This is a genomic window from Oscillibacter ruminantium GH1, from assembly GCF_000307265.1.
In the GTDB taxonomy this organism is placed as follows: domain Bacteria; phylum Bacillota; class Clostridia; order Oscillospirales; family Oscillospiraceae; genus Oscillibacter; species Oscillibacter ruminantium.
In genome coordinates this window covers 282,481-327,917 of sequence record NZ_DF158898.1, presented here as the reverse complement: position 1 = coordinate 327,917, position 45,437 = coordinate 282,481, and the positions used below count along the sequence as shown (strand labels likewise).

At 55.6% G+C, this 45,437-nt stretch carries 41 protein-coding genes, 1 other RNA gene and 1 other annotated feature (1 of these 43 running past the window's edge); of the genes, 9 read left to right on the top strand and 33 right to left on the bottom strand.

Going from position 1 to position 45,437, the window contains the following annotated elements:
- Positions 1–565: 565 nt before the first annotated feature.
- On the bottom strand, positions 566–820 hold the full coding sequence (locus tag ON16_RS09240; RefSeq protein WP_040661386.1) for a hypothetical protein: 255 nt from the start codon (positions 818–820) through the stop codon (positions 566–568).
- A 285-nt stretch (positions 821–1,105) separates the two neighbouring features.
- On the opposite strand from ON16_RS09240, the gene ON16_RS09235 reads away from it, so the two are divergent.
- Entirely contained in the window at positions 1,106–2,563 is a 1,458-nt protein-coding gene (locus ON16_RS09235; protein ID WP_051131656.1) for a recombinase family protein, read from the top strand.
- Positions 2,564–2,617: 54 nt separating this feature from the next.
- On the top strand, positions 2,618–3,136 hold the full coding sequence (locus ON16_RS09230) for a manganese catalase family protein (RefSeq protein WP_051131655.1): 519 nt from the start codon (positions 2,618–2,620) through the stop codon (positions 3,134–3,136).
- Positions 3,137–3,215: 79 nt separating this feature from the next.
- Here ON16_RS09230 and ligA read toward each other — a convergent pair whose 3' ends face one another.
- From ligA to murD, 3 genes are read right to left on the bottom strand one after another with little or no spacing between them, the layout of a single operon-like run.
- On the bottom strand, positions 3,216–5,192 hold the full coding sequence (ligA, locus tag ON16_RS09225; protein ID WP_040661383.1) for an NAD-dependent DNA ligase LigA: 1,977 nt from the start codon (positions 5,190–5,192) through the stop codon (positions 3,216–3,218).
- 58 nt (positions 5,193–5,250) lie between these two features.
- Positions 5,251–5,949, bottom strand: a complete 699-nt coding sequence (gene yunB, locus ON16_RS09220; RefSeq protein WP_040661381.1) for a sporulation protein YunB — start codon at positions 5,947–5,949, stop codon at positions 5,251–5,253.
- Positions 5,950–5,992: 43 nt separating this feature from the next.
- Complete coding sequence (murD, locus tag ON16_RS09215) at positions 5,993–7,372, bottom strand: UDP-N-acetylmuramoyl-L-alanine--D-glutamate ligase (RefSeq protein ID WP_040661380.1); 1,380 nt, start codon at positions 7,370–7,372, stop codon at positions 5,993–5,995.
- A gap of 149 nt (positions 7,373–7,521) precedes the next feature.
- Between murD and rnpB the strand changes: the two genes are divergently transcribed.
- An RNA gene (rnpB, locus tag ON16_RS15050) (RNase P RNA component class A) lies at positions 7,522–7,950 on the top strand.
- A gap of 373 nt (positions 7,951–8,323) precedes the next feature.
- Here rnpB and ON16_RS09210 read toward each other — a convergent pair.
- The 22 genes from ON16_RS09210 to ON16_RS09105 all read right to left on the bottom strand — a co-directional run bounded on the left by ON16_RS09210 (position 8,324) and on the right by ON16_RS09105 (position 26,682).
- The gene (locus ON16_RS09210) at positions 8,324–8,605 is read right to left on the bottom strand and encodes a hypothetical protein (RefSeq protein ID WP_144032076.1); all 282 of its coding nucleotides are present in this window, start codon (positions 8,603–8,605) and stop codon (positions 8,324–8,326) included.
- A 465-nt stretch (positions 8,606–9,070) separates the two neighbouring features.
- Positions 9,071–9,808 carry a YebC/PmpR family DNA-binding transcriptional regulator gene (locus ON16_RS09205; protein WP_040661378.1) on the bottom strand — a complete coding sequence of 246 codons (738 nt, stop codon included), beginning with the start codon at positions 9,806–9,808 and terminating at the stop codon, positions 9,071–9,073.
- A 4-nt stretch (positions 9,809–9,812) separates the two neighbouring features.
- Complete coding sequence (locus tag ON16_RS09200) at positions 9,813–10,601, bottom strand: Nif3-like dinuclear metal center hexameric protein (RefSeq protein ID WP_040661376.1); 789 nt, start codon at positions 10,599–10,601, stop codon at positions 9,813–9,815.
- Positions 10,585–11,298 carry a tRNA (adenine(22)-N(1))-methyltransferase gene (locus tag ON16_RS09195; RefSeq protein WP_040661375.1) on the bottom strand — a complete coding sequence of 238 codons (714 nt, stop codon included), beginning with the start codon at positions 11,296–11,298 and terminating at the stop codon, positions 10,585–10,587. The genes ON16_RS09200 and ON16_RS09195 overlap by 17 nt, the downstream gene beginning before the upstream one ends.
- Before the next feature lie 133 nt (positions 11,299–11,431).
- Positions 11,432–11,641 carry a DUF1858 domain-containing protein gene (locus ON16_RS09190; protein WP_040661374.1) on the bottom strand — a complete coding sequence of 70 codons (210 nt, stop codon included), beginning with the start codon at positions 11,639–11,641 and terminating at the stop codon, positions 11,432–11,434.
- Positions 11,642–11,916: 275 nt separating this feature from the next.
- Positions 11,917–12,198 (bottom strand): zinc-ribbon domain containing protein, encoded by a 282-nt coding sequence (locus ON16_RS09185; RefSeq protein ID WP_040661373.1) that lies wholly within the window; start codon positions 12,196–12,198, stop codon positions 11,917–11,919.
- A gap of 38 nt (positions 12,199–12,236) precedes the next feature.
- Positions 12,237–12,878, bottom strand: a complete 642-nt coding sequence (locus ON16_RS09180; RefSeq protein WP_040661372.1) for a sigma-70 family RNA polymerase sigma factor — start codon at positions 12,876–12,878, stop codon at positions 12,237–12,239.
- 100 nt (positions 12,879–12,978) lie between these two features.
- Positions 12,979–14,334, bottom strand: coding sequence for a phosphoglucosamine mutase (gene glmM / locus ON16_RS09175; protein WP_040661371.1), 1,356 nt, complete (start codon positions 14,332–14,334; stop codon positions 12,979–12,981).
- A gap of 26 nt (positions 14,335–14,360) precedes the next feature.
- Entirely contained in the window at positions 14,361–15,413 is a 1,053-nt protein-coding gene (gene ruvB, locus ON16_RS09170; RefSeq protein WP_040661370.1) for a Holliday junction branch migration DNA helicase RuvB, read from the bottom strand.
- 51 nt (positions 15,414–15,464) lie between these two features.
- Entirely contained in the window at positions 15,465–15,797 is a 333-nt protein-coding gene (locus ON16_RS09165) for a DUF6054 family protein (protein WP_040661369.1), read from the bottom strand.
- Between the two features lie 51 nt (positions 15,798–15,848).
- A complete protein-coding gene (gene ruvA, locus ON16_RS09160) occupies positions 15,849–16,460 on the bottom strand; it encodes a Holliday junction branch migration protein RuvA (RefSeq protein WP_040661368.1) in 612 nt (203 codons plus the stop codon).
- A gap of 38 nt (positions 16,461–16,498) precedes the next feature.
- A complete protein-coding gene (gene ruvC, locus ON16_RS09155) occupies positions 16,499–17,008 on the bottom strand; it encodes a crossover junction endodeoxyribonuclease RuvC (protein ID WP_040661367.1) in 510 nt (169 codons plus the stop codon).
- A 216-nt stretch (positions 17,009–17,224) separates the two neighbouring features.
- Positions 17,225–18,640 carry a DUF4179 domain-containing protein gene (locus tag ON16_RS09150; protein ID WP_040661366.1) on the bottom strand — a complete coding sequence of 472 codons (1,416 nt, stop codon included), beginning with the start codon at positions 18,638–18,640 and terminating at the stop codon, positions 17,225–17,227.
- Positions 18,637–19,107: a sigma-70 family RNA polymerase sigma factor gene (locus ON16_RS09145; protein WP_040661365.1), complete on the bottom strand. Its 471-nt coding sequence runs from the start codon at positions 19,105–19,107 to the stop codon at positions 18,637–18,639. Before ON16_RS09145 ends, ON16_RS09150 begins: the two co-directional genes overlap by 4 nt.
- A 132-nt stretch (positions 19,108–19,239) precedes the next feature.
- Positions 19,240–20,127 (bottom strand): site-specific tyrosine recombinase XerD, encoded by an 888-nt coding sequence (gene xerD / locus ON16_RS09140; RefSeq protein ID WP_081579645.1) that lies wholly within the window; start codon positions 20,125–20,127, stop codon positions 19,240–19,242.
- Positions 20,128–20,253: 126 nt separating this feature from the next.
- Positions 20,254–20,862: a stage II sporulation protein M gene (locus ON16_RS09135; protein ID WP_243441804.1), complete on the bottom strand. Its 609-nt coding sequence runs from the start codon at positions 20,860–20,862 to the stop codon at positions 20,254–20,256.
- A gap of 631 nt (positions 20,863–21,493) precedes the next feature.
- Entirely contained in the window at positions 21,494–21,928 is a 435-nt protein-coding gene (locus ON16_RS09130) for a TIGR04086 family membrane protein (protein ID WP_040661364.1), read from the bottom strand.
- Between the two features lie 76 nt (positions 21,929–22,004).
- The gene (gene yajC / locus ON16_RS09125) at positions 22,005–22,415 is read right to left on the bottom strand and encodes a preprotein translocase subunit YajC (protein WP_040661363.1); all 411 of its coding nucleotides are present in this window, start codon (positions 22,413–22,415) and stop codon (positions 22,005–22,007) included.
- An 80-nt stretch (positions 22,416–22,495) separates the two neighbouring features.
- Complete coding sequence (tgt, locus tag ON16_RS09120; protein ID WP_040661362.1) at positions 22,496–23,629, bottom strand: tRNA guanosine(34) transglycosylase Tgt; 1,134 nt, start codon at positions 23,627–23,629, stop codon at positions 22,496–22,498.
- Positions 23,630–23,638: 9 nt separating this feature from the next.
- Complete coding sequence (locus ON16_RS09115; RefSeq protein WP_040661361.1) at positions 23,639–23,893, bottom strand: TfoX/Sxy family DNA transformation protein; 255 nt, start codon at positions 23,891–23,893, stop codon at positions 23,639–23,641.
- Positions 23,894–24,006: 113 nt separating this feature from the next.
- Positions 24,007–25,032, bottom strand: a complete 1,026-nt coding sequence (queA, locus tag ON16_RS09110) for a tRNA preQ1(34) S-adenosylmethionine ribosyltransferase-isomerase QueA (protein WP_040661360.1) — start codon at positions 25,030–25,032, stop codon at positions 24,007–24,009.
- A gap of 117 nt (positions 25,033–25,149) precedes the next feature.
- A complete protein-coding gene (locus tag ON16_RS09105; RefSeq protein ID WP_051131654.1) occupies positions 25,150–26,682 on the bottom strand; it encodes a SpoIID/LytB domain-containing protein in 1,533 nt (510 codons plus the stop codon).
- Between the two features lie 188 nt (positions 26,683–26,870).
- Between ON16_RS09105 and asd the strand changes: the two genes are divergently transcribed.
- Positions 26,871–27,962, top strand: coding sequence for an aspartate-semialdehyde dehydrogenase (gene asd, locus ON16_RS09100; RefSeq protein ID WP_040661359.1), 1,092 nt, complete (start codon positions 26,871–26,873; stop codon positions 27,960–27,962).
- Positions 27,963–28,094: 132 nt separating this feature from the next.
- Here the strand turns inward: asd and ON16_RS09095 are convergent, their stop codons facing one another.
- From ON16_RS09095 to ON16_RS09085, 3 genes are all read right to left on the bottom strand, one after another.
- A complete protein-coding gene (locus tag ON16_RS09095; RefSeq protein ID WP_040661358.1) occupies positions 28,095–29,708 on the bottom strand; it encodes an ABC-F family ATP-binding cassette domain-containing protein in 1,614 nt (537 codons plus the stop codon).
- Between the two features lie 98 nt (positions 29,709–29,806).
- On the bottom strand, positions 29,807–31,027 hold the full coding sequence (gene tyrS, locus ON16_RS09090; protein WP_040661357.1) for a tyrosine--tRNA ligase: 1,221 nt from the start codon (positions 31,025–31,027) through the stop codon (positions 29,807–29,809).
- A 74-nt stretch (positions 31,028–31,101) separates the two neighbouring features.
- Positions 31,102–31,343 (bottom strand) — a binding site (T-box leader).
- Positions 31,344–31,435: 92 nt separating this feature from the next.
- Positions 31,436–32,770, bottom strand: coding sequence for a uracil-xanthine permease family protein (locus ON16_RS09085; RefSeq protein WP_040661930.1), 1,335 nt, complete (start codon positions 32,768–32,770; stop codon positions 31,436–31,438).
- A 358-nt stretch (positions 32,771–33,128) separates the two neighbouring features.
- Here ON16_RS09085 and ON16_RS09080 point away from each other — a divergent pair, with 358 nt between their 5' ends.
- Positions 33,129–34,103, top strand: a complete 975-nt coding sequence (locus tag ON16_RS09080) for a Gfo/Idh/MocA family protein (protein ID WP_051131653.1) — start codon at positions 33,129–33,131, stop codon at positions 34,101–34,103.
- A gap of 178 nt (positions 34,104–34,281) precedes the next feature.
- Here the strand turns inward: ON16_RS09080 and ON16_RS09075 are convergent, their stop codons facing one another.
- The 4 genes from ON16_RS09075 to ON16_RS09060 all read right to left on the bottom strand — a co-directional run bounded on the left by ON16_RS09075 (position 34,282) and on the right by ON16_RS09060 (position 43,287).
- A complete protein-coding gene (locus ON16_RS09075; protein WP_040661925.1) occupies positions 34,282–35,451 on the bottom strand; it encodes a cation diffusion facilitator family transporter in 1,170 nt (389 codons plus the stop codon).
- Between the two features lie 99 nt (positions 35,452–35,550).
- Positions 35,551–36,162, bottom strand: a complete 612-nt coding sequence (locus ON16_RS09070; protein ID WP_040661356.1) for a hypothetical protein — start codon at positions 36,160–36,162, stop codon at positions 35,551–35,553.
- Positions 36,163–36,410: 248 nt separating this feature from the next.
- Entirely contained in the window at positions 36,411–39,974 is a 3,564-nt protein-coding gene (addA, locus tag ON16_RS09065) for a helicase-exonuclease AddAB subunit AddA (protein WP_040661355.1), read from the bottom strand.
- Complete coding sequence (locus tag ON16_RS09060) at positions 39,967–43,287, bottom strand: PD-(D/E)XK nuclease family protein (RefSeq protein WP_040661922.1); 3,321 nt, start codon at positions 43,285–43,287, stop codon at positions 39,967–39,969. The genes addA and ON16_RS09060 overlap by 8 nt, the downstream gene beginning before the upstream one ends.
- Positions 43,288–43,622: 335 nt before the next feature.
- Here ON16_RS09060 and ON16_RS09055 point away from each other — a divergent pair, with 335 nt between their 5' ends.
- The 4 genes from ON16_RS09055 to ON16_RS16000 all read left to right on the top strand — a co-directional run.
- The gene (locus ON16_RS09055; RefSeq protein ID WP_051131652.1) at positions 43,623–44,234 is read left to right on the top strand and encodes a DUF1643 domain-containing protein; all 612 of its coding nucleotides are present in this window, start codon (positions 43,623–43,625) and stop codon (positions 44,232–44,234) included.
- A 173-nt stretch (positions 44,235–44,407) separates the two neighbouring features.
- Positions 44,408–44,665 (top strand): hypothetical protein, encoded by a 258-nt coding sequence (locus tag ON16_RS09050; protein ID WP_040661354.1) that lies wholly within the window; start codon positions 44,408–44,410, stop codon positions 44,663–44,665.
- 21 nt (positions 44,666–44,686) lie between these two features.
- Entirely contained in the window at positions 44,687–45,154 is a 468-nt protein-coding gene (locus ON16_RS09045; protein WP_040661353.1) for a hypothetical protein, read from the top strand.
- A 3-nt stretch (positions 45,155–45,157) separates the two neighbouring features.
- Positions 45,158–45,437 carry the 5' portion of a hypothetical protein gene (locus ON16_RS16000; RefSeq protein ID WP_051131651.1) on the top strand. 206 nt of this gene lie beyond the right edge of the window, so the window shows 280 of its 486 coding nt (coding positions 1–280); it begins with the start codon at positions 45,158–45,160; its stop codon lies off the right edge, out of view.

Below are 45,437 nucleotides of genomic sequence, written 5' to 3'. Positions count from 1 at the left end.
GGATCGCACATTCCGATTGGCCCTTTCATATGCTAAAACGGAGGCGATTGTATGACTATGCTTGCGACCGTCCTTAGGATTGAACCGTCCAGAATTGTTGTCAGAGATTGCAGCACAAGACAGACGGTGATCGTCAACGTCTGCTGCACCTGTCACATCCGCCCCGGAGACTGTGTAAGAATCCAATATTCCGGCGTGATGACGATGAGTATTCCACCGCAGATCCCTTCCGCACATGTGCGCGTGGTATGTCCCCGCATGTGCCGGAGGTGCGGACACCGTTAAACCCAACGGCCTAACCCAACGGCCTGCGGGGCGGCAGGCTGACTTGGGGGGATAATCATGAGTCCATGCGAATTAAACGCACTGATCGCAGCAATTGCAAATTACTTTTTTACCTCGATGCCTCAGGACCGCTTTCTCTGCCTTGCCGTCTTTTTGAACGAACTCAGTAAGACGATGCTCTCTATGCCGCTATATAAAGATCTGTGCAACCATGAAGGCAAATTCCATCCCTGAATTTCTCCCCGTTCCGCGCTCAACCGTCCCCTAACCGGGACGGTTTCTATTTTTTGCGGTCGGAAACCGACGCATCCATATCTCGATCTCGCTTTGGCACATCGTTACCCGCTGTGTCCTCCGGCGTTTTTCGCACGCGAAATACCGCCTGCCCTCGAAGCATTGCGTTCAGGTATGTAACCCTCAGCGCTGCGCCCACCGCATCCCGCTGTTCCTTTGGCAGGGTGTCAATGTTCACTTCCTGCCCGTCCATAGTCACAAATGCCTCTGTCTGGATAGGCGCTTGATTGCGCTTCGCCATAGCTCTGCCTCCCCGCCGCGGTAAATTCGGCCTCCACTCCCCTGTCATTTCTGTTACTCTATGGCTTGTCGGACTGTTCTATGCCATGCCGCACACCACCGTCGAATAACAGCCTGTTTAAATACCGGCCCACCCTGCCGCAATCATTTTTCAGCGCGTTTCCTTTGGGCTGTTCTGAAGCAGCGGAACATAAAGATGGGAGTGTAGGGCCAGAGAATCTGACGGCGCAAAAAGACTTCCTCCCGCAGACGGTCGGCTCGGGAATCTGAAACAGAGGTGTATCCAATGTCCGAAAACAGAAAAATCGCCGCTGCGTATATCCGCGTCAGCACGGAGGAGCAGGTGGAACTATCCCCCGCCAGCCAGTTGTTGGAGATTCGGAAATGGGCGGCAAAGAACGGCTGGACAGTACCGGAGAAATACGTATTCGTGGACGAGGGCATTTCCGGACGCAAGGTTACGGGCCGGGATGCGTTCCGGCGGCTGATTGGCACGGCAAAGACAAAGCCCAAGCCCTTTGACGCAATTCTTCTCTGGAAATTCTCCCGTTTCGCCCGAAACCGGGACGACGCGGTGTTTTATAAATCCGTTTTGCGCAAGCAACTGCACATTGAGGTAGTCTCCATCAGCGAGCCCATTGCCGAAGGGAAGCTGGGCATCCTCATGGAGGCGCTGATCGAGGCTATGGACGAATATTACTCCATCAATCTAGCCGAGGAGGTCAAACGCGGGATGGAAGAAAAGCACCGGCGTGGAGAGCTGCAATCCAATCCCTCCTTTGGCTATGCGGCAGAAAATAATATACTGGTTTCAAAAGAGCCTGAGGCCATTTATCTGAAAGAAATATTCCGCCGCTTCTGCGCCGGCGAGGGAACTTATTCCATCGCCATATGGCTCAATTCCGTGGGCGTGCGGACACACCGGGGAAACCTATTTGAAAATCGGACGGTGGAATACATCCTCCGCAATCCGGTCTATATCGGAAAGCTCCGCTGGAACCCCTCCGGCATTTCCCGCCGCGACTTCACAGACCCCGGCGTGGTCCTATCCGATGGCAGGCATGAACCTCTGATCGACCTGGACACTTGGAATACCGCTCAATCCCGCATGGCAGAGTTAAAAGCTGCGTGGAAATACCACGGTCGTCCGCCGGAGTGCGGCAGGGACTGGATTTCGGGGCTGATTCGCTGCGCATCCTGCGGTTCGACTATGATCTTTGCAAAGCCGCACTACTGGAAATGCAACGGGTATGTCCGGGGAACGTGTCGGATCTCTCAGCATGTATCGTCCGAGCTTTTAAAGGATGCCGTCATCCGCCGTTTGCAGCTGGATCTTTCGTCTGACCTCCCTATTGATTTTGAGGCGATCCGCGCAAAGGACAGCGGCGAGGCGGAATTAAACGCTCTGCGCACTCAGCGCGATGCGTTGGCGCGGCGGCTTGACCGTCTGCGGGACGCATATCTATCCGGTACGGATTCATTGGAGGAATATCGGGATGCAAAGGAAGCCACACAGCAAAAGCTGACTGAAATCTCCATGCAGATCGAAGAGGCTGAAGAGAAGAATGCCGTGTCAGGTACTTCCTGCGCAGCGGAAGAATCCGCCAAGACCGCCCTAAAAACCCTTCGCTGCGATGCCGCAGGCGTGGAACAGGCATACGAGGCCGCCCACGCTATCATCAACTATGCCACATGGGATAAGGCCAAAAATCTTCTCTGCATTCACTATCGACTCACTTTTTAGAAAAAACGCTATGGGGCCTTTTTACAGAAACACCCGGTTTCTTTTCGCAGTCTCTTGCAGTATGGTGGTCCGCATGGAGAGCTTGGTGCGTCATTGCGGTATCTGAGCCAGCGGTACTCCATGCCTTATCCGGAGTTGAAGGGTTTGCTGACCGATATCGGTACTGAGGAGCTGGGCCATCTTGAGATGGTGGGAACCATCGTCCATCAGCTGACACGGAATCTCAACGAGAAAGACGTGAAGGAAGGCGGCTTTGCCCCCTACTTCATCGACCACACCGCCTCTGTCTATCCCACTGCTGCCTCCGGTTCCCCTTGGAGCGCCGACGGCATTGCCGTTACCGGAGATACCATCGCCGATCTGACGGAAGATCTGGCAGCCGAGCAAAAGGCTCGCCTGACCTATGACAACATCCTGCGGCTTTCTGATGACCCGGACGTTACCGACGCCATTCGCTTCCTGCGGGCACGGGAAATCGTCCACTTCCAGCGCTTTGGCGAGGGTCTGCGTCTGGCCAAGGATCGCATGAACGAGAAAAATGTGTACTATATGAACCCGTCTTTCGACAAATAATCTGGTATACAACGCATGAAAGGTGGTATGGCTTTACAGCCATACCACCTTTTTTTATCGCAATGATTCTTTTTTGTAATTATTCCAGCATATGGGCAAACTCGTCCTCCGTCAGCACTGGAATGCCCAGTTCCTGCGCCTTTTGCAGTTTGCTTCCGGCGGCGTCTCCGGCCACTACATAGCTGGTTTTTTTTGAAACGGAGGTGGAAGCTTTTCCGCCTCTGGCCATGATCTCCGCTTCGGCGGCTTTCCGGTCAAACCGGGTCAGCGAGCCGGTGAGGACAAAGGTCATCCCTGTAAACCGATCATCAACCGCCTGCTCCGTGCAAGTCATGTTCACGCCTGCCCGGCGAAGTTTTTCCAGAAGATCCTGCGACTGAGGACTTGCCAGCCAGTCCAGAATGAACTGAGCTGTGACCGCACCCACATCGTCGATGGCAGTCAGCTCGTCCAAGGAGGCTCGCTCCAGTGCGTCCAGCGTCTTAAAGTGCAGAGCCAGCACCCGGCCCGCTTTCGCGCCCACCTGACGGATACCCAGCGCGTAGAGCAATTTTCCAAGATCGTTGGACTTAGACTTCTCGATAGCGGCCACGGCGTTGGCAGCGGACTTCTCCCCCATCCGGTCCAGTTGCGCAAAATCCTGCTCATTCAAGCTATACAGATCGGCGGCGGAGTGAATCAGACCGTTTTCGATCAGCTGCTGAAGCACGGCGGGGCCCAGTCCGTCGATGTCCATGGCATCCCGGCTGGCAAAGTGGGTAATATTACGCAGCAGCTGGGCGGGACACTCCGCGCCGGTGCAGCGCACAGCCACACCGTCCACATCCCGGGTCACCGGCGCACCGCAGACGGGACAGATTTTTGGCAGCTCATAGGGAACCGTCCCGACAGGACGTTTCGATAGATCCACCTCCACAATCTCAGGGATGATCTCACCCGCCTTCTGAACCAGCACAGTGTCCCCAATACGGATGTCCTTTTCCGTGATCTGATCCTGATTGTGAAGTGTGGCACTCTGGACGGTGGTCCCCGCCAAATGAACCGGAGCCAGCACCGCCCGGGGCGTCAAAACGCCGGTTCGGCCCACCTGAACCACAATATCCAACACGGTGGAGGGCTTTTGCTCGGGTGGGTATTTATAGGCGATGGCCCATTTGGGACATTTCACGGTACTGCCCAGCTGCTCCCGATCGGCAAGACGGTTGACCTTGATAACCGCACCGTCCATATCATAGGGGTAGTCCATCCGGCGCTCGTTGATATCCACGATCTCCTGCTGACAAGCCTCCACAGTGCGGAGCGTTCGGTGCGGAATGACCCGGAAATGCTGGCTTTCCAAATAATCCAGCGTTTCGGAATGCGTTTTAAACTCCCGTCCCTGTGCCAGCTGTAAATTGAAAATCTGAATGTCCAGCCGGCGTTGGGCGGCAATCTTGGGGTCCAATTGTCGTAGGGAACCGGCAGCGGCGTTTCGGGGATTGGCCATAAGGGGCTTGCCATCAATCTCCCGCTGCTGGTTGATCTCGTCGAACACAGAGCGGGCCATATAAACCTCACCCCGGACAATGAGTCGGGGCAGCTTTTCCGGCAGAGTCATGGGGATGGAGCGAACGGTACGCAGGTTTTCGGTTACATCCTCCCCCACCCGTCCGTCGCCCCGGGTAGCGCCGCTGACGAATATACCGTCCCGATACTCCAGAGCCACAGAGAGTCCGTCTACCTTGGGTTCCAAAGAGTATTCCACATCCGGTCCCAGAGTCTCCTCCATCCGGCGGCAGAAATCCTCCACCTCGGAAGCGGAGAACACATCCTGCAAGCTCTCCAGAGGCACCTCGTGGTGATAGGTCGCAAAGCCCGCCTTCAGCTTGTCGCCCACGCGCTGGGTGGGGGAATCCGGAGTGATCTCCTCCGGATGCTCCCGCTCCAGCTGCTGAAGGCGGCGGTTTTTCATGTCGTATTCATAATCCTGCATGGTGGGTTCATCCAGAACATAATAGCGGTATGCGTTCTCGTTGAGTTCGGAACGCAGCTGTTTCATTTCCTCCCGATAATCCATGGTTTCTTTCCTTTCGCGCGGCCCGCCCGGGGCTGAAATCGGGAGGTGGGCCTCCCTGTCAGTCTTTGTTAAGAATATACTCTTTGGCGTCTTCCGCCAACTCTCCGCTGGAATTGAAATAGGTATAGGTTTCCGGCACCGTACCCACGATGACCGTCTCCGCCACGGTGAATGCGTTGCTGACCTGCGTTGCCGTGCGAAAACCCGGCAGCAGAATCGCCACGGACACATCCACCTCAAGCAGAATCTGGTGCTTGGTCTGGTTGATGCCGGCGGAGACAAATTGGTTTGTCAGATGGGCGGTGGAGGACCCCACCGACTGCATTCGTACCGTCACCATAGGTCCTCGGCCAGCAAGAAGGTTCACGCCCGTGAGACTGCCCACGGGAATGGACAAATCCTTGGTGGATACCTCAGAGATGCGCTCCAAGACCACGTTGAGAATTTTGGATTGCAGCCGGTTAAACTCCGGCATGTTGCTCTTTACTGCCGTAATTTTCCCATCATTGTCCTTTTCAAAGGAGATTAGATCATCATATTTGATCTCACCACTGTCAATCGTTTCGTTCACAGCCTGCGTGACAATTCGGTTCACCATGTTGGTGACCCGCGTGGTGGCCAACTGGGTCAAAAGGTGCTTCATCTGCATGCCCGCCATCGTCATTGCCGCCGTTAGTCCCAGCAGCAACAATACTAGAACCAGCCGCGCCGCCGCCCGGCGGGTCAAAGGCCGCCGGTAGTACCGATATCCTCTCATAGAATCACCCCATCAAATGATTCTATGCGAGACGGGCTTTTCCTTATTTCAGTTCCTCCACCAGCTGCTTGAAGACCTTGCCCCGTTCCATGAAATTCTTGAACTGGTCAAAGGCCGCACAGGCCGGACTCAGCAGCACCACGTCGCCCTCGCCCGCCCGCTGAGAGGCGGTTTCCACGGCGGACTTGAAATCGGGGATGGTCATCATTTCGGGCTGGCCCTGATAGTTTGGCGCACTTTCCACGCAGGCACGGATTTTGTCCGCCGTGGCCCCGCAGAGGATCAACAGTTTCACGTGATCCACGATCTCCGGCCCCAACACATCAAAGGGAATATGCTTATCATAGCCTCCGGCGATCAAAATCACCTTTTCCGGGAAGGATCGCAGCCCTGCGATGGTGCGGGAGGGACTGGTACCGATCGAGTCGTTATAATACCGTGCGCCTCGGAGCGTCCGCACCAACTCAATGCGATGCTCCACCCCGGCAAAAGTCCGAGCCACATGACGCATGTCTTCGTCGGATACCAAGCCGTCCACGGCGGATATTGCCGCCATATAGTTTTCTACATTGTGAATGCCGGGAATCAGTATGTCCCCGGTTTTCATGACCTCCCGTTCCGCTCCGTTTTTTCGGGAGATGATCGCGTCTCCCCGCAGGAACACGCCCTCCTCCGGCTCAGACTGCCGGGAGAACAGGCGCATCCGACCCACGGCCCGGGCGGACTGCTCTGCCGTAATAGCGTTGTCGGCATTAAACACCGCAATGTCCTCAGGTGTTTGATGTGTAAAGATATTTTCCTTTGCAGAGATATACTCTGCCATGTCCCGGTGAACATCCAGATGGTTGGGCGCCAGATTGGTGATAACGGAGATGTGAGGGCTGCGCGTCATGGTCATCAGCTGAAAAGAGCTGAGTTCCAGCACAGCGTAATCCTCAGGAGCCATCTCTCCCGCCTCGCACAACAGCGGATGTCCGATATTTCCGCCCACATGGACGGTTTTCCCGGCGGCCTTCAAAAACTCCGCGATCAGGGTGGTGGTGGTGGTTTTTCCGTCGCTCCCGGTGACGGCAATCAACGTGCAGGGAGCCACCTGAAAGAAGACTTCCATTTCGGAGGTAATGACGCTCCCCCGATCCACCGCCGCCAGCAGCTCCGGCACATCCTGCCGCAGTCCCGGCGTGCGGAAAATGATGTCTTGTGTCAAATCTTTGAGATATCCATCTCCCAGCTTCAAAGAGACGCCCAGTGCCTCCAGCCGCTCGGCTTCACTGCCCAGCGCCTCCCGACTTTTCCGGTCACAGGCTGTGACCCGGATGCCGGACCTTGCCAGAAGTTCAATCAGCGGCGTATTGCTCACGCCGATACCCACGATGGCCACGGATTTGTCCTGAATGGACGCGATGTATTCCTGTAACGTCATAAGCGGTTCCTCCAAAAACGCCCGCAAGGGCGGAAAAATTACCTAAATAGTATACCTCAGCTTGTGAAAAATAGCAATGTGACCTCGCCAAAATTTACATTTGATCTCCCCGGTTGACAAGAGGCGAAAAGGCGGTTAAAATAGATAAGCAAGTAAAACAGACAGTCGCGTGGGCAGGCCGAAAGGCCGTCTATGAGGAAAGTCCGGGCTCCACAGGGCAAGGATAACGGGTAACGCCCGCCGAAGGCGACTTCAGGAAAAGTGCAACAGAGAGATACCGCCGTCTTTTACCGTTCCATGGCAGTTGATGCCGCGCCGGCTAGTACCGCTTTCGGGCGGGGCGCGGAGCAGTCGGTTTCCGTGGATCGGCAAAAGACGGTAAGGATGGAAAGGTGAGGTAAGAGCTCACCCGACGGCTGGAGACAGTCCGTCGCTGTAAACTCTATCCGGAGCAACACCGTGGGGAAGCAACAGGTCGGCCCGACCGCTTCCGGGAGGTGGCTTGAGCGCGTCGGCAACGGCGCGTCGAGATAGATGACTGTCAAATACAGAACCCGGCTTACAGTTTTGCTTGCGCTAAGATATAGTCCCGGCTGCGGAACACGCAGCCGGGACTTGTTCTTTTCTTTTACCGAAACCAGCGGACCCGCACTTCCCTCTGCGTTCAGCGTACCGCAGATTTCACAAAACACAACCAGCAGGTTACATCGAATCAAACAAACAAAATATTTGTTTATTACTTTTTTCAAATCCAGAAAAACGTTCCCGTAGTTTTCGGGGACGTCTTTATAGATTTGGAGGCTGATATCCGCGCACCGGCGGGGTTAGAAACCGGTTTCGTTTTTGCCCGCCTTGTACCTACCTGCTTTTCAATTATGCCCACCCTATTGTATGATTGAGTCACTTTCGGGTTTTCCGTTCCAAATATATTCCTGATGTTTCATAACTTTTTTAACAGATCACTTCTTCAAATGACCGGCTCTCTTCCAGAATATCGAACAATCCAATACTTTCAAGGACTTCTTCCATCTGTGATGCAAGAAAAATAGAAAGAGGGCGAAAACGTTTTGGATTGAGCTGAATTTTGTTTAAAAGCGCAGCAAAGTTGGAAACAAGGCATTGATTTTGAGACATATCGGAAATCCGATCCACAATCATCCCGTCAATGATACATGATATACCATAGGTTGTGTATATACTTCCCTCTTCACCTAATATATAGTTTTTTTCCATAGTATACACTTTTAGAGCCACGAAAACACCCTCTTTATTCAATTTTTGACAATATTAACATATTTTTATTAAGTTGGCAATCTTTTTTTATCTAAAATAAATTAATAATTTGTTAAAAACTTTAAATGGTGTGATAAGTCTTTTGTATATAAGTACCACTTATATACAAAAGACTTCGTTTCACTGTACGAGGTCTATTGAACCGGACTAACACCGCCTTGTCTGGTTTTCATAACAACTTTTTTATGCTTTTATCAGCTGGATTCATCTTAAATGTTATTTGGGTAACCATTTTTAGCAAAAAAACCGCCCTTTTATACGCATTTCCGCGTACAAAAGGGTGATTTTCCATGTTAGCCGTATTGTAATCGTTTTCACCGTTTATTTACTTTGTGCTTCAAGTGAGGTTGCCGAACAGTCTGAATCAGCACAGGAGCATGGAAAACAGATGCAATTTAGCTTCTTTCAGTCCTGCTCCCAGTTATGCCAGACGTTTTGAACATCGTCGTTGTCCTCCAGCATGTCGATGAGCTTCTCCATATTCTTCACGTCCCCTTCGCTGGAGAGGACCATGTAGTTCTGGGGTACCATCTCAATGTCGGCGTTGACAAAGCTGTATCCCTTCTCTTCCAGGGCCTTCACCACTCCGTTGAACGCGTCGGGGTCGGTGGTAATCTCCAGAGCCGGGCCGTCTGCCTCAAAATCTGCAGCGCCCGCTTCCAGCGCGTCCATCATAACGGTGTCTTCGTCCAGCTCACCGTCCTCGTTGTCGATGACGATGACGCCCTTCTTGTCAAAGGACCAGCTGACGCAGCCGGGAGCGCCCATGTTGCCGTTGCATTTGTCGAACGCATGGCGAACCTCCGGCGCGGTGCGCTGGCGGTTATCGGTCAGGGCGTCCACGATAACGGCCACGCCGCCGGGACCGTATCCCTCATAGGTGATGGATTCGAAGCTATCAGTATTGCCCGCGCCCAGAGCTTTGTCAATGGTGCGCTTGATATTTTCATTGGGCATATTCACGGCCTTGGCCTTGGCAATAACGGTGGCCAGACGGGAGTTGTTGTTGGGGTCGCCGCTGCCGCCGCCTTCTTTCACGGCCACGATGATCTCCTTGGCCACCTTGGTAAATGCCGCGGAACGTTTCGCGTCAGCCGCTCCCTTGGTCTTTTGAATGTTATGCCACTTGGAATGTCCAGACATATGTTTATTCTCCTTTGACGTAGTATTGTATAACTTCCCGATGGGAAGTTGATTTTTCAATGGAAAGCGATGGGAATTGCTTCTGTAAAAAGGATTGCAGCATCTGACAGACGGGATTCTCCGTTGGAAAGTGTCCCCCGTCAATCAGGTTGATTCCCTTCCCTGCCGCGTCTAAAAACGCGTGGTAGGTAAGGTCGGCCGTGACGAAGGTATCGCATCCGGCAGCGACTGCCGCGTCCGCGTATTCGCCGCAGGCCCCTCCGCCCACAGCCACGCGGAAGACTGGCTTTCCCGCGTCGGCATACCTCACACCGTTGCTTCCGAGAAGTTCAGAGACTTGCGCCGCAAAATCTCGCAGCGCCATAGGCATACTGAGATGCCCGATGCGGCCCAATCCATCGTCCAGAAACGGCCCAGGGTCCTCCAACCGGAGGGTATGGGCCAGCACATCGTTCACGCCGCCCTCTGCCACGTCCAGATTCGTATGCATACAGATCACGCTGATATTCGCCCGCGTCAACTTTCGCAACAACCGCCCCTGAGGCGTGTCGTCCCGCAAGGACTGCACCGGAAGCCACCGACAGTTCATGATGGGATGATGGGCCACGATCAACTCACAGCCCTTTTGGATGGCTTCGTCCGCCACAGATGGCGTGGCATCCAGTGCCACCAGAACGCGATGAATCTCCCCCGCCGGGTCGCCTACCAACAGGCCCACGTTGTCCCAATCCATCGCCCCGGCTCTAGGCGCAAGGTCGAATAGGCTTTTTTCAATTTCAAGTGCCGTTGGCATAACGCCACTCCTCCCATACTTCCAGCAATGATCCCATGATGTCCCGCAGCTGGTCTGCTTTTTTAGCAGCCTCGGGCCGATCTGTGCGGTTCAAGCCCGCCACTGCCGCCTGAAGCCGGAGAATCTGCTCCACCAGATATCGTCCGCCCAGCGGATCATGAGTCAGACATGCCCCGCCGTACAACTGTCCCAAGGATAGCGTCTGCGTTCCGGCGGCGGCCTCTATCACGGGGTACATGGTACCCCGATCCACCACCAGCTGTTCCCGAAAGATAGTGTATCCATTGGTGCTAAGAAACGCTCGCAGCTCCTCTGCCCGCGACTGGGGCTGGAGCAGCAGTGTGTGGTGTCCATCCGTCGTCCAAGGGGCAGCGGCCAGGATGGCGGCGATGTTTTCGCCACCCATTCCAGCGATGACCACCGTATCCGCCTCCTGCGGGCTGATTCCTGCCAGACCGTTGCACAGACGAAAAGTGATTTGGCCGTCCACATTGTATTGTTCGGCAGTCCTGCGCCCCCGGCTCAAAGGGCCGCTGCGCAGATCGCAGGCAATGGCGGAGCAAAGCCGTCCCTCAAGCATCAGCCAGACCGGCAGATACGCATGATCCGTGCCCACATCCACCAGAGTTGCGCCCTGAGGAACCCAGTCCGCCAGCAACTGAAGTCGGGCCGTCAGTTCCAGTTTTCGTCTGTTCATTTCGCGCTTCACTTCTCCTCAGCCCCGCTGTTCAGCGGAAATTAAACCTGCGCCGCAGCTTGGCGGCTGTTGACAAACGGAACGCATACGGGAAACCCGTATGCGTTCTGGCAGGCTTCCCCGAGGGCAAGCCTTATTCTGCGTCTTTGTTGGCTTCCTCGTTGACCAAAGTCAGCAGCTTGTCCACGTCGATGCCGTGGACCATGCAGGCTTCCTCCACAGTTTCGCCGCGGGAAGAGGGGCAGCCCAGACAATGCATACCGATGGAGAGGAAGATAGGCGCGGTCTGAGGAGCCACGTCCAAGATATCACCAATGATGGTGTCTTTTGTAATTTCAACCATGATTTTGCCTCCAAAATTAAGTTTTCAAGATCAGAGCCACAAATTATGCTATGGCTGACTTGAATTTTGCCACATCAAGGCTTTGTTATTATACCCCGCTTTCCTTCTGATTTCAAGAGATATTGGGGAGAAATTTCACAAAAACCGCCAAGTTCTTCCATTCTCTTGCCCAATTTACCGCATAAGCCGCTTTTTTCGCTCACAGCGAGTAGAAACGGCAAAAAAGATATAAAAAAAGGAACGCCCAAAAGGGCGTTCCTTTGAGATGACTTTCGTTATCTCTGCTCCTCGCGCATCTTGGCGAAGCACTCGCTGCAATACACGGGACGGTCAGACTTGGGCTCGAAGGGAACGCGAGCCTCGCCGCCGCAGGAAGCGCAAACAGCGGTGAAATACTCACGGGGACCGCGGGAAGCGGCCTTACGGGCATCGCGGCAGCCCTTGCAGCGCTGGGGCTCGTTCTGGAAGCCGCGCTCAGCGTAGAACTCCTGCTCACCAGCGGTGAACACGAACTCCTGACCACACTCTTTGCAAACTAAAGTCTTGTCTTCGTACATGATTTTACCCTCTCTTTGAAAAGAAAAATATATTGCGTTCAGCTCTTGCTGAAATCGCCGGAAAGAAGTTGCTGTGCCACCTTGCGACGGATCCGCTGCACAGCGTTGTCCACGGATTTGGGGGACTTGCCAACGGTTTCGGCAATTTCCCTACAAGATAGACCGTCCAGATAATACCCCAAAATCTTCGCTTCGAACTCGGACAGCTGTTTCCGGACACCAAACAAGAGACTGCTCGTGTGTTCCCTGTCGATCAGAAAATCTTCAGGACTGCGCTGCGTCAAATCCAGGGTGCCAAGGGTGTAGGAATCACTATCAAAGAAGGGTGTATCAAGAGAAACCGACTGGTTCAGAGGCATGTGCTTTCCGCGGGAAGCGGCGCGCAAAACTGAAAGCAGACGATTGCGGACACAGGTTTCGGCAAAAGTACGAAAAGAGGCTTCTTTTCCCCCGTCATATTCACGGACGGCTTTCATCAGCCCGATCATTCCCTCCTGCAGCAGATCCTCACTGTCGCCGCCGATCAAAAAGAACGGGCGGGCGCAGGAACGAACCAATCGGGTGTACTTGGAAACCAAGTGTTCTTCCGCCCGGCGATCTCCACCGGAGGCCCGAACACAAAGCTCCTCATCCGAGGGATCGTTCGTGCAGGAGAAATTAGATTCTTCGCATTTGCTCATATGCTATTATACCTTTTGAACACAAAATTTGTCAAGTGAAATATAAAATTCGTCAGATTTTTCTTTAAATATTTTTTAAAAGTTTGGCGAATATGCTTGATTACACTTGAATGGTTTTCACAAAATCGGCCAGCTTTTCGGCTGTTTCCTTGGCCTTTTCGGTGGTTTTTGCCTCCACCATGACGCGGATCAGCGCTTCCGTACCAGAGGGGCGCACCAGAATACGGCCCTGACCGCAAAGCGCCTCCTCTTCAGATTTCACAGCATCCTTCAGTGTCTGAGAGTCCATAATGGCCTCCTTCACGCCCCTCTGGTGGGAAACAGACACATTTACCAACTCCTGCGGGTACACCGGGCAAACCGCCGTCAACTCAGACGCCTTTTTGCCAGAGGTTTTCAAAACCTGCAAAAACTGCAGTGCGGTGACCTCTCCATCGCCGGTGGTTTCCAACTCCGTGAAAATTGTGTGGCCGGACTGTTCGCCTCCGATGCGATAATCATGCCGAAGCATTTCCTCCAATACGTTCCGATCCCCCACGTCGGTGCATACCAGGTCCAGCCCGCTGCTGCGGCAGAACTCGTGGAGGCCCAGATTGCTCATGACGGTGGCCACCACGGTGTTGCCGTTGAGCTTTCCACGGCGCTTCATATCCGCGGCGCACACTGCCATCACCTTGTCACCGTCAATTTCGCCGCCGGCTTCGTCCACCAGCAGACACCGGTCCGCGTCCCCGTCAAAAGCCACACCCACGTCGTATCTGCCTTTGACCACCGCCGCAGCCAAATCCTTTAAATGGGTGGAACCGCAATGGTTGTTGATGTTCAGTCCGTCGGGCTGGGTATGGATGAAATCCGTGTGGGCCTTGAACCGGCCAAACAGCTCCGGCGCGGTGGCGCTGGCCGCGCCGTTGGCGCAGTCCGCCAAAATGCGCAGACCCGCCAAATCGCTCTCCACAGTCCCCGCCACAAAATCGATATAATCCCGCTTCAGCTGACGCATTCCGTGATGCCGCCGGCCAATCTCGTCCCGGGTGCGGGATTTCATGGGCGCGTCGGACAAAATTTTCTCCTCCACCCGGCGCTCCACTTCATCGCTGAGCTTGTATCCCTGCGCGTTGAAGACCTTGATACCGTTATGCTCAAAGGGGTTGTGGGACGCGGAAACCACGATGCCCGCATCGCCCCGCTCCTGCACGGTTAGATATGCCACGGCGGGGGTAGGGATGGTTCCCAGCGGCTTCACGTCTCCGCCTACGTCGCAGATGCCTGCCATCAGGGCGGATTCCAGCATATCGGAGGAAATGCGGGTGTCCTTGCCAATCAAAATGACCGGGCGGCGGCCCAAGTCCTCCATCAGTACGGCGGCGATGGCCTGCCCCACGCGAAACGCCTCCTGCGCGGTCAGGTTTTCACCCACCACACCGCGAATTCCGTCGGTCCCAAACAGTTTGCCCATATTCAATCTACCTCATTTATTCAAAATCAGAATGTAAGCTGTTCCGGCGTGTCTGTCCCACCGGGAACGGACAGTCCCAAATGGCTGTATGCCCGATGGGTTACGCAGCGACCTCGGGGAGTACGGGTTAAAAAACCCAACTGCATCAGATACGGTTCGTAAACATCTTCCAGCGTCACGGCTTCTTCCCCAATGGTGGCCGCCAGCGTCTCCAGTCCCACCGGCCCGCCGCTGTAATTGGCGATGATGGCGGTGAGCATCCGGCGATCCACAGAGTCAAGCCCCAGATGGTCCACTTCCAGCGCGCACAGCGCTTGATCTGCCACGGCACGGGTGATGGTGCCGTCGGCTTTCACCTGCGCAAAATCCCGGACCCGACGGAGCATTCGATTTGCGATTCGGGGCGTGCCCCGGCTGCGCTTTGCAATCTCCAGCGCACCGGTATCCTCAATGGGAACGCCTAAAATCCCGGCGCTGCGCTTGACGATCAAGGACAGTTCCTCCGGAGAGTACAGCTCCAGCCGCAGCGTTACACCAAAACGATCCCGCAGCGGCGCGGAGAGCTGGCCCGCCCGGGTGGTGGCCCCAATCAGTGTGAATTTGGGCAAATCCAGCCGGATGGAGTTGGCGGAAGGACCTTTGCCCACGATGATGTCCAGCGCGTAGTCCTCCATGGCGGGGTACAAAATCTCCTCCACGGAGCGGTTCAGCCGATGAATCTCGTCCACAAATAAGATGTCGTTCTCCGCCAGGTTGGTCAGCAGCGCCGCCAAATCGCCGGGCTTTTCGATGGCGGGACCAGAGGTGATCCGGATGTTGACTCCCATCTCGGCGGCGATAATGCCTGCCAGCGTGGTTTTGCCGAGGCCCGGAGGGCCATGAAGCAAAACGTGATCCAGTGGTTCCGTTCGCTGCTTGGCAGCAGTGATAAAAATGGACAGATTCTCCTTGGCCTTCTCCTGTCCAATATATTCGTTCAGGGTCTTTGGGCGCAGAGTCACCTCGCCGCTGTCCTCCTCCAAAAAGGTCTTAGCGACAATGGGTTCCTCATAAATGTCGTTTCCAAAATCAATGCTCAACTGCTCACTTCCTCTAAATCAAAGCGGCTGTATCTGAATAGGATTTTAACTTTACAGACCTTCCGCCATCTCTCTTACACAGTCTAAAAATGCTTCCTCTCCCCAAGTGTTAACCTTAAAAAACACCGCTTGACTTCCACCCGAGGTGATAGCGGAGAGGAACAAGTCTGTTCCGTTACCCAGCAATGTCAGGTTCAGGCTGACCCGGTTGCCGCCGATGTAGCTGTACCGCTCGTAGACCCGGACCGCGCAGCGCACGTCGCCTGCACCGTAGTTGCTGCCGTCCTCATAGGTAGCAGACATGCTGCCACGTAAAATTCCGTCGTGGAGGATATTCAGAACGCGGTCAAACTCACCTTGGAGCCGACGCTCATATTTCGCCATAGGCCATTCTCCTCTCTTCCCCGCCAGTCAGAGATGCGGCGAACCGCCGCATCAAGACCGCACCATCTTCTTCAGACATGCCCGGATAATTTCCTCCAGAGGCAGCGACTCCGCGTCCACACCTTTCAGCGCCGCCGCAACCTCCGCCGTGGAATAGCCCAAGACTGCCAACGCGGCAGCGGCCTCCGCGGCCTTGCTTGTAAAGTGAATCGACTTTCCTGCGCTCTCACCGCCTATGGTCAAACTACCTCCAGCAGTACTCTCCTTCGCCATTTTGTCCTTCAGTTCCAAGATAATGCGCTGGGCAATTTTTTTGCCGATGCCGGGGGCCACGGTCAGCGCCTTTTCGTCTCCGGTAATGATGGACATTGCCAGAGTCTCCGGTGTAGAGACGGACAGGATAGCCAGCGCCGCCTTGGGGCCGACACCGGACACGCCGATCAGCATTTTAAAGCTGTTCAATTCGCTGACTGTTCCGAAGCCAAACAAACCAAAGGCGTTCTCCGCCACATGAAGGTAAGTATACAGCTTCGCCCTCTCCCCCTTTTTCAGAGCAGAGAGGGTGTTGCTGGTGGTAGCACAGGCATATCCCACGCCGCCGCAGTCGATCACCGCCAAATTCGGCTGTACTTCTGCCACGGTGCCATTCAGATAGTAAAACATAGGGCCTCCTTTTGCTTTTTGAACGCTCCGTAAAAAAATCAGATCGTCTCTTTCACATCGCTCATCTGTGGGAGCCGTGAAGTAAAACTCCTTGCATGGCAAAGGGCCAAAGCCAGTGCATCGGCAGCATCATCCGGCCGGGGAACGGCCTTCAGGTTCAAAAGCCGACGGGTCATATCCATGACCTGACGCTTTTCCGCTTTGCCGTAGCCCACCACGGCCATCTTTACCTGCGACGGCGTATATTCATACAGCGGTACGCCGCACTTTTCCGCCGCCAGCAAAATCACACCCCGCCCGTGGGCCACAGCGATGCCGGTAGTAATATTGTTGTTAAAAAACAGCTCCTCGATAGAAATAACCTCTGGCTTCAACTGGTCGATCAGTGATTCCATGTCGTTGGAAATTTGGTAGAGCCGTTTGGAAAGAGGCAGTCCGGCAGGGGTGGTGATCACTCCGTAGGTCACCATATGCGCCTTCATCCGGTCGGCCTCCACCAGCCCGAAGCCGATGGTGGCAATACCGGGGTCGATACCCAATATCCGCATGACACCCCCCTTTCGCACAATTAAAGTCATTATAGCAAATTGTCCTCCCAAGCGCAACCGAAAAAAAGGAACGTCTGTTTCCAGACGTTCCCAGCTTTTTCAATAGATCGACCTGTTCCGCATTTTTCGCCTGCCTTGCAGTCCAAAAATCCGTCGGCGTTCAACCAGAAGTGATAGCCTGCTGTTTCCTTTTGCTCTCTCATGATTCCGGAAGATTCACTTGATGGAAACCATTACCGGCGTTGTAAAGTTTGCTACATGGGTAAAGACCGGCTTTAGCTGAACCTCTGCCGCCTGAGGGGCGGGTAACGGAACCGTCTCATAAAAGCAGCCCTGTTCGCTGCCGCCCAAATACTCCCCGGTATCTGGGTCTTGATAGCTGTAAGACGAGCCGCTGGAGGTAAAAGATTCGGCTGTCCCTGTGGCATCCAAATAACCGTTCCACATGCTGTACATCCACCCCTCCCGGTATTGCTTTTCCTGAAAGGTCAGAAGGTATCCCTGTTCCAAATGCTGGATACCTACCAGCTTTACTCCGTCCGGTAGTGGGTCATGATCGCCGGTTTCAAGATTCAGCCCAATCGTCTCCCGATCCTTTTCCAGCCAGCGGGCCTGCGTAATGTGAAGTGTCAAAACTTTACTGTTACTAAAATAGGTGGTGTCCATCCAATAAGTTACCATGGACGGCGAGTTCTCCTCTCCTGAGGCGGAGATACCGTTGGTCACCGGGTCGAACCGCTCTCCTTTTTCGTTCTCCACATAGAACTCCAGCCCCGTCAGCCACGCGGTATTGGTGGGGGCGTAGCCAAAGTCCAACCTCAAATGGGTTGGATAAATTTCAGCCGCTTTCAGCGTCAAAGTCTGACCATCGATTTGAAAGATCTGATTCACTGCCACCATCTCGCCCTGTGCGGTGAACCACGAGTCAAAGCTTAGTTCAAAGGTAAATTCCGCCAGATAGTTCGGGTTGTGGGCGTGGGGGGCAAAATACGTATCCTCTCTTGTTTCCTCGGTAGGGGCTTCGATATTCAGACCGTCCGCATCCCAGTTACTTTCATAGACACGCAGTGTCAGCGTCAGCGCGTCGGGCACGTCCTGTTCGACAAAATTTACCTCTACCTGCCGCAGGTCCCCGTTAGGGGTTCCATAGCTAGCGGAAGAGGACGAGAAGCCCTCCAAATCGCGTCCATAAGCGCCGGAAATTTCGGCATCGGCTTCCAGAATGCGGGTTGTGTCGCCGGTGAGGGTGTAAAAAATATTGACCTGCTTTCGATCCACAATCAGGTATTCCACTCTCGCGGTGACGCCGTTTTTACTCTGCTCCTGTCCCACGGGCTGGACGAATTCGTCCTCCACGGCGGCAGACAGAGACGGCGACCACGCCACCGCCTTTGCCAGATCCCGCAGCACCGGCACGCCGCCGCAGGCCCGGGCAAAGGGCGGGAACAGGTTTACCAGCAGCATAAAGGCCAAAAAACAGGCCGCCAGACTCCCTGCCGGAACGCCGAAAATGCGGATGCGTCTTTGCGACGCAGTTTTCTTCTTTAACGCTCGATCCACCGTATCTATAAGCTGGGACGGCGTTTGCTCCAGTGATTCTCGCAGAGCCTTATACTCTTCGTTTCGATTCATGCGTCTCCCTCCTCAAGTGAAAGTCTCAGCAGTGTCAGTGCTCTGCGCTGGCGGGTGACCACGGTTCCTTGGGGGATATCCAGCGTCTGGGCAGTCTGAGCAAGCGTCAAATCTCCGAAATATCGCAGGACAATCACCTGCCGCAGCTCCCGGGGCAGTCGGGCCACCGCCTCTTGCAAGGGCAGCGTGTCGTAGTTGAAGTCCTCCCCCGCCTCCGGCAGATATTCTGCCGGGTGCAGACGCTTGAGCCGCAGCAACTCCCGATTACATGTGTTGATGAGGATACGGGTGAGCCACGTTTCAAAATACTCCGGCTGGCGAAGCTGATGCAGATGTCGCAGTGCCTGATATACCGCCTCGTCCACGGCCTCCATCGCCGCAGCTTCGCCGCCGAGATAAGCGTAAGCTGTGCGGTAAAGCCGGGCGCGCTGCGCCTCTGTCCGCCGGATAAATTCCTGTTGGTCCATGCCCTTCCCCCCTTTCTACTCATTTTATTAGAGCGCGCCAGCGGGCGTTTTGATTTCCCGTCCTTATAATTTTTATAAAAAGTAAGGAGCCGGCACGGGAAGTTTCCCGTGCCAGCCCCGGCTAGCTCTGATTTACGCTCTGGGATGGGCCTTGTTGTATACGTCCTTCAGCTGGTTCTTCACCACATGGGTGTAAATCTGGGTGGAGGAGATATCCGCGTGACCCAGCATTTCCTGAATGGAACGGAGGTCTGCGCCGTTTTCCAGCAGATGGACGGCAAAGGAGTGGCGCAAGGTGTGAGGCGTGATATCCTTTTGGATGCCCGCCTTCTCCTGATAGTATTTGATGATCTTCCAGAAACCTTGGCGACTCATGCGCTCGCCGTTCATGTTGACAAACAGCGCCCGCTCTTCCATGTCTGCAATGATCTCGGGCCGGATGCCGCTTTCATAGTCCCGCAGAGCCTTGACTGCCACAGGATACAGCGGAATGATGCGCTCCCTGCCCCGGCTGGAGCAGCGAAGGAAGCCCGCCGATAGATTCAGATCATCCACATCCAAGGCAATCAGCTCGCTGACGCGGATACCGGTGGCGTACAGCAGCTCCAGCATGGCGTGGTCCCGGAAGCCTTTGGCGTCCACGCACTGGGGCTGCTCCAAAAACAGTTCCACTTCCTTGTTGGTGAGAATTTCAGGGTATTTCCGCTCCGCCTTTGCCGCCGTCAGCCCCTTGGCAGGATTCGCGGACATGGCACCGGAAGACACCATAAAGCTGTAAAACGACTTTACAGAGGCCAAAAACCGCGTGACAGAAGCGGCTGATTTGCCTTTCCCATGCATCCAGTCCATATAGCGCTGGACCATCTCCGGCGCGGCATGACGCAGGTCGCTGTCCTCCTCTACATGGAGAAACTCCTGAAACTGCGTTACATCCCGCAGATAGGCGGACACCGTGTTAGCAGAGGAACCCTTTTCAGCAATCAGATATTTCTCGTAAAGTGCCAGATAATCCGAAGCCACGACATCCGCCTCCTTTCTCCTCGCCGGCACAGGCTGTCCCGCCCGACACTTTTTCAAAATACCGCACCGTTTGCGGCACAGGTCTAAACCTTGCTATGCTGCCTCAGAACTGTATTACTTACTGTATTACTTGAAGATCAACCGCAAAACCCAGTTCAGCAGTCCCGGAGATACCAGCAGTTCCGTCAGCACTCCAGCGATCAGCACACCGCATACCGCCCCAAAGCGCAGCCACCATGTCCGGCCATAGGTAGGCGGCACAGGCCGTCCGCTTTTTTCCAGAGACAGTGACGCCAGCCCCACAGACTTTTCCAGTGCCGGAACTGCCACGGCAAAATAACACGGCAGCGTCACAAGGCACCGGAGTCCGAACACGGCCAGCGCCAGAAGCACACCGTCGTGACCAAAGGCCGCTGTGAAGCAACACACGGAGAATGAAAGGAAAAACCCATACGCCACCGTGACCACTGGAAGCAGTGCCGCGCCCACAGAGGCAAAGCCCAGCAAAAACGCCAGCACCGGATAACGGAAATAGACCACAAGCGCAGAAGCCACCGTTTTGGCAGACGGCTCCGGCGGGGATTGCAGAGAAAAATAACCATTCAGGTACTCCGTCAGTTCTCTGGCAGTATCCGCGCTCACGCGCGCGGAGAGGACCTGTCCCAAAACCAGGCCCAACAAAAAACAAGCCGCCAACAGCAACAGGCGGAGCCACGGCCCACGACCACTCCGCATCAGGCGGCGTCCACCCACAGACCCCACAAACAAAGCACCTCACCTCACGGTACTCTATGCAAGGATCGGGGAGGTTAGAAGGAAGTTGACGTAAATATTGCTCTTATTAATATATTGCTTTTTTTCCCAGACTGCAAGGGTTTTTGGAGGAATGCGGAGTTTTTTGTAAACAATGACAAAATGTTATGTAAACAATGTTATGTTAACTTATAAAACCACCATTAAAATTGCGCCTGCACTTCCCCATGCAACGTCAAGATGTGGGGGCCGTCAAACGACGGCCCCCACTACATCTGTGCCATCAAGGCTCTCAACTCAACCCCTGTGCCAGCTGCGTTGATTTTAGAAAAAAATATGGACAAATTGAAAATTTGGTGAAAATCACAATAAACGTTGTTGGCCCGGTCAGCTATGGAGACGTAAGTTTCGGTTTTTTGTCAACCTATTAAAAAACAGTGGAGCATCGCATTTCACCGCTTCCAAGCTGTACGCAGATAAAATCAGCCGAGGCGGCATCAAGCCGCCTCGGTTTCTAGATGCGGATTGCACATTTAGATATTCTCCCTCACTTCCGAGCAGAAGCTGCGCAGTTCGTCATTCTCTCCCCCACTTCCGGGTGGAAACCGTGCAGTCAGGCCTTCTTCCCCGCTTTTGCCCGGCGAATAGGGGCAGCAGGTTGCTTGTGTTTCTTTTTGCCTCTGCCACCCAGCAGACTGGCCAGAAATCCCCCTGCCAATGCGCCCATCAGAAGAATAATGCTCTCCCGCGACCAGACTACGCCGTCGCAGACCAGCAGTCCACCCAGCACCAGCATAACCGCGAAGATTGCAGCAGAGCCCATTGCAGCCCATAGTGTTCCCACGCCGGTACGCCGTATTGCCAGCATCCCGCCGCAGCAGGCCGCAATGACCCCGCTCGCCACCTGAAATCGGAACGCTACCTCTTCCGGCAGTATGCCTTTGATGGTCAGCAGTGCCAGCAAGCATTGGAATACGATATACAGGGCCAGCGACAGCACCGCCCCCTCCGGGAATCCCGCCCAACCGGGCGCTTTGCGTTTGGCCATAAAAAAATCCTCCCCCGTCTCATGCTCTTTTCAAGCATATGACGGGGGAGGCTCGTTTATGAGAGGCAGTCCTAATTTATACCTCGGGGTCCCAAGGCTTCTTCTCGCCGCCGTCGGCAGGCTTCTCTTCCTCTGCGGACTTCTCCTCCACGGCGGGAGCGGCAGGCTCCTCAGGCACTTCATCAGAAGGCTTGCTCTCCTTCTTCTGAGCCTTGGGGTCGGTAGAGGTCTGCACACCCGTGGTGGACACAGCCCACTTGGTGATCTCCATGCGCACACGGTCGTCGCTGGTTTCAATGATAATAGTGTCGTCGTTCACCTGCACGATGTTACCCACGATTCCGCCGATGGTGGTGAGCTTGTCGCCCTTTTTCAGGCTGTTGCGCAGCTGCTCGGCAGCCTTTTTCCGCTTGTTTTCCGGACGGATAATCATGAAATAGAACACCGCGATCAGGACCACAAGCATCATAAGTGTCATAGCATCCATGGGACAAATACTCCTTTGCAAAATCAGAATATGACTATTATATCCAAAACAACCGGCATTTGCAAGTCCTTTTTCAGGCCTTACACCCGTTGCTCCAGTTTCCCACTATATTTTGCCCGAAACTCGTCAAAAGTCCCTTCATCCAGCGCATCCCGGATCTTTTGCATCAACTCGTTGTAGAACCAAAGGTTATGCAGTACGGAAAAGCGCAGAGCCAGAACCTCGTCTGCCTTGAAGAGATGGCGCAGATATGCCTTGGAAAAGCTCCGGCAGCAGGGACAGCCGCAGCTTTCGCTGACGGGAGACGGGTCCATTTCGTACTTCTGGTTCAGGATGTTCACCGTTCCCTCCCAAGTGAACAGCTTCCCGTGCCGTCCGTTGCGGGAGGGCATTACACAATCGAAAAAGTCCACGCCGCGGCTCACACCTTCAATAATGTTGCTGGGTGTGCCCACACCCATGAGATAGCGCGGCTTTTCCGCAGGCATATGAGGTTCTACCGCGTCAATGATATCGTACATCACCTGCGCAGGTTCACCCACAGCGAGTCCGCCGATGGCATAGCCGTCGCAGTTCAGCTTTGCAATCTCGTCCATGTGCCATACACGCAAATCCGGGAACGTGGCACCCTGATTGATGCCGAAGAGCATTTGCTTCGGGTTCACGGTATCCGGCAAAGCGTTGAGACGCTCGTGTTCCGCAACACAGCGCTCCAGCCATCTGGCCGTCCGCTCGCAGCTGGCCTTGGCATATTCGTGGGTGGCGGGATTTTCCACGCACTCGTCAAAGGCCATTGCCACATCGCTGCCCAGATTCGATTGGATCTGCATGGATTCCTCCGGACCCATAAAAATGCGGTGTCCGTCGATGTGGGAGGCAAAGGTGACTCCCTCCTCCTTGATCTTCCGCAGAGACGCCAGAGAAAACACCTGAAATCCGCCCGAATCCGTCAGGATCGGGCCATCCCAGTCCATGAATTTGTGCAGTCCACCCATCTGGCGCACCACGTTGTCGCCGGGGCGCAGATGCAGATGATACGTGTTGGAAAGCTCGATCTGGCAGCCAATTTCCTTCAGGTCATGGGCGCTGACGCCGCCTTTGATGGCCCCCTGCGTCCCAACGTTCATGAATACCGGGGTCTGGACTGTGCCCCCGTGGGCGCAGGAGAACTGGCCCCGCCGTGCGCGGCCCTGATATTTGATGACTTTAAACATGAGTGGCTCCTATTTTAAATTTTGATAGAACGTCTTTAACTCGGCTTTTTTCTCTAGAGACAATGCAGACTTCCTCACACCCTCTACAGCTCCCTCAATGGCAGTCAGTTGGTGAAGGCATGCGCCGGAATCCACCTGCGCGCGGATGCGCATAAATGCGTCGTAGGTTCCTGCTTCTTGCAGTTCTTCCGGCGTTTCAATGCCGACTTTTTGCAGATTCCCGGCCAAAACCGGCCCAATATTGGGCAGCTCTGTCAACTCCACAGGGGTTCCTCCTTTTTACAAAGAGTTTCGTTACGTGTAGCCAAATGTGAATATTCATTGTATATCCTTGTATACTCACCGCATATGCATAACTCGACTATACAGATTATGCATCAATGGATAAACATGGCGTCGCCAAAACTAAAGAACCGATACCGTTCCTTTACCGCCTCGTTATACGCCGCGAGAATATGCTCCCTCCCCGCCAGCGCGGAAACCAGCATAATAAGCGTAGACTCCGGCAGGTGGAAGTTGGTAATCAGCGCATCCAGCACCTTGAACCGGTAACCGGGATAGATATAAATGTTGGTCCAACCGGACTTGGCCTCCATAGTTCCATCTTCGTTGGCCCAAGACTCTACCGTTCGGCAGGAGGTCGTGCCCACGCAGATCACTCGTCCTCCGCCGGCCTTTGTGCGGTTGATAAGATCCGCCACTTCCTGCGAAATAGTGCAGTATTCGCTGTGCATTTCGTGGTCGGTAATCTCGTCCTCCTTCACAGGACGAAAGGTCCCAAGGCCCACGTGCAGCGTTACGTACCCAATCCCCACGCCCTTGGCAGAGATTTTCTCCAGCAGTTCCTTTGTGAAATGAAGCCCCGCCGTGGGAGCGGCGGCACTGCCCAGTTCTTTGGAATAAACGGTCTGATACCGCTCTTTATCTTGCAGTTCCTCCTTGATATAGGGTGGCAGGGGCATTTTACCCAGACGCTCCAGAACCTCCAGAAAAATTCCCTCATAGCGGAACTGCACCAATCGGTTGCCGCCTTCCACCTCGCCGACGATCTCGCACGTCAGCTCTCCGTTGCCGAAGGAAACCTGTGCGCCGGGACGCAGCTTTTTTCCGGGACGAACCAGGCACTCCCAAACGCCCTCCCCTTTGTCCACCAGCAGCAGAATCTCACAAGCGCCGCCGCCGGGGACTCGGTGGCCTAAAAGCCGGGCAGGCAAAACCCGCGAGTCGTTTAAAATCAGGCAGTCTTTCTCCGTTAAAAAATCGGGCAGCTCATAAAAATGATGGTGTTCCCAAGCACCTGTCACCTTGTCCAGCGTTAAAAGTCTGGATTCGTCCCTTCTTTCGATGGGCGTCTGAGCAATCAGCTCCTTAGGCAAGTCATAGTTGAAATCGCTGGTTTTCATCAAATTCCTCCATGGGTCCGCGTGCTGACGATCTGGAAAAATCTCCGGGCATGAAGGTTTTTCGATGTGACGCGGCTCTGCCGCGCTTTTGGCGGGCGGCGTACCAACTTCAATCAATCACCCGATGGTGATATCCGTATAGTAAAAATTCAGAATGTCGCGGTAGGAATATCCCTGCTCCGCCATGGCCTTTGCACCGTATTGGCTGAGTCCCACGTTGTGTCCGTTTCCGGTTCCGGTGATGACAAAGCTCCCGGGGGCTGCGGATGGCGCAGAGGATGCGCCGGAAGTTGTGTCCAGAGCCGAGGTTCCGGAAGATGTGACGGCGTAAGGTGCGTTGCCGGAGTAAGCCGCCACTGTCCCAGTGCCGGAGATGGTATACGCTCCGCTCACGGAGGAAATAGAATTACCGGAGCCGTTGACATAGTATCCAGAGGCCGTGCCGCCGGTGTCCCCGTTGATGGAAAAGCGCATACTCTTGACGCTTTTGCCATAGGTCGTGCTGTAAAAGGCCAAACGGCAAGTCTCTCCCTTCACCGTCAAGCTCTTCCCTGTTGTGTCCACAAAGGTGACTTTGTAGACGTTGCCAGTGGCGGTACGCTCTGAGACATAGGCATTTTTTACCGTTCCGATGGAATACCCGCTGTTTTGCAAAACCCACGTCAGTTCTGAGGGTGAGTAGGTCACGGTGTAGCTGTAATTCGGAATGGTGATGCTTCCCTCATAGGGGTCCGTCTTTCCAATCAAATGCCCCACTGCACTGCCCCAAACGTTTTCGGCGCTCTCTGTTGCGCCTCCGTCAGAGGCATGATACACCGTCTCTGCCAGCGCGCCCCGATACCAAACGCACTGTCCCGCTGTGGCGTCCACAGCGGCGTCGGTGTCCGGGCCGGAGGCGTTGATGCCGTTGTAAACCTGACAGTCCGTGGTATTACACACGTCGAAGCCATAGGCACCCAGGTGTTTTTTTGTCACATTGGCATAGGTCCGGGCGCAGACCGCTTGCGCCTCCAAAGCGGCGGCGGGCCAGCCCACCCCCATCTCGTGGGGCAGCACACCTTTTACGTAATCCTCCATGCCCACCACGTTGAACACATATAGTCCTCCACCGGTGACCCTTGGATACACAAAGCCCCCGGCGTATTTGTAGCCCTTGAACCAAGTTGGTCCTCCTGCGGGCAGAACGCCCAGATCATACAGCCCCTGACAATCGAACTCGAAGAGCGCCGTCGAAGAACCGGTAAGCGTCACCGCCACAGAGGCGGCACCGTGACTGCTACCACCTCTCCACCGGGCATAAAACTGTCCGCCGACATAGGCAGGCCAGCCGCCGTTGACCACGGCGGCGGAAGCCGCTTCGTCAAAGGACCCGTAAGGCCCGGACTGGTCATAGGCACCCAAATCCCCGCCCGGAACCATGGTGATCGCAGTGGCCGAGATGGACCCCAACGAGATAAAATTACGGCTCTCATCGTAATAACCAACAGAATAGCCACCGCTCTGGGTGTTTTCCAGATTGGCGGAAGTGACCGCGCTACTGCCGTACCGCAGACCTACCTTGACCACGCCGTTGACTGCGGCGGAGGCAGACACGGTATTCAGCGCAAGAAATATGACGAGAATCGACAGGGTGCAGAGCAGTTTTTTCATACATCCTCCACAGGGTTCTAACCTTGACGGGACAAGGAAAGTGTGCTACCATAATACAAATGTCCGCGCCGGGTGAACACAGAGTTTTCAGTCAAATTGACACTTCTCTATTATAGTACACCAAAGCCTTACATTCAACAAAAATTCGACAATCTGCGTCAAATCACATCACACAGGAGGCAATTCTCATGAAACAGTACAAAGTCGGTATCATCGGCTGCACCGGCATGGTGGGCCAGCGGTTCGTCACTCTGCTTGCCAACCATCCTTGGTTCCAGCTCACCGCCGTGGCTGCCAGTGCCCGTAGCGCGGGCAAAACCTATGAAGAGGTTGTGTCTCCCCGCTGGGCGATGGACGCTCCCATTCCGGAGGAGGCAAAAAAGCTGGTGATTCTGGATGCGGAGACCGATGCGGAAAAGCTGGCCTCTCAGGTGGACTTCTCCTTCTGCGCCGTGGATATGAAAAAAGAGGAGATCCGGGCGCTGGAAGAAAAATACGCGAAGCTGGAATGCCCCATCGTGTCCAACAACTCCGCCAACCGCTGGACGGATGACGTACCTATGGTAGTACCGGAGCTGAACGCGGACCACATCAAGATTATCGAAGCCCAGCGCAAGCGCCTTGGCACTAAGCGGGGATTTATCGCCGTAAAGTCCAACTGCTCCATCCAGAGCTATGTTCCCGCCATCCATCCCCTGCTGAAATACGGCGTGGAGCGGGCGCTGGTATGCACCTATCAGGCTATTTCCGGCGCGGGCAAGACCTTTGAGCGCTGGCCCGAGATGGTGGACAATTGCATTCCTTACATCGGCGGCGAGGAAGAAAAGTCCGAGCAGGAGCCGATGAAGGTCTGGGGTCACATCGAAGGCGGAAAGATTATCAAGGCCGAGGCCCCCATCATCACGGCGCAGTGCTTCCGCGTGGCCTGTCAAGACGGGCACATGGCCGCTGTTTTCATGAAATTTAAAGACGGCTGCAAGCCCTCTATCGAGCAGATCAAGCAGGACTGGGCAGCGTTCCGCGGTCCCGCACAGGAATTGGACCTTCCCTCCGCACCCAAGCAGTTTCTGCACTATTTTGAAGAGTCCGACCGGCCTCAGACCAAGCTGGATCGGAACCTGGAGCATGGCATGGCCATCTCTCTGGGCCGCCTGCGGGAGGACCGCCAGTATGACTACAAATTTGTCGGCCTGAGCCACAACACCCTTCGGGGCGCCGCCGGCGGCGGCGTGCTGCTGGCGGAGCTGTTGTGCAAAGAGGGGTATATTACCGTGAAGTAAATAGACTTTACATTAGTTGTTATGAAAGACTTTTTTTGAAAATTATATTCAATTTTTAATAGGCCGAAAATAGACCGGACCTCGCCCCAAAAGGGGCGCGAGGTCCGGTCTTGTTTGTCTTTGAGAGAGCTTTTATGCTTTTTCAGCCTTTTGCAGTTCGATATAATCGTCGTAGGTACAGGCCTTGTCGATGATGGTGCCGTCAGGCTGGAAGTCGATGATTCGATTCGCCACGGTCTGGACAAATTCGTGGTCATGGCTGGCGAACAAAACCACGCCCTTGTATTCGATCAAGCCCTTGTTGACGGCGGTGATGGATTCCAGATCCAGATGGTTCGTCGGCTGATCCAGCACCAGCGCGTTGGAACCGAACAGCATCATCCGCGACAGCATACACCGCACCTTTTCGCCGCCGGAGAGAACCTTGACCGCCTTAAACACCTCGTCCCCAGAGAAGAGCATCCGCCCCAAGAAGGAGCGCTTGAAGGACTCCGTACCCTCCTCTGCATTGTCCGCCGTATACTGACCCAACCACTCCACCAGATTCAGATTGCAGTCGTTGAAGAAAGCGGAGTTGTCCAGAGGGAAGTAGCTGGTGGAGATGGTGGTGCCCCACTTAAAACTGCCTTCGTCCGCCTCCAGCTCCTCCATAATAATCTTGAACAGGGTGGTCTTGGCCAGCTCATTTTCACCAACGAAGGCGATTTTGTCCCCCTTGTTTACCCGGAAGGACACATTGTTCAGCAGTTTCCGTCCGTCGATGGTCTTGCTCAGACCCTCCACGGTCAAAATTTCCTTGCCCGGCTCCCGATCCATAGCAAAGCCCACGAAGGGATACCGCCGAGAGGACGCGGGCATCTCCTCCACCGTCAGCTTGTCCAAAAGCTTGCGGCGGGAGGTGGCCTGTTTGGACTTGGACTTGTTGGCGGAGAAGCGCTGAATGAACAGTTGCAGCTCCTTGATCTTGTCCTCGTTCTTCCGGTTTTGATCCTTCATCATCTTCTGGACCATCTGGCTGGACTCGTACCAGAACTCATAGTTACCGACATACATCTTGATTTTGCCATAATCCACGTCCACGATACTGGTACACACATTGTTCAGGAAGTACCGGTCATGGCTCACCACGATGATGAGTCCTTCGTACTCCATCAGGAAGTTCTCCAGCCATTCAATGGCCTGCAGATCCAGATGGTTCGTAGGTTCGTCCAGCAGAATGATGTCCGGCTTTCCAAACAGCGCCTGTGCCAGCAGTACCTTTACCTTTTCCTTGGCGGTGAGGGAGGACATCTGGCTGTACAAAATGTCGTTGGACAGGCCCAGTCCCTGAATCAAACGGCTGGCGCCGGATTCCGCTTCCCAGCCGTCCATGTCGGCAAACTCCGCCTCCAACTCGCTGGCTCTCACGCCGTCCGCATCAGAGAAATCCTCCTTCTCGTACAGGGCGTCCTTCTCCTTCATGATGTCGTACAGCCGCTGGTTACCCATGATGACCGTGTCCAGCACGGTGTACTCGTCATACTGGAAGTGGTCCTGCTTCAAAACCGACATCCGCTGGTTGTCGGAGATGACCACCTCGCCGGTGGAGGGTTCCAGATCGCCGGAGAGAATGCGCAGGAAGGTGGTCTTCCCTGCGCCGTTGGCGCCGATGATGCCATAGCAGTTGCCGGGCGTGAATTTCAGATTCACGTCCTTGAATAACGGTTGACCGCTGAAATTCAAACTGAGCTCGCTGACTGTAATCATGTTCGTTTTCCTTTTTGTCGTTTTCGTATTTCAGCGCAACAGCAGGCGCGCAAAAGCACGTCTGCTGTCCGCATGATTGCACACTATAATAGTATAACTCAAATCTGCGCCCGATGGAAGATCTTTTTGCCCTTTTTAATAACAATTCCATCGCCGGAGAAATCGTCCTTCTCAAAAAGGTCGGAAACCTCCGCCTTTTTCTCGCCCACAGTGACGCCGCCCTGCTGCACCAGACGCCGTGCCTCGCCGTTAGAAGCGCAGAGGCCGCAAGCCGTCAGCAGATTCAAAACGCCGATTTTTCCGTCCTCGAACTGCGCATCCGTCAAAACGGTGGTGGGCATGTGCTCCGCGTCGCCGCTGCCGCCGAAAAGCCGCTGGGCAGTCTCCTGCGCCTTCTCCGCCTCGGCCTCGCTGTGAACCAGCTTCGTCAGCTCATAGGCCAGAATCTCCTTGGCACGGTTGAGCTGGCTGCCCTCCCAATGATCCATGGCGTCAATTTCCTCCAGCGGGAGGAAGGTCAGCATCCGGATACACTTCAAAACGTCCGCGTCGCCCACATTGCGCCAGTACTGATAAAAATCGAAGGGACTGGTCTTGGCCGGGTCCAGCCACACCGCGCCGTTGGCGGTCTTTCCCATCTTCTTTCCCTCGGAATTCATCAAGAGGGTGATGGTCATGGCATAGGCATCCTTACCCAGCTTTCGGCGAATCAGCTCCGTGCCTCCCAGCATATTGCTCCACTGGTCGTCGCCGCCGAACTGCATGTTGCAGCCCACGCTCTGGAACATATGATAGAAGTCATAGGACTGCATAATCATATAGTTGAATTCCAGAAAGCTGAGGCCCTTCTCCATGCGCTGCTTATAGCACTCTGCCCGCAGCATATTGTTCACGGAGAAGCATGCGCCCACTTCCCGCAGCAAATCCACATAGTTGAGTTTTAACAGCCAGTCGGCGTTGTTCAGCATCATCGCCTTGCCTTCGCCAAACTCGATGAACTTCTCCATCTGCTTTTTAAAGCAGTCACAGTTGTGCTGAATGATTTCCGGGGTCATCATAGAGCGCATATCCGTCCGTCCGGAGGGATCGCCGATATAACCGGTGCCGCCGCCGATCAGGGCAATAGGCCGGTTGCCCGCCATTTGCAGCCGCTTCATCAGGCAAAGGGCCATGAAGTGCCCCACATGCAGGCTGTCCGCCGTGGGATCAAAGCCGATATAAAACACGGCCTTGCCGGCGTTCACCAGCTCTCGAATTTCCTCCTCGTCGGTCACCTGTGCAATCAGGCCGCGGGCCTTCAACTCTTCATAAATTTCCATCGTCTCATTTCTCCTGTCTTGTGGTTTTTAAATTTGGGAGAGGACGCAGAAAAAACGCCCTCCGTCCCATGGGGACAGAGGGCGAATCGCTTCGCGGTACCACCTCTGTTCGCGCCACCCTCACGGGCGGCGCCTCCGGCCGTGCCATCACACGGCAGCGCTGTAACGGGCGCGCCCGGAGCACGCCTACTGGGCTAAAAGCCGTTGGGGTGCCGGTTCAAAGGTGTATTCCCCCGCTCACACTCTCCCCTTTTCACCGTTCAGGGGCTCTCTTTGCAGCGCCGCGCGAGGTACTCTTCCTCATCATCACTGTATACATTAGTTACTATATCTGATTTTTTTCCGATTGTCAAGATGAGAATTCGCCGTCCCGCCGCAGAAAAAAGCGGCGGGACGGCAAAGAGTATCTCAATATTTGCCCAAACTCGCAGAGGAATCCGAGTTGGCAGACTTGCCGAACTGGAAATCGTTGCCCGGCAGAATGGCATTCAGTGCCACGCCCGCAATAGCGGCGATGGCAAGGCCCGTCAGCGTCACATTAGCGCCCGCCACGGTGAAAGTAAGTCCGCCGTAGCTGTTGAAGCCAAGACCGGAGACTAAGATCACCGCCGCGATCAGGAGGTTGCGGCTGCGGGTGAAGTCCACCTGATTCTCTACCACGTTTCGCACGCCTACGGCGGAAATCATTCCATAGAGCACAAAGCTGACTCCGCCGATGATTGCCGTGGGAATGGAGTTGATGACGGCGGCAAATTTGGGACTGAAGGACAAAATCACTGCGTACAGCGCGGCCAGCCGGACCACCTTCGGGTCGTATACCCGGCTGAGAACCAGCACGCCGGTGTTCTCGCCATAGGTTGTGTTGGCAGGGCCGCCGAACAGGCCCGCCAAGGCTGTTGCAAGGCCGTCGCCCACCAGTGTGCGGTGCAGGCCCGGGTCCTCAAGGAAGTTCTCGCCAACAGTGGCGGAGATAGCGGAAATGTCACCCACATGCTCCATCATGGCAGCGATGGCGATGGGGGCCATGACCAAAATAGCGGAAAGATCGAACTTCGCCAGCACGAAGGGCTGAAGGCCAAGTGTGGCGGCCTCGCCCACGGCAGTAAAGTCCACCTGTCTGGTCACCAGCGCCACCACATAGGGGATGACCACGCCCAGCAGAATGGGGATAATCTTCAGCATCCCCTTGCCCCAGATATTGAACACGATGATGACCGCGATGGCCAGCAGCGCCAGCGGCCAGCAGACCGCGGAGTTGGTCACGGCGGTGGGGGCCAGAATCAGGCCGATCAGGATGATGATCGGTCCGGTAACCACCGGCGGGAAGTAGCGCATGACCTTATACGGCCCGACCACTTTAAAAAGGAGCGCCAGCACCAGATACAAAAGACCCGCAATCACCACGCCGCCCAGCGCATAGGGCAGTTTTTCCGCACCGGTCATATCGGCGTATTTTCCGCTGTTTAGCTCCGCCACCGCGGCAAAGCCGCCCAGATACGCGAAGGAGGACCCCAGAAAAGCCGGAACCTTGCACTTTGTGCAGGCATGGAACAGCAGCGTACCGATTCCTGCGAACAGCAGCGTCGTCTGGATGGACAGGGGCAGTCCGTATCCGCTGACGATGATGGGAACCAGCACCGTCGCGCCAAACATGGCGAACATATGCTGCAAACCCAGCAGCAGCATTTTGGGAACCCCAAGTGTTCGGGCGTCCCGAATCGGTCCGGAAATCTTCTCGTTCATAGTAAGTTCTCTCCCTTTCTGCGCAAAAAAATACCGGCACAACGGCCGGTCAAACAGGAAAAGCAAAAAAGAAAGCAGCGCCAAAATTCTTTCGCATCATCATGGTACTACCTCCCCTCGCTCTTTTCCGTATGATTATACAGAAACGTCGAATGAATTGCAATGGTGAATCCCCCGGCCTTCGCAGAAAATATCCTGTCGAATTTAGTGATTATGACGACAGAGGTACGACCGGGTTCAAGATTCTTGAGAATCGGGTTTACTCGTCGAAAAGATTTTGAGTGACAGTTCTGTTGAGCTGTGTTAAATTGATGGCAGGCCATGAAATGATCATAAAACGACTGTGAGGACAATCGCTATGGAACGAACGAAAATCTTGAACTTCGGCAGTGTCGGGACCAGCTCTATTATGCGCGTCATGCAGGAGGCTATCCGCCTTACCGACGGGACTGCGTCCAAACTCCTCTACTCCCGCAGTGCCGAGCGGGGCCGGGACTTCGCCCAGTCCGAGGGCATTCCCGAAAGCTGCGACAGCTATGACGCCATGTTCGCCCGGAACGATCTTGACGTGATCTATATAGCCTCCCCTAACCGCTTCCACACCGATCAGGCTCTAAAAGCGCTGAACGCGGGAAAGCATGTGATCGTGGAGAAGCCCACGGCAGTCACAGCAGAAGAGGTTCGTGCACTCTACGAGGCAGCGAATGCAAACCACGTCTTTTTCTTTGAGGCCATCACCACTCTGTTTATGCCCAATTTTCTTGCCTGCAAGCAGCTGCTCTCCCAGCTTGGGCCGCTGCACTCCGCCCGATTGGCTTACGGGCAGTATTCCTCTAAGTACGATGCCTATCTCCGAGGAGAAAATCCCAACGTCTTCAATCCGGATATGCAGGGCGGCGTGCTGAACGACATGGGAATCTACTGTGTTCACGCCGCAGTCAATCTACTGGGTGAGCCTGAAAGCGTCCGCTATGAGGCGGAGCGCGGGCCAAACGGTGTAGATCTCTCCGGAACACTGACGCTAAAATACCCGGCACTCACCTGCGAGATTACGATGGCGAAGGACCGCAGCCTTGAAAGCGGCTGCCGATTTGAGGGCGAGCACGGTTATTTCGAGGAACGGGGACCGCTCAACGATTTTGTCCGGTGCTCCGCCGCGCTGAACGGCATGGTTCAAGAGATCAATGTGCAGTCTGACGGAAACCGCATGCTGTACGAGTTGGCGCGGTTCCGGGACGCGATTTTGGAGGGCGACGCGGATTTCTTTGCCGCCATGGCAAAGCAGAGTATTCTGGCCGCCTCCGTTTTGGAGCAGGCTCACCGCTGTATCTAATTTTTCCGGTTTTCTTCCTTTTTCCTAATTTATCCCTTGTATGTGTCCCCTTTTCAAATATTTGAGGATGTCAAAGGCCGATTGAGGGAAGGGCCAGACGCAGATGAACCTCTTTTAAGCAGGCAAGGCCCGGATGCAATCGCATCCGGGCCTTACTATTTTCCATTCAACGCGGTTTTTATGCCGTATAGGACCGTTCAACGTTCACTACCGCGAAATAATTGCCGTCCAGCGCCTTCACCGCCGCGCAGATCTTAGCGCGTACCTGCTCATCGGCAAGGCGGAACTTGAACGGCACCACCGCGTCAAAGATCAGATTGGTGTGGGTCGCACCCACCACCATTCGGAAATCGTGGATGGAGATCTGATCGTCGATACAGTTTACCAGCGCCGCCACCTTTTCGCGGGTTTCTTTCGTGACTCCGTCGTCCACCACAATGGGGTCCATGTGGATCACCGTCTCACAGCCCAGCTTCTGTTTCAGCTCCGATTCGATATTGTCGATCTCATCATGGATGTCCAGCACATTTTCGTTGGCGGGTACCTCCGCGTGGAGCGAGATCATCCGGCGGCCGGGGCCATAGTCGTGGACAATCAGATCGTGAATTCCCAAAATACCCGGATGTCCCATTACAACATTCCGAATGCTGGCGACAAACTCCGCAGAAGGCGGCTGCCCCAGTAAAGGGTTCAGTGTGTCCCTGCCGGAGTTGAAGCCAGACCAGAGGATAAACAGTGCCACCAGAATACCACACCAGCCGTCGATCTGTATTCCAGCGAAATGGCCTGCCAAAGTGGCGATCAGAACCGCCGTAGTCGCCACGCTGTCACTGAGGCTATCCATAGCGGTGGCGTGCATAGCGGTGGAGTTGATGCGCCGGCCCACAGAGCGATTATAAAAGCACATATACAGCTTCACGCAGATGGACGTGCCCAGTATTCCGATGCTCAACCACGAAAATTCCACCGGCACGGGATGCAGAATCTTCTCCACAGAGGTCCGGGCCAGTTCAAAACCCATCAGGATAATCAGCATGGACACCAGTAGCCCGGAAAGATATTCGATCCGCCCGTGACCAAAGGGATGTTCAGAATCCGGTTTCTGCTCTCCCAGCCGAAACCCCATCAGGGTGATGGCCGAGGAGCCTGCGTCGGACAGGTTGTTGAATGCGTCGGCGGTGATGGCAATGGAGCCAGAGATGGTTCCGGCGAAAAACTTGCCTGCAAACAGCAAAATGTTCAGTGCAATTCCAACCGCGCCGCACAAAATTCCGTAAGCCGCGCGCACTGCGGAATTTTCAATATCGTCTCGGTTTTTAATAAAGATTTTTGCGAGAAGCCGGATCATCCCGTCAATCCCCTTTTCCCGGCGGCACAGGCCGCCGACATTTTTGTACGTTGCACCCATCCCGGTGAAAAAGTCCGCTGGCTGAGATTGTGTGAAAGATCACACCTCGCCGGGGATCGTCAGGCGCAAATGGCAGCAAAGATCGTCCAGATCGTCCTCCGTGGCGGCGGGAATCCGCAGCTTTGCGCCGCAGGACTTGCAGATCAAATCCACAGCGGAGCGCCGAATCTCCATGGCGTAATCATGACCACCACAGGCGCAGACAATGCCGTTTTCCCGGGCGGCGATCTCCTTTAGCTCGGAGAGGATTTCGTACATAATGACGCTGTCCAAAAACTGCTCGCCGCCGTTTTCCCGGTTCTGCTTCTCCTTCTGCGCCAAAATCTCCAGTTCCCGCAGGTGCTTTTCAACGTTTCCCTCGTCTCCCACGAAGCAGCAGAATTCCTGTGTCTTCGCGCAGCCGAAAGCCACGCCGCCCTCCCGCGTAAGATTCTCTATGCCGCACTGGGCTGTGTGAGTCTCGCCGCACAGTCCGCACGGGACAAAAATCTTGCATCGCTGGCCGTCAAACTCCGTCCGCAGAACGGACCCACCGCACTCGCACTCCACCTCCACGCCGGAGGCCTCCAGCGCAAACAGGGATCGTGCTGCCATCACGGGCTTGCCGCAGATGGGGCAGAGATAGCCAAACGTCCTCATCTCATTTTGCATTGCGCACACCTCAAATCCTTGATTCCGGCAAATGCCATGTAATTTTCAGGAGCGTGTCGTGCAGGCTGTATGTCCGTCTGTGCGGCATCAATCCAGCGGAGCTGGTTTGACGCTATCCTGAAAGATCGGCGATTTGCATGAAAGAACAATTGATAACCGCGCCGCATATGCCCCTGTGGGCAGCACGGCGATAGGTAACATTATAGCATAACACGCCAAGGTTTTCCAGCCCTTTTTACGGCTTTTTCTTACAGATTCACCGTTTCACCGGAAGTCAGAAAATATAGCACCCTGCGCGTCACTTTTTTCTCCAGCACTCGCTCCAACGCAGAGCTGTAAGCCTCCAGCTGAGGCCGGTAGTGCTCTGCCCTGCGCCGAACATCTTCACCGAAAACGCGGTCGGTTTTGAAATCAACCACAGTGAGGCCTGTCTCTGTCTCAAAGCAGCAGTCCACCACGCCCTGCAACAGAACCTCGTCGTCTCCCGCCCTCTCGTCCAGTTCCGACGCGTGGATCAGAACGGTGAATGGATACTCCCGCAGGACGTTTTTTCCGTTTCGGATGTCCTCCGCCAACGGAGAGGAAAGCAGCACTTCCAGCTGCTCAAGGTCTATACTTGCCGCCTGCTCCGGCGTCAAAAGCCGTTTTTCCCGCAGCGCCGCCACCTGACCGGTTGCGTCCGGGTCGGAAAAGTTCAGATATTGCAAAGCCAGATGGGCTGCTGTTCCCCGCTCTGTGGGAGTGAGGCCGTGGCGCTCCTGCCGGAAGCGGGGCTGATCCAACGGCCGCAGCGCGGGTGGACGGGGCGCGTTTTCTGCCGCCTCCTCATCCTTCTCCCGGCCCTTGAGCTGGGTCGCCGTCCGTTTGGCCGGCAGACGGGTCGCCGCTTCATAGGGGTAGTCTATTTCCAGCAGACTCAAATCCGGGATTTTTGCGTACGCAGTCTCACCGTCCGCTGATTGAACGGGCAGAATCTCTCGAAAATCCTCACTATCATGTAAAAACACTTGCCACGGGCTTTCGTCCCCGCCGCAGAGATTTTCGGGCTCCACACCTGCCATTTCCCGCAGCGCTCCCGCCTCCGGGCGGCACAGCAGCGGCAGCAAAAGCCATTCGCCATAGCTTCGGCAGCCCGCCGCCGTCTCCGGCGGAATCGGGCAGGCCGCAAGACTGGCCAGCTTTTTCAGGGTGCTTTCCGCGTGGTAAAGGCTGTGGATCAAAATCAGCTTTTCCTTGGGGCGGGTCATGGCTACGTATAAAATCCGCTGCTCCTCTGACTGATTCTCCCGGCGGAGCTTGTCCTCAATAGCTCGCCGGGCCATGGTGGGATAATGGATGCGGCGGGCGAGATCCACCCGCCGAGGCCCCAGACCCAGCTCCGGGTGGACCAGCACCGGAGTGTCAAAATCCATACGGGAGAATGCACGGTCCAGATCGCACAACAGCACAATGGGAAATTCCAGCCCCTTGGACTTGTGGACGCTCATGAGCCGCACGCCGCCCAATTCCGTCTTTCCGCGGGTGGCGGGTGCTCGGTCGCTGTCAATCAGCTTTTGAAGCTGCTCTAAAAAAAGGAACAGACCACGGCAGCCGCCCCGCTCAAAATTTTCCGCGTGCTCTGTCAGGGCAATCAGATTTTCCTTCCGTTCCTCGCCCCGATCCATGGCCCCGAATACGCCCAACACGTTCAGCTCGTTGTAAATATGCCACAAAAGGCGCTCCACATTCATGTCCCGCGACAGAATCCGCAGGCGATCCAATGTCTCTAAAAAGGTACGGCAGTCCTCTCCGCCGTCAGCGGAAACAGCATCAAAAAAGTCCCCCTCGACGCAGGAGGCCCGCACCCGGGCCAGCCGGTCCGGCGTGAATCCAAACAGCGGCGAACGGAGCGCGGCGATCAGCGGCACATCCTGTCGGGGATTGTCGATCACATGGAGCAGGCTCAGTGTGGTGGACACCTCCATGGAGGTAAAGTAATCCCCCTGCTCTTGAAAGGAACAGGGTACGCCTCGCTCCGCCAGCGCCGCAGAAAAAGTGGCCGCGCGGCTTCCCGGTGAGCGCATCAGAATTACAATGTCTTCCGGACGGCAGGGCCGCAGCGCGCCGTCCTCCCCCGTGACGGGGTATTTTTCGTCCAGCAGCCGACGAATCCGCTCCGCTGCCAGTCGGGCCTCCGCCACAGCCTTTTTTACCGGGCGCTCCAGTTCTGCCGACCGCTGGCGGGCGGAGATCAGATGATATTCTGTGGCGCAGTCGTCCCGTTCCGGATAGTAGGAAGCACCGAAATACAGCTTTTCGTCCTCACCGTACTCCATCTCTCCCAACTCCGGGGACATAATATTCTCAAAGACAAAGTTGGCGGCATTTAAGATCTCCTTTCGGGACCGGAAATTCTGAGACAAAAGAATTTTTCTCTCCTCCCCCTCCGCCGCGTCGGTGTGGGACTTGAAGGAGGCGTATTTCCGCAGAAAAATGGTGGGATCCGCCAACCGGAAGCGGTAGATGGACTGCTTCACGTCTCCCACGGTGAACAGGTTCTGCCCCTCGCGGGAAACCGCCTGAAAAATGTGGTTTTGCACCTCGTTGGTATCCTGATATTCGTCCACCAAAATCTCCCGGTAGCGGGCGGCGACCTGTCCGCCCAGCTCCGTGGGCTGGCCGTCCTCCTTGGTCAGCAGCGCGAGAGCCAAATGCTCCTGATCCGAAAAATCCGCCCCGTTCAGTCGCAACTTTTCCGTACGGTAGCGCCGGGAAAACTCCGCCGTCAGCGCCAACAGAGCCGCCATGGCGGGGGCCACGGCCTGTAAATCCTCCATGGCTTCCGCTCCTGTGACGTTCAGCCCCGTCCGCAGCTTTTTCACATCCGCCTTGCACCCGTCCCACAGGGTCTTCAGCCGCAGAACCTCTGGGTCGTCCTTGCGGCCCTTGGGTGTAGACAAACGGGGAAAGTCCACCGCTTCCGCCATTTTTCCCGCATCGTCCCAGCCTCGCGCAGCTGCTTCACAGAGCGCTTCCAGCGAATCCGCCGCAACCAGAAACTTCTCACCATATCCGGCATGTAAAGCTAAGTCACTTTCCACACTTTTAGCAGCGGAGCGAACTATTTTGCTCCAAGAGGCCGCCTTGCGGTTCACTCCCGCTAAAAGCTCCTCGGCGTAGGCTGTCTCGTCAAACGCGCCGGAAAGGCACTCCCACTTTTTCTGATTTTCCGTCAGCCAACGCTCCGGGTAAGCATGGCTCTGGAGTTTTCCATGGACTTCCAGCACCAGCTCTGCCAGCGCACCGTCGTCCCGTCCCGCGCCCAGCGTGTCTGCCAACAATGCCCCGCCGGGGTTTTCGCCCAGCTTGCCATAAAAATCCTCCAGCGTCCGCTCCAACACCCGGCGGCGCAGAAGTCCCGCTTCCCCCTCATCCAGAACCCGGAAATCTGGGGTTAGGCAGTATTTTTCGCCGTCCCGCGCCAAAAGGTGGACGTTTTCCCGCAGCAACACCGTGCAAAATGAATCCACAGTCTTGATGTCTGCCTGATAGACCCGCAGCAGCTGGCGGCACAGGTGCTGATCGCCGGGATGCTCTCCCAGCAGCTTGCCAAGCTCCGAGGCAATCTTGCTCCGCAGTTCCGCCGCAGCGGCCTTTGTATAGGTGATAATGAGAAAGTCGTCGATGTTGCAGCGATCCTCTAAAATATAGAGAAACAGCCGCTCCACCAGCACCTTCGTCTTGCCGGACCCTGCCGCCGCCGACACCAACAGGCTTCCGCCCCGGTTCTCCACCGCCGATTGCTGTGCGGCGGTCAATTGTATGTTAGCCACGTCCGTCGTCCTCCTCGTCCATCTGTTGCCAGAATTCCGCCGCCGTCGTCTTTTGAATGTAGCGCAGGCGGTCGCCACCCCGGCCGTCCTCAAAGTGGCAGGCAGGCGCCCAGTCACAATACTGGCACACACTGTCGTTCTCGTCGTGGCAGCAGGGGTCTGCGTCGATCACGCCGTCCCGCACCTCCGCTGTGATGGTGTGGAGCAGACGCTCCACATGGTTTCCCAGCTTTCCCAGCTGGGCGGCGGAGGCAATGCTGCCGGAGAGGTTCCCCTCCCGATCCACCCGCAAAGGCAGATATTTCGGCTCCGTCAGCGCGTCGTGCTCCATCGCTTGCAGCACCTCCGGCTCATTTAAAAGCAAGCCGCTGCGACGCAGAGTCTTGGCCCGCTCTTGTGCTAATTTTTCCGGTGTGACATTTCGCTCCTGCGCCAAAATCTCGTCCCGCGCCGGGAGATATAAAACCCCGGCGGGAACGATTTCCTTTTGAAAGTAGCCCTGTCCTTCCTTTTGCAGGGTAAACAGGTACAAAAGCATCTGGATATCCAGCCCCATGCGGACTTCGGCCAGATCAAAGCTCTTCTTCCCCGTTTTGTAATCCACCACCCGGAGATACAGCCTGCCGTTTCTCACCCAGCCGTCCACCCGGTCCACCTTACCGTTTACCCGCAGTTCCCCGTCGGGTTCGGACACAGTGACGGCGGGCAGCGTCCCCTTGTCCCCGAAGGACAGCTCAAATTCCACCGGCACAAAGTCCGACTCCGCCAGCTCCCGCGCCGTCTCTTCCACCACGGCATAGGCCGTGGTACGCAGACGGGAGAAGAGATAACGGAACCGAGCTGTGCGGTCCTGAAAATTGGGAAGCTCGCTCTGGACGTATTCGTCCATAAAACGGTCTGTCAGCTGATTGAGCATTTCCCGGGAAACATTCCTAAATCCGCCTTGTTTCGCCACTTCCGCCGTAACATTTTCCAGAATAAAGTGCAAAAATGTGCCGATTTGCGGCGCATCAAAGGCGGCGGTTTCCCTCTGGCGGGCTTTCAGTCCGTACTGCATGAAATAGGCAAAATGGCACTGACGCAGCTTTTCCAGCCGGGATGCGGACATATTGAATCGCTCTCCGTACAATGCCCGCACGGCGGGCAGCGTCAGCCGCCCTCTTCCAAGGGCTGCCGCCCGTTTCATGGCGGAAAGACGGTCCATCCATTCTGCCCGCTCCGCGAACCACTGCCAGACTGGGCCACCCGGATCTTGACCGGCAGTTTCCAACGCTGGCACAACAGCTGACAAGCGATATTCCTTTTCATCCTTTTCCCGCTCCAGCCGGTTTCTCGGGAACAGTTTCAGCAGCCGTTCCACCACAAAGGCAGGGCGTAGCTGTGACCCATTCACGTCGGAGACGGGATAGCTGACAGTCAGTCCTTTGACCGGCTGCGCCAGCGCGGCGTAAAGATTTTGCAGTTCCACGTTGAACTGCTCCATTCCCGTAGGGGCCAGCTGGATACCCCGCTGGGCCAGCTCCTCCCGGTCATCGTCGTTCAAAACGCCGCCGCTCTGGGCCACGGCGGGAAGCACATGGTCGTTAACCCCCAGCAAAAAGAGGTACTTGGTCGTGTGGCGGTCGTTTCGAGTGATCTCACTGGCGGAAACCTGATCCAGCGCCGGGGGAATGGTTCCCACGCTATACTGTGTCAGCAGCAGCCGCAGCAGCCGGGTGAATGTCTCGGGGTCCATGGCCTCGTCCCCCAGAATCTCCACGAACTGGTCCAGCACACCGCACAGGATACCCCACAGCTGACCCGTCTCCTCTGCTGTCTGCAATTCGCCCTGCTCTCCCAGAGCTTTCATCTGCTTTTCCAGCATGGATTGAAGCCCCAGCGTCTCCATAAAACTGTAAAGAGCATTCACTTGCTCCATTGCTGTATTTGCGGCTTTCATGTTGTCGGACAGTAATTTCAGAGGTACTCGAACTCTGCGGCGGAGCTGGTTCAGTTCCGCCAACTCTGCTTTCCGCGCGTCTGTCCAGATTGCGCCATAACCGCCGGGGTTGGCTACCCAATCCTCTTCCCGAAGCCAGAGAGAACCGTGAATCTCCCATGTAAGGACGTAATTTTCCAGCGCGTCGCACTCTGCCGGAGTAAGCCCTGCAAGGCCGGTTTTCAGATAGTGAAACATATCCTCGTATTCGCACCCGCCGGTAACGGCGTCCAGCGCCCCCGAGAGAAGCGACAGCACCGGCTTTTCCAGAATGTCGCTGCGGCGGCTGAGAAACACCGGCACACCGTACCGTTCAAATACATTTTCAATGGCAGATTCATAGTCCTGCATGTTCCGTGCCGCCACGGTGATGTCCCGGAAGCGGCACTTCCCCGTTTTTACCAGCCGGAGAATGTCGGCGGCAGTCTGCTCCACCTCCGAGAATACGGAGTCCGCCTCCCGGACGCGAACGGCGTCCGTCGGCTCCTCCCAAATCTCATCTCCGCCGAAAAACGCCCGTTCCACAAGACCCAGTGGTGAGTCATCCTGCGACGTAACGTACTTGATCTCACAGGGACATCCTGCCCCCGCCGCCAGACGGCACAGCCGATCACGCGTGCGGACAGACACCTCAAAAATTTCGCTGGCGTTGTTTTCCTCTCCCAGGAGCGTCACCGTCACGGATGCGGCCCTCCGCAGAAAAGCCGACAGCACACCCTGCTCCAGCCCGTTGAAGTAGGAGAAGCCATCCAGATACACGTCTTTTCCGTCAGCATATCCGGATTCCTCCAGATGATCCCGCAGCTTGCTCATCCGGTCCCGTCCATCAAAGTCCGGGCGGCAGAGACGGGCCTCGTAATCCGCATAGATCAACGCCAGATCCCGCAGCTTGTCCCCCATTGCACCGGGAATATCCTCCGCCCGGGCAGCAAAAGTCTCCGGCGAGACGGCATAGCTGGTCAGCTCGTCCAAAAGACCCAAGAGCTGTTCCAAAAACGCGGCACGCTGGCTGGGACGGCGATAGACCTTCAGCACCGGGGCCAGCTCTGTCAGGGATTTTTGCAGGTTCAGCAGCTTGCCCCCGGCGTCCAAGGTCACATCCGCCGCGCCGCCGGTGATGGCCAGCACACGGGTAGCAAGACGGCGGAAGCTCAATACCTCCGCGTGGCGGCTGGCGGCGTCTCCGCAGGCCCGGCACAAATCCACTTCTGCCTGATGGGAGGCGTGCTCCGGTACCAGCAGAATCTGCCGGGAACTGTCTCCCTTTTGGGCGATCTCCCGCAGGATTCGCTCCGATTTTCCGCTTCTTGCCCGCCCCATCAGAATCGTCAGCATGGTTTCCGCTCCCTTTCTCCGTCTCCGGCAGAGCCGGTCTTCCTTCTTACAGTAATCGCTGTACCGGGAAATAATGCAAATGCAAAAAATAGCTGCTCTGCGGCTTTTGCCGCAAGTGCGAAGCACCGTTGTGAAAAATGATATAAAACTGATAAAATAGCCGTTCCACAGCTTTTGCCGCAGGTGCGAAGCACCGTTGTGGCAAATAACATAATACCGATAAAATAGCTGCTCCGCAGCTATTTTATCACAGCCTGCCCCGAAAGAACAGAGGGTTTGCATTTTTGCCCCCGGCCTGTTACACTGAAGAAAACCACCGAAAAGGAGCCAAGCCAATGCACATTCCAAGTTCCACCACTGGTCAGATCGAGGTTCTGTCCTTTGACGAATCGCTGTCCGCCGCGCTACGGCCCTCTCCGGATTACGATGCGGACAAATGGCTGTATGTCCCCAACGCCTATTCCGAATACCGTTACATACTGGGCACCCGCGGCAAAAAGCCCCTGATCTGTATTGGGATCAACCCATCCACCGCCGCGCCGGACGCACTGGACCCAACCCTTCAATCCGCCCAACGCATCGCTCTTTCCAACGGATACGACAGTTTTCTTATGTTTAACGTTTACGCCCAGCGGGCCACCCGGCCCGATGATATGGAGCGGGAATGCAACGCCTTTCTTCATGATGAGAACTGCAAAGCCTTTGCTTATCTGCTGAGTCTGTCTCCTCAGCCCGCGATCTGGGCGGCGTGGGGCAACATTATTGAAAAACGCCCCTACCTGATGGACTGCCTGCGGGATTTTGCGGCACAGGGGCAAACTGCCGGTGCCAGATGGTTCTCCGCCGGACCGCCCCTGAAATCCGGCCATCCTCACCACCCGCTGTATCTCAAGCGCGACACCGTGCTGCTGGACCTCGACATTGCCGCCTATCTGCGCGAGCGGTAAGCGATTTTCTGTTTTCACAGGTAAAGACGTAAAATTTCTCGTTCGGCGCAGGAGCCTTGCCCACAGGGGCCGGTTCCCGCCGAACGGGATTTTTTTGCGCTGGGGCACATTTTTTCCTTTCCGGTCATATACTGCTTTGACAGAGACAGTTCAACGACTGACAGGAGGCTATCATGGACGAGAAGACAAAACAGACCATCCAGCAGATGAATCAGGACCCCGCAGCCATTCAGCGGCTGCTGACCTCTCAGGATGGACGCAGGCTGATTCAGCTGATGAGCCAGACCAACGGCGGTCCCGCTCTCCAGCAGGCAGCCACCAACGCCGTTCGAGGCGATACCAGCCAGATTATGCAAATGGTGACCCAGTTGATGCAAAGTCCTGAGGGCGCGGCTTTGGTGGAGCGCATCAATCAAGCGTCAAAAAAATAAATTAGAAACGGGGCGGACGGCATGGCGGAATTTGATGAAAAACTGAATGCGCTGCTGTCAGACCCCAACAGCATGGCGCAGATTATGCAGCTGGCGCAGTCCCTTGGCGGCGGAGGCTCTGCGCCTGCGCCCCAACCGGGACCTCCGCAGGGCGGTTTTGCACCCCAAGGGGGCTATTCGTCTCAAAACGGGTTTCCACCTCAGGGAAACTTTCAATCGCCGCAAAGCGGCTATTCCCCGCCGCCGGGACCGGCCCCGGCGGGGAATCCTCTGGCGTCTCTGCTGGGTGGAATTGATCCCAAGACCATTGCCCGGCTGATGCCTTTGGCTCAGGAACTAGCCAGCCCGCAGAACACCAATAACCGGGCGCTGCTGTATGCCCTGCGCCCTTACCTAAAGCCGGAACGGCAGGAAAAGATCGAGCGGGCGCTCCAACTGGCGCGCATCGTCCATATCGGAAAGAAATTTATCTCCGGTTGGGAGGCGTGAGGGATGTATAACCGCTATATTCGCAACGACAACGGCTCTTACTCCCGCATTCCCGAAGAGGATTCCCGCCCCGGTCCCGGTGCGCCTCCCCGGGCAAGCGGTGGAGGCCCCACAGGGGGAAACGACTCCAGTGGCTTTGGAGGCAATGGAACCAAAAGTTCTGGCGGCTTCGGTGGAAATGGAACCTACAGTTCCGACGGCTTCGGAGGGAATGGAACTAACAGTTTCGGAGGCTTTGGTGGAAATGGAGCCGGCAGTTCCGGAAACGGGTCAGGCAGTCCAC

Bases quoted from the DNA above. Each gene is read 5' to 3' on its own strand.
- ON16_RS09135 (WP_243441804.1), bottom strand. From the start codon at position 20,862: ATGCGGAGTGGTCGTGGGCCGTGGCTCCGCCTGTTGCTGTTGGCGGCT.
- ON16_RS09195 (WP_040661375.1), bottom strand. From the start codon at position 11,298: ATGAACAGACGAAAACTGGAACTGACGGCCCGACTTCAGTTGCTGGCG.
- ON16_RS09205 (WP_040661378.1), bottom strand. From the start codon at position 9,808: ATGTCTGGACATTCCAAGTGGCATAACATTCAAAAGACCAAGGGAGCG.
- ON16_RS09145 (WP_040661365.1), bottom strand. From the start codon at position 19,107: ATGGACCAACAGGAATTTATCCGGCGGACAGAGGCGCAGCGCGCCCGG.
- ON16_RS09095 (WP_040661358.1), bottom strand. From the start codon at position 29,708: ATGATTACAGTCAGCGAGCTCAGTTTGAATTTCAGCGGTCAACCGTTA.
- queA (WP_040661360.1), bottom strand. From the start codon at position 25,032: ATGAAAACCAGCGATTTCAACTATGACTTGCCTAAGGAGCTGATTGCT.
- tgt (WP_040661362.1), bottom strand. From the start codon at position 23,629: ATGTTTAAAGTCATCAAATATCAGGGCCGCGCACGGCGGGGCCAGTTC.
- murD (WP_040661380.1), bottom strand. From the start codon at position 7,372: ATGACGTTACAGGAATACATCGCGTCCATTCAGGACAAATCCGTGGCC.
- ON16_RS09130 (WP_040661364.1), bottom strand. From the start codon at position 21,928: ATGGCCAAACGCAAAGCGCCCGGTTGGGCGGGATTCCCGGAGGGGGCG.
- ON16_RS09180 (WP_040661372.1), bottom strand. From the start codon at position 12,878: ATGAGCAAATGCGAAGAATCTAATTTCTCCTGCACGAACGATCCCTCG.
- ON16_RS09060 (WP_040661922.1), bottom strand. From the start codon at position 43,287: ATGCTGACGATTCTGATGGGGCGGGCAAGAAGCGGAAAATCGGAGCGA.
- ON16_RS09165 (WP_040661369.1), bottom strand. From the start codon at position 15,797: ATGGCGAAATATGAGCGTCGGCTCCAAGGTGAGTTTGACCGCGTTCTG.
- tyrS (WP_040661357.1), bottom strand. From the start codon at position 31,027: ATGGAAATTTATGAAGAGTTGAAGGCCCGCGGCCTGATTGCACAGGTG.
- ruvC (WP_040661367.1), bottom strand. From the start codon at position 17,008: ATGCGGATATTGGGTATCGACCCCGGTATTGCCACCATCGGCTTCGGG.
- ON16_RS09085 (WP_040661930.1), bottom strand. From the start codon at position 32,770: ATGAACGAGAAGATTTCCGGACCGATTCGGGACGCCCGAACACTTGGG.
- ON16_RS09070 (WP_040661356.1), bottom strand. From the start codon at position 36,162: ATGCAAAATGAGATGAGGACGTTTGGCTATCTCTGCCCCATCTGCGGC.
- yajC (WP_040661363.1), bottom strand. From the start codon at position 22,415: ATGGATGCTATGACACTTATGATGCTTGTGGTCCTGATCGCGGTGTTC.
- ON16_RS09190 (WP_040661374.1), bottom strand. From the start codon at position 11,641: ATGGTTGAAATTACAAAAGACACCATCATTGGTGATATCTTGGACGTG.
- ON16_RS09150 (WP_040661366.1), bottom strand. From the start codon at position 18,640: ATGAATCGAAACGAAGAGTATAAGGCTCTGCGAGAATCACTGGAGCAA.
- ruvA (WP_040661368.1), bottom strand. From the start codon at position 16,460: ATGTTTTACTATCTGAATGGCACCGTGGCAGAAGTACAGCCGAATTTG.
- ON16_RS09185 (WP_040661373.1), bottom strand. From the start codon at position 12,198: ATGTACGAAGACAAGACTTTAGTTTGCAAAGAGTGTGGTCAGGAGTTC.
- ON16_RS09080 (WP_051131653.1), top strand. From the start codon at position 33,129: ATGGAACGAACGAAAATCTTGAACTTCGGCAGTGTCGGGACCAGCTCT.
- ON16_RS09210 (WP_144032076.1), bottom strand. From the start codon at position 8,605: ATGGAAAAAAACTATATATTAGGTGAAGAGGGAAGTATATACACAACC.
- ON16_RS09055 (WP_051131652.1), top strand. From the start codon at position 43,623: ATGCACATTCCAAGTTCCACCACTGGTCAGATCGAGGTTCTGTCCTTT.
- yunB (WP_040661381.1), bottom strand. From the start codon at position 5,949: ATGAGAGGATATCGGTACTACCGGCGGCCTTTGACCCGCCGGGCGGCG.
- ON16_RS09235 (WP_051131656.1), top strand. From the start codon at position 1,106: ATGTCCGAAAACAGAAAAATCGCCGCTGCGTATATCCGCGTCAGCACG.
- ON16_RS09075 (WP_040661925.1), bottom strand. From the start codon at position 35,451: ATGATCCGGCTTCTCGCAAAAATCTTTATTAAAAACCGAGACGATATT.
- asd (WP_040661359.1), top strand. From the start codon at position 26,871: ATGAAACAGTACAAAGTCGGTATCATCGGCTGCACCGGCATGGTGGGC.
- ON16_RS09045 (WP_040661353.1), top strand. From the start codon at position 44,687: ATGGCGGAATTTGATGAAAAACTGAATGCGCTGCTGTCAGACCCCAAC.
- glmM (WP_040661371.1), bottom strand. From the start codon at position 14,334: ATGGGCAAACTGTTTGGGACCGACGGAATTCGCGGTGTGGTGGGTGAA.
- ON16_RS09240 (WP_040661386.1), bottom strand. From the start codon at position 820: ATGGCGAAGCGCAATCAAGCGCCTATCCAGACAGAGGCATTTGTGACT.
- ligA (WP_040661383.1), bottom strand. From the start codon at position 5,192: ATGGATTATCGGGAGGAAATGAAACAGCTGCGTTCCGAACTCAACGAG.
- ON16_RS09105 (WP_051131654.1), bottom strand. From the start codon at position 26,682: ATGAAAAAACTGCTCTGCACCCTGTCGATTCTCGTCATATTTCTTGCG.
- ON16_RS09200 (WP_040661376.1), bottom strand. From the start codon at position 10,601: ATGCCAACGGCACTTGAAATTGAAAAAAGCCTATTCGACCTTGCGCCT.
- ON16_RS09050 (WP_040661354.1), top strand. From the start codon at position 44,408: ATGGACGAGAAGACAAAACAGACCATCCAGCAGATGAATCAGGACCCC.